The sequence below is a fragment of the Halorussus vallis genome, assembly GCF_024138165.1.
GTDB classification, from domain to species: domain Archaea; phylum Halobacteriota; class Halobacteria; order Halobacteriales; family Haladaptataceae; genus Halorussus; species Halorussus vallis.
Window position 1 is genome coordinate 57,672 of record NZ_CP100002.1, and the last position, 57,671, is coordinate 115,342.

Annotated in this window: 44 protein-coding genes and 1 pseudogene (2 of these 45 cut by a window edge); 24 read left to right on the forward strand and 21 right to left on the reverse strand. The window is 67.1% G+C overall.

From position 1 onward, the window contains the following. The 6 genes from thsA to NGM07_RS22940 form a co-directional block, all read left to right on the forward strand. On the forward strand, positions 1-988 hold the 3' portion of the coding sequence (gene thsA / locus NGM07_RS22915; RefSeq protein ID WP_253521504.1) for a thermosome subunit alpha. It extends 632 nt beyond the left edge of the window; only the last 988 of its 1,620 coding nucleotides appear in the window; the start codon falls outside the window, past its left edge; it ends in the stop codon at positions 986-988. 271 nt (positions 989-1,259) lie between these two features. Then, positions 1,260-2,282 carry an ABC transporter permease gene (locus NGM07_RS22920; protein ID WP_253521505.1) on the forward strand — a complete coding sequence of 341 codons (1,023 nt, stop codon included), beginning with the start codon at positions 1,260-1,262 and terminating at the stop codon, positions 2,280-2,282. Position 2,283: 1 nt separating this feature from the next. Then, a complete protein-coding gene (locus NGM07_RS22925; protein ID WP_253521507.1) occupies positions 2,284-3,318 on the forward strand; it encodes an ABC transporter permease in 1,035 nt (344 codons plus the stop codon). Between the two features lie 94 nt (positions 3,319-3,412). Further along, a complete protein-coding gene (locus tag NGM07_RS22930; RefSeq protein ID WP_253521509.1) occupies positions 3,413-4,534 on the forward strand; it encodes an ABC transporter ATP-binding protein in 1,122 nt (373 codons plus the stop codon). Beyond that, positions 4,531-5,676 (forward strand): ABC transporter ATP-binding protein, encoded by a 1,146-nt coding sequence (locus tag NGM07_RS22935; RefSeq protein ID WP_253521511.1) that lies wholly within the window; start codon positions 4,531-4,533, stop codon positions 5,674-5,676. Before NGM07_RS22930 ends, NGM07_RS22935 begins: the two co-directional genes overlap by 4 nt. A 173-nt stretch (positions 5,677-5,849) precedes the next feature. Continuing rightward, complete coding sequence (locus NGM07_RS22940) at positions 5,850-6,134, forward strand: hypothetical protein (RefSeq protein ID WP_253521514.1); 285 nt, start codon at positions 5,850-5,852, stop codon at positions 6,132-6,134. Positions 6,135-6,181: 47 nt separating this feature from the next. Here the strand turns inward: NGM07_RS22940 and NGM07_RS22945 are convergent, their stop codons facing one another. Next, complete coding sequence (locus NGM07_RS22945) at positions 6,182-6,409, reverse strand: hypothetical protein (RefSeq protein ID WP_253521517.1); 228 nt, start codon at positions 6,407-6,409, stop codon at positions 6,182-6,184. Positions 6,410-6,620: 211 nt separating this feature from the next. Here NGM07_RS22945 and NGM07_RS22950 point away from each other — a divergent pair, with 211 nt between their 5' ends. Continuing rightward, positions 6,621-8,738, forward strand: a complete 2,118-nt coding sequence (locus NGM07_RS22950) for an ABC transporter substrate-binding protein (protein WP_253521519.1) — start codon at positions 6,621-6,623, stop codon at positions 8,736-8,738. Positions 8,739-8,863: 125 nt separating this feature from the next. Here the strand turns inward: NGM07_RS22950 and NGM07_RS22955 are convergent, their stop codons facing one another. Beyond that, positions 8,864-10,000, reverse strand: a complete 1,137-nt coding sequence (locus tag NGM07_RS22955) for a HEAT repeat domain-containing protein (protein WP_253521521.1) — start codon at positions 9,998-10,000, stop codon at positions 8,864-8,866. 118 nt (positions 10,001-10,118) lie between these two features. Here NGM07_RS22955 and NGM07_RS22960 point away from each other — a divergent pair, with 118 nt between their 5' ends. Continuing rightward, positions 10,119-12,452 carry a glycoside hydrolase family 2 TIM barrel-domain containing protein gene (locus NGM07_RS22960; protein WP_253521523.1) on the forward strand — a complete coding sequence of 778 codons (2,334 nt, stop codon included), beginning with the start codon at positions 10,119-10,121 and terminating at the stop codon, positions 12,450-12,452. Positions 12,453-12,476: 24 nt separating this feature from the next. Here the strand turns inward: NGM07_RS22960 and gfo6 are convergent, their stop codons facing one another. Further along, positions 12,477-13,544 (reverse strand): D-xylose 1-dehydrogenase Gfo6, encoded by a 1,068-nt coding sequence (gene gfo6, locus NGM07_RS22965; RefSeq protein ID WP_253521525.1) that lies wholly within the window; start codon positions 13,542-13,544, stop codon positions 12,477-12,479. 110 nt (positions 13,545-13,654) lie between these two features. Between gfo6 and NGM07_RS22970 the strand changes: the two genes are divergently transcribed. Continuing rightward, entirely contained in the window at positions 13,655-14,635 is a 981-nt protein-coding gene (locus NGM07_RS22970) for an endo-1,4-beta-xylanase (protein WP_253521526.1), read from the forward strand. A 31-nt stretch (positions 14,636-14,666) separates the two neighbouring features. On the opposite strand, the gene NGM07_RS22975 is transcribed toward NGM07_RS22970, so the two are convergent. Next, a complete protein-coding gene (locus NGM07_RS22975; protein WP_253521528.1) occupies positions 14,667-15,770 on the reverse strand; it encodes a Gfo/Idh/MocA family protein in 1,104 nt (367 codons plus the stop codon). A gap of 243 nt (positions 15,771-16,013) precedes the next feature. On the opposite strand from NGM07_RS22975, the gene NGM07_RS22980 reads away from it, so the two are divergent. Beyond that, a complete protein-coding gene (locus NGM07_RS22980) occupies positions 16,014-17,414 on the forward strand; it encodes a family 4 glycosyl hydrolase (RefSeq protein ID WP_253521618.1) in 1,401 nt (466 codons plus the stop codon). Between the two features lie 829 nt (positions 17,415-18,243). Here NGM07_RS22980 and NGM07_RS22985 read toward each other — a convergent pair. The 4 genes from NGM07_RS22985 to NGM07_RS23000 form a co-directional block, all read right to left on the reverse strand. Next, on the reverse strand, positions 18,244-19,431 hold the full coding sequence (locus NGM07_RS22985) for a mandelate racemase/muconate lactonizing enzyme family protein (RefSeq protein WP_253521531.1): 1,188 nt from the start codon (positions 19,429-19,431) through the stop codon (positions 18,244-18,246). Between the two features lie 102 nt (positions 19,432-19,533). Further along, a complete protein-coding gene (locus NGM07_RS22990) occupies positions 19,534-20,205 on the reverse strand; it encodes an RraA family protein (RefSeq protein ID WP_253521534.1) in 672 nt (223 codons plus the stop codon). Between the two features lie 128 nt (positions 20,206-20,333). Then, the gene (locus tag NGM07_RS22995) at positions 20,334-21,350 is read right to left on the reverse strand and encodes a GDSL-type esterase/lipase family protein (protein ID WP_253521537.1); all 1,017 of its coding nucleotides are present in this window, start codon (positions 21,348-21,350) and stop codon (positions 20,334-20,336) included. Between the two features lie 156 nt (positions 21,351-21,506). Further along, positions 21,507-23,582, reverse strand: coding sequence for an endo-1,4-beta-xylanase (locus NGM07_RS23000; RefSeq protein WP_253521540.1), 2,076 nt, complete (start codon positions 23,580-23,582; stop codon positions 21,507-21,509). A gap of 276 nt (positions 23,583-23,858) precedes the next feature. On the opposite strand from NGM07_RS23000, the gene NGM07_RS23005 reads away from it, so the two are divergent. The 3 genes from NGM07_RS23005 to NGM07_RS23015 all read left to right on the forward strand — a co-directional run bounded on the left by NGM07_RS23005 (position 23,859) and on the right by NGM07_RS23015 (position 27,191). Beyond that, positions 23,859-24,815 carry a mannonate dehydratase gene (locus NGM07_RS23005; RefSeq protein WP_253521543.1) on the forward strand — a complete coding sequence of 319 codons (957 nt, stop codon included), beginning with the start codon at positions 23,859-23,861 and terminating at the stop codon, positions 24,813-24,815. A 41-nt stretch (positions 24,816-24,856) separates the two neighbouring features. Further along, entirely contained in the window at positions 24,857-26,230 is a 1,374-nt protein-coding gene (uxaC, locus tag NGM07_RS23010; protein ID WP_253521546.1) for a glucuronate isomerase, read from the forward strand. Positions 26,231-26,411: 181 nt separating this feature from the next. Next, positions 26,412-27,191 (forward strand): SDR family NAD(P)-dependent oxidoreductase, encoded by a 780-nt coding sequence (locus tag NGM07_RS23015; RefSeq protein WP_253521548.1) that lies wholly within the window; start codon positions 26,412-26,414, stop codon positions 27,189-27,191. A 162-nt stretch (positions 27,192-27,353) separates the two neighbouring features. Here the strand turns inward: NGM07_RS23015 and NGM07_RS23020 are convergent, their stop codons facing one another. Further along, positions 27,354-28,109, reverse strand: a complete 756-nt coding sequence (locus NGM07_RS23020) for an IclR family transcriptional regulator (protein ID WP_253521551.1) — start codon at positions 28,107-28,109, stop codon at positions 27,354-27,356. A gap of 641 nt (positions 28,110-28,750) precedes the next feature. Between NGM07_RS23020 and NGM07_RS23025 the strand changes: the two genes are divergently transcribed. After that, the gene (locus tag NGM07_RS23025) at positions 28,751-30,688 is read left to right on the forward strand and encodes an archaea-specific SMC-related protein (protein WP_253521554.1); all 1,938 of its coding nucleotides are present in this window, start codon (positions 28,751-28,753) and stop codon (positions 30,686-30,688) included. On the opposite strand, the gene rdfA is transcribed toward NGM07_RS23025, so the two are convergent. Next, positions 30,685-31,302, reverse strand: a complete 618-nt coding sequence (gene rdfA, locus NGM07_RS23030) for a rod-determining factor RdfA (protein ID WP_253521557.1) — start codon at positions 31,300-31,302, stop codon at positions 30,685-30,687. The genes NGM07_RS23025 and rdfA overlap by 4 nt on opposite strands. 296 nt (positions 31,303-31,598) lie before the next feature. On the opposite strand from rdfA, the gene NGM07_RS23035 reads away from it, so the two are divergent. After that, on the forward strand, positions 31,599-32,057 hold the full coding sequence (locus NGM07_RS23035) for a universal stress protein (RefSeq protein WP_253521559.1): 459 nt from the start codon (positions 31,599-31,601) through the stop codon (positions 32,055-32,057). Positions 32,058-32,086: 29 nt separating this feature from the next. Here NGM07_RS23035 and NGM07_RS23040 read toward each other — a convergent pair whose 3' ends face one another. The 5 genes from NGM07_RS23040 to NGM07_RS23060 form a co-directional block, all read right to left on the reverse strand. After that, positions 32,087-32,806, reverse strand: a complete 720-nt coding sequence (locus NGM07_RS23040) for a fumarylacetoacetate hydrolase family protein (protein ID WP_253521562.1) — start codon at positions 32,804-32,806, stop codon at positions 32,087-32,089. Positions 32,807-32,920: 114 nt separating this feature from the next. Then, positions 32,921-33,328 carry a PPC domain-containing DNA-binding protein gene (locus NGM07_RS23045; RefSeq protein ID WP_253521565.1) on the reverse strand — a complete coding sequence of 136 codons (408 nt, stop codon included), beginning with the start codon at positions 33,326-33,328 and terminating at the stop codon, positions 32,921-32,923. A 99-nt stretch (positions 33,329-33,427) separates the two neighbouring features. Further along, complete coding sequence (locus tag NGM07_RS23050; RefSeq protein ID WP_253521567.1) at positions 33,428-35,200, reverse strand: aldehyde ferredoxin oxidoreductase family protein; 1,773 nt, start codon at positions 35,198-35,200, stop codon at positions 33,428-33,430. A gap of 136 nt (positions 35,201-35,336) precedes the next feature. After that, complete coding sequence (locus NGM07_RS23055; protein WP_253521569.1) at positions 35,337-36,254, reverse strand: glycosyltransferase family 2 protein; 918 nt, start codon at positions 36,252-36,254, stop codon at positions 35,337-35,339. A 118-nt stretch (positions 36,255-36,372) separates the two neighbouring features. Continuing rightward, entirely contained in the window at positions 36,373-37,281 is a 909-nt protein-coding gene (locus tag NGM07_RS23060; protein WP_253521571.1) for an ArsR/SmtB family transcription factor, read from the reverse strand. Positions 37,282-37,455: 174 nt separating this feature from the next. Between NGM07_RS23060 and NGM07_RS23065 the strand changes: the two genes are divergently transcribed. After that, the gene (locus NGM07_RS23065) at positions 37,456-38,160 is read left to right on the forward strand and encodes a helix-turn-helix domain-containing protein (RefSeq protein ID WP_253521573.1); all 705 of its coding nucleotides are present in this window, start codon (positions 37,456-37,458) and stop codon (positions 38,158-38,160) included. A 272-nt stretch (positions 38,161-38,432) separates the two neighbouring features. Here NGM07_RS23065 and NGM07_RS23070 read toward each other — a convergent pair whose 3' ends face one another. Continuing rightward, on the reverse strand, positions 38,433-39,416 hold the full coding sequence (locus NGM07_RS23070) for a glycosyltransferase family 2 protein (protein ID WP_253521575.1): 984 nt from the start codon (positions 39,414-39,416) through the stop codon (positions 38,433-38,435). Between the two features lie 287 nt (positions 39,417-39,703). Here NGM07_RS23070 and NGM07_RS23075 point away from each other — a divergent pair, with 287 nt between their 5' ends. Further along, on the forward strand, positions 39,704-42,091 hold the full coding sequence (locus tag NGM07_RS23075; RefSeq protein WP_253521578.1) for an oligosaccharide flippase family protein: 2,388 nt from the start codon (positions 39,704-39,706) through the stop codon (positions 42,089-42,091). A 110-nt stretch (positions 42,092-42,201) separates the two neighbouring features. Here the strand turns inward: NGM07_RS23075 and NGM07_RS23080 are convergent. From NGM07_RS23080 to NGM07_RS23085, 3 genes and pseudogenes are all read right to left on the reverse strand, one after another. After that, a pseudogene (locus NGM07_RS23080) lies at positions 42,202-43,035 on the reverse strand (phosphorylase family protein); the annotation flags it as partial. An 18-nt stretch (positions 43,036-43,053) separates the two neighbouring features. Then, positions 43,054-43,185 carry a hypothetical protein gene (locus NGM07_RS25405; RefSeq protein ID WP_256525678.1) on the reverse strand — a complete coding sequence of 44 codons (132 nt, stop codon included), beginning with the start codon at positions 43,183-43,185 and terminating at the stop codon, positions 43,054-43,056. A 271-nt stretch (positions 43,186-43,456) separates the two neighbouring features. Next, positions 43,457-44,767 carry a polysaccharide deacetylase family protein gene (locus NGM07_RS23085; RefSeq protein WP_253521583.1) on the reverse strand — a complete coding sequence of 437 codons (1,311 nt, stop codon included), beginning with the start codon at positions 44,765-44,767 and terminating at the stop codon, positions 43,457-43,459. A 953-nt stretch (positions 44,768-45,720) separates the two neighbouring features. On the opposite strand from NGM07_RS23085, the gene NGM07_RS23090 reads away from it, so the two are divergent. The 3 genes from NGM07_RS23090 to NGM07_RS23100 all read left to right on the forward strand — a co-directional run bounded on the left by NGM07_RS23090 (position 45,721) and on the right by NGM07_RS23100 (position 50,823). Beyond that, positions 45,721-47,409, forward strand: a complete 1,689-nt coding sequence (locus NGM07_RS23090; protein WP_253521586.1) for an asparagine synthase-related protein — start codon at positions 45,721-45,723, stop codon at positions 47,407-47,409. Between the two features lie 175 nt (positions 47,410-47,584). Then, positions 47,585-49,153 (forward strand): hypothetical protein, encoded by a 1,569-nt coding sequence (locus NGM07_RS23095; protein WP_253521588.1) that lies wholly within the window; start codon positions 47,585-47,587, stop codon positions 49,151-49,153. 308 nt (positions 49,154-49,461) lie between these two features. After that, the gene (locus NGM07_RS23100) at positions 49,462-50,823 is read left to right on the forward strand and encodes a sulfatase family protein (RefSeq protein WP_253521589.1); all 1,362 of its coding nucleotides are present in this window, start codon (positions 49,462-49,464) and stop codon (positions 50,821-50,823) included. Positions 50,824-50,887: 64 nt separating this feature from the next. Here NGM07_RS23100 and NGM07_RS23105 read toward each other — a convergent pair whose 3' ends face one another. Further along, positions 50,888-51,271, reverse strand: coding sequence for a DUF7344 domain-containing protein (locus NGM07_RS23105; protein ID WP_253521591.1), 384 nt, complete (start codon positions 51,269-51,271; stop codon positions 50,888-50,890). 256 nt (positions 51,272-51,527) lie between these two features. On the opposite strand from NGM07_RS23105, the gene NGM07_RS23110 reads away from it, so the two are divergent. Next, positions 51,528-53,408: a bacterio-opsin activator domain-containing protein gene (locus tag NGM07_RS23110; protein ID WP_253521593.1), complete on the forward strand. Its 1,881-nt coding sequence runs from the start codon at positions 51,528-51,530 to the stop codon at positions 53,406-53,408. 1 nt (position 53,409) lies between these two features. Here the strand turns inward: NGM07_RS23110 and NGM07_RS23115 are convergent, their stop codons facing one another. Next, positions 53,410-54,339, reverse strand: a complete 930-nt coding sequence (locus tag NGM07_RS23115; RefSeq protein ID WP_253521594.1) for a universal stress protein — start codon at positions 54,337-54,339, stop codon at positions 53,410-53,412. 357 nt (positions 54,340-54,696) lie between these two features. On the opposite strand from NGM07_RS23115, the gene NGM07_RS23120 reads away from it, so the two are divergent. The 3 genes from NGM07_RS23120 to NGM07_RS23130 all read left to right on the forward strand — a co-directional run. Then, complete coding sequence (locus NGM07_RS23120) at positions 54,697-55,683, forward strand: DUF1616 domain-containing protein (protein ID WP_253521596.1); 987 nt, start codon at positions 54,697-54,699, stop codon at positions 55,681-55,683. 2 nt (positions 55,684-55,685) lie between these two features. Then, positions 55,686-56,273, forward strand: coding sequence for a metal-dependent hydrolase (locus NGM07_RS23125; RefSeq protein WP_253521597.1), 588 nt, complete (start codon positions 55,686-55,688; stop codon positions 56,271-56,273). 765 nt (positions 56,274-57,038) lie between these two features. Continuing rightward, positions 57,039-57,671, forward strand: partial view of a TetR/AcrR family transcriptional regulator gene (locus tag NGM07_RS23130; protein ID WP_253521600.1) — the 5' portion only. The gene runs 6 nt beyond the window's last position; 633 of the gene's 639 nt are visible here — the first part of the coding sequence; it begins with the start codon at positions 57,039-57,041; its stop codon lies off the right edge, out of view.

Here is a 57,671-nt window from a genome sequence, read left to right on the forward strand (position 1 = left end):
GCGGTTCGTCCACGGGGCCATGGTCGACAAGAGTCCGCCCCGCGACGACATGCCGCGCTCGCTCCGCGACGCCACGGTGCTCGTCTACGAAGGGGACATCGAGGTGTCGGAACTGAACGCCGACGCGAACGCCACCGTCAGCGACTTCGACGAGGTCACTGCGCTGGTCGAGCGCGAACGAGGTGAACTCCGCGACGCCGTCGACCGCATCGTCGACGCCGGGGCCGACGTGGTACTCACCGAGGGCGGCATCGACGACCGCGCACAGGGGCTGTTGGCGAACGAGGGTATCCTCGCCCTGCGTCGCGTCGACGACGAGGACCGTCGTCGGGTCGTAGCCGCGACGGGCGCGACGCCGGTCGGCGACCTGCAGAACCTCTCGCCGGAGGACCTCGGTGCGGCCGGACGCGTCGAGCAGGAGCAGATACGGCAGTTCGGCTACACTGCGAAGGCCGAACCCGAACGGACCATCGTCTTCGACGACGTCGCCGCCGGAGAGTCGGGGACGATACTGCTCCGCGGCGGCACCGAACACGTCTTGGAGGAAGTCGAGCGGGCCGTCGAGGACAGCATCGGCGTCGTCGTCGCCGCTCTGGAGGACGGCACGGTGCTGCCCGGTGCGGGGGCTCCCGAGATGGAACTGTCGCTCGCCCTACGCGAGGAGGCCGACTCGCTCGACGGTCGCGAACAACTGGCCGTCGAGGCGTTCGCCGACGCGGTGGAGGTCGGACCGCGGACGCTCGCCGAGAACGCGGGCGGGGACCCCGTCGACGCGCTGGTCGAACTCAAAGCGGCCCACGACCGTGGAGAGCGCGCCGCCGGTCTGAGCGAGGAGGCCGGCGAGACGGTCGACGCGCTCGACGCCGGCGTCGTCGAACCGCTGCGCGTGAAGCGGACGGCCGTCGGGTCCGCTACCGAGGCGGCCACGATGATACTCCGTATCGACGACATCGTCACCGCCGACGACCTCTCGACCGGCGGGAACTGAACGAACGGCCGACGGTCGCTCGTGGGCGACCGGAGGTCGTTCATCGGCTTTGCGACCGCTCGACCGGCGGCCTGCTGTCGGCGGGGTTCGCTTGGCGGACCAAGCATGCTGACGCTTCACTTCCATAAACGCAGATTTTCCGAAAAGTCGCCCCGCGGTGGTCCTCGGTTTGGTCGTCGTCTCCCCGGTGCACAGCCGGTTTTCGTCCGAACACCGCAGAATAGTAACGGAAAGCATTAATAGGCACGGATAGATGATTATAGACCAGAGTATGGGATACTATTCCCAACGCATCAGCCAGGCAGCGATAACGCTGGTAGCTGGGGCGTTCGTCACGTTTTCGGTGTATCGTTTGATGCCGGGTGGACCGCTGGAGGCGATTCGGCGACAGTTAGTCCGACAGATGGTCCGCCGGACCGGTAGCGTCGATCGCGAACTCATCGCTCAACGGACGCAGATGCTTACGGGGATCAATCCGGACACCCCCATCCCGATCGCGTTCTACGAGTACACCCGTGACATCGTCCTGTACCAGGACTTCGGACAGTCGATCGCGTACAACCAGCCCGTGTTCGACGTTCTGTTCCAGGCGATGCCGTGGTCGATCTTCCTCAGTTCGTACGGGCTCATCATCGGCTACACGGCGACTATCGTCATCGGGGCCGTTATGGCGTGGTACGAGGGGTCGAAGGTCGACTTCGGCCTGACGGGTTTCGTCCTGACGATGAACTCGATTCCCTACTACGTGGTCGCCATCGTCATGCTCGTCGTGTTGGGCTTTCAGTATCACATCTTCCCGACGGGAGGTCGATACGCCGGCCACGTCGTCCCGGGGTTCAACGTGCCGTTCATGATCAGCGTCGCGCGCCACGCCGCGATGCCGATCATCTCGACGGCCGTCGTCGGGTTCGCCGCCGGGTCGCTCCAGTTGCGCGGCAACGCAATCAGGGTCATCGGGTCGGACTTCATCCGGTCGGCGGAGATCCGCGGAATCGGCACGAACCGGATTCTCACCCGGTATCTCACCCGAAACGCGATCTTGCCGACCTACACATCGATGATGGTGGGAATCTCCACCCTCTTCAGTTCCTCCGTCATCGTCGAACGGATATTCCAGTACGTCGGGGTCGGCTGGTACATGTTCGAGGCGCTTCAGCTCCAGGACTATCCGCTGATGATGGGCTCGTTCCTGTTCTTCGCGACCATCACCACCCTCGCGATTCTGTTCGCCGACCTGACCTACGGGCTGATCGACCCCCGCGCCGGGACCGGTGCGAGCAGGGAGAACTTCTGACATGAGAGACGACGATACAGACTATCGGGGCGACGGCGGCACGGCGGAGGAACGGATCTTTGGAACCGGCGAGCAGAGGAAAGCGACGAGGACCCCGATCCGGGAGAAGGCGAACCGAACCTTCGACGTGTACGTCCGTTCGCCGCTTCGAATAGCGTGGGAGGACTGGCGAACCCGAATCGGCGGGCTCCTGCTCCTGTTCTACATCCTGCTGGGGACGTTCGGCGTCTACTTCATCCCCGAACCGACCCTCAACGAGGGCCCGACGTACGCCGGCGCGTTCCAATCGCTCGACTACCCGCTCGGAACCGACAACCTCGGCCGAGGGATCGCGGAGAAGATCGTCCACGCGACGCCCGCGATGCTCAAGATGGCGCTCGCGGGCGCGCTCACGACGACGGGAGCGGGTACCTTCTTCGGGTTCGTCAGCGGCTACAGGGGCGGCATCACCGACCGGGTCCTGATGACGATCACCGACGTTCAGGCGGTGCTGCCGGGACTGCCGCTGATCGTCATGCTCGCGGCGGTGTTCACACCGTCGAACCCGTTCGTCGTGGGCGTCGTTCTCGCCATCGACACGTGGCCGCCGCTGGCGCGTTCGCTCCGGTCGCAGGTGTTGACGCTTCGCGAGTCGGATTTCGTCGAGGCCGGCCGGTCGCTCGGACTGTCGTCGTGGACGATCATCAGACAGGACTTAATCGCGAAACTCGCGCCGTACATCCTCGTCAACGCCGCCGGGGCCGCGACGCGAGTCATCAAGGCGTCGGTCGCCCTGTACTTCCTGGGCATCCTGCCGTTCTCGATACTCAACTGGGGCGTCATGATGAACCGGGCCTACAAGACCGGGAACGCCATCTCGGCGCCGGGACACGCGGGCCACTGGCTGTTCTTCCCGGCTCTCGCGCTCTCGGGCCTGCTGTTCTCGCTCGTCCTGTTCTCGCAGGGCCTCGACCGAGTGTTCAACCCGCGACTGCGTGCGCGCCACGCCGAGAGCGCGCCCGACGAGGACGCCGCGCCCCAGGGAGAGGTGAGGTAACGATGCGAACTCGTCCAAACGTTCGACGCGGGCCGCCGGCGCGGGACGGGACGACCGACGTCTGGGAGCGGAACCGGGACACGGAGGTACTACCATGACAGACGTAGGAACGTCGCAGTTCGAAGACCGGGCATCGATAGCGAAAGAGGAAGAGGACGTCATCCTGAAGGCCGAGGACGCAACGGTCTGGTTCGACATGAGCCGCGGCCAGTCGACGGTGCTCAACCACGCCGACCTCGAGATTCGACGGAACGAGATCATCGGCGTCGTCGGCGAGAGCGGGAGCGGTAAGTCGATGTTCGCCGCGGCGCTGCTCGACGTGGTCGAGAATCCGGGGTCCCTGTCCGGCGAGGTTACGTACTACCCCCAAAGCGAGGAGCAACTCCCCCGGGGAATCGCGACCGACGAGAACGGCGCGGTCAACGTCCTTGAACTCAACGACGAACTCCAGCGACGCTTCCGGTGGGAAGAGGCGGCGATGGTGTTCCAGGGCGCGATGAGTTCGTTCAACCCGACGATGAAGATCGGGGACCACTTCAAGGAAACCATCCGCGCGCACAACGCCGACCTCAACGCGCAGATGGCCCACGCCCGCGACATTCTCGAGGCACTTCACCTGGATCCGAACCGCGTGTTCGGGTCCTACCCCCACGAACTGAGCGGCGGAATGAAACAGCGCGCGCTCATCGCGCTCGCGCTCACCCTCGAACCCCGGGTGCTGGTGATGGACGAGCCGACCGCCGCGCTCGACATGCTGATGCAGCGTTCCATCATCGCGATGCTGCGCGAACTCCAGGAGCAGTTCGACCTGACGATCCTGTTCATCACCCATGACCTGCCGCTGATGGCCGGCCTGGCCGACCGCCTCGCGGTAATGTACGCCTTCGAGTTCGCCGAGATCGGCTCCGCGGAGAAGATTCTCAAGAACGCGGCCCATCCCTACACCAGGGCGTTGCTGCGGTCGCTACCGAGCATCGACTCGGTGGTTGAGGAGATGCGGCCGATCGAGGGCTCCGCACCTGACCCGGTGAACACGCCGTCCGGATGCCGGTACCACCCGCGGTGTCCGCTCGCCGACGAACAGTGCGAAACCGTCGATCCCGAGATCGAAGAGGTGGAACGCGAGCAGGCGGCCGCGTGCTTCTACACCGAGGAATCGAGAGAGGCCATCGACTACACGCTTCACGCCGGCGTGACCGAGGAGGACACGATATGAGCGCAGACGACATCCACACTGAATCCGCGAACGAGACAGACGACGCACCGCTCCTCTCGATGGAGGACGTCAACATCCACTTCAAGCCCGGCGGAATCATCCAGAGCCGACTCTCCGAGGAAACTGTCCGGGCGGTCGACGGGGTCAACCTCGAGATCGAGGAGGAGGACATCATCGCGGTGGTCGGCGAGTCCGGGTGCGGGAAGACGACGCTCGGGAAAGCCATCGTCGGCCTCCAACGGCCGACCGAAGGGTCGATCAAGTACCGCGGCCAGGACATCTGGGACGCCAAAGACGGGAAGGGCGACGGCGAGGTTCCCTACGAGGACATCCGCCGCGCGCTCCAAATCGTTCATCAGGACCCGAGCAGCGCGCTCAACTCCTCGCGCCGGGTGCGCGCGCTGCTCGCCGACCCCCTGAAGAAGTGGCGCACGGAACTCTCCGCCGACGAGCGCCTCGAGACCATCTACCGCTATCTCGACCACGTCGGGATGACACCGGTCGAAGACTACGCGGAGCGGTTCCCCCATCAGCTCTCGGGCGGCGAGATGCAGCGGGTCGTGCTCGGCCGCGCGCTGTTGGCCAACCCCGATCTGGTGCTGGCCGACGAGGCGGTGTCGGCGCTCGACGTGTCGCTGCGCGTCGAGATGATGGAACTGCTACTCGAGCTCCAGGACATGTTCGGGACGTCCTACCTGTTCATCTCCCACGACCTCGCGAACGCCCGGTACCTCACCAAGAAGGCCGACGGGAAGATCGCGGTCATGTACCTCGGAGACATCGTCGAGATCGGCGGTCCAGACGAGATCCTCGAGAACCCGACCCACCCCTACACGAAGGTGCTCCGCTGGTCGACGCCGCCGGCCGACCCGGACGTGGCCAAAGAAACCATCCACCAGCAACCCCCGGTCCGTCGGATCGACGTCCCCGACCCGGCCGACCCGCCGTCGGGGTGCAAGTTCCACACGCGGTGCGAACAGGCCCGCGAGGTCTGCAAACGCCAGGAACCGGAGGTCTACCAGACCGAGGACACCGAAGCGAAGTGTTTCCGGGCGGTCGACGATCACGAGTACTGGCATAGCGAGGAACTCTCCGACCGAGAGGAACTCGGGTTCGCTTCCAGCCGAGACGACGAGGAGTAGTCACCGACGGCGACGGCCGCGGCCGTCGCCGTCGGTCGACCGAATGCCGACCGCGCACGTCGCCGATGCGGAACACCATGATTCCCGTGCGTCCTCGTCGAATCCGAGGGAAGCCGCGAGGCCACCGGCGGGAGCCACAAAGTTAAAATGCCGGCTTCCGTATATTCTGAATAATGATTGAAGTACGTTCGCTGGAGTCCGCTAGACAGGAAACGAGCGGCCCCCGGATGTACCTGCTCGCGGTCTGGTACTGGATCGGCACTCACGTGGCACTCACCATCGCCATCGTCGGCGCACTGTTCATCGTGGCCGGCGCGACGGTACTGCCGGGCGAAGCCCCCATCTACGCCGGGATGTTCGGCGTGTGGGGCGTGACGCTCATCATCATGGGGCTGTTCTTCGACCTGGTCTTCCGGGGTATCGCCCTCTACCAGAACCGGACCGCGACGTCGGTCTGACCGACCACGACCGGTCGGCGGACAACCACGAGAGGGGGTTCGGACGACTACGCGTTCGTCTTGCAGTACCAGATGGCGGCACCGCTGAGCACCGTGACTGTGCCGAGTCCGACGACGTTGAGAACCGAGATGACGAACAGCGCCGTGTTCGGATCGACCACCAGCAGGTACGGGAGCTGAAGGAGCAGGAAGAACCCCGACAGGGCGAACACGTAGAATATCTGCATCCGGCGGTTGCAGATCTCCCGTAGAATCGTCGACCGGGCGTTACTCATGGGGAGTTCACCGACTCAGGAGCCATCGGAACGTCGTCCATGTGCGGATATCTCCCGTCCAGATTGAAAAAAACTTCTATCGGTACGATTCGGGCGAATCCGCGGGACTCCGTCTCGTCGCTCTACCGCGGCGACACGGCCGTAGCCGTCCTTGCGACGGAGTCACAAATCCGGAAGGTTTATCTACCGTAGTGTTATATAATCGCATGGTATGCGTAAACATAGTGGCACGAGTCTCCCGGAAGACTCGACTAGACGCAGATACCTGCAGGCTATCGTCTCGGCCACCTTGGTCGGCGCGGCGGGATGTAGCGGCCAGAAGAACAAGAAGTCTCAGGGTAACGCGAGCGGAACCAATTCGCAGAATTCCGGCAGCGGACCCGGGCCGCAGAGCGATTCCGCGACGAGCAAGCGACTGACGGTCGCTGCGAACAACGTCCCCGAGCAGTCGAACGTCAACAAGTGGCAGACGGGGGATAACTCTTCGGGAGACAAGTGGCTGATGGAGATCATGGGCGCCCGAGACCCCCAACTCAACCTCTTCCTCAGCGGTCACTCGTGGGACTCGCCGTGGATCGACGGTTTCGACGAGATTTCGATTCCGACGATAACGAAGAACATCCGCGTCGAGCCACCGTACGATATCTACAGAACGTTCGACGAGCGAATGACGTTCTGGGACGGCACCCCGATCGACGCTCAAGCCGAACTCCTGGACAGGTACATGTACTACGCCATGGGGGGTTCCATCTTCAACAAGACCTCGACCTTCAACAACGAGGTGGTTTCGGACTGGGAACTCCACTCCTGGCGCGACAAAGGAAAGGTGAAGGGACAGGCGGCCGACCCGACGAACAAACTCATCCTTCAGAACGATGCCTTGAACGAAACCACTCCCGAGAACGCGACTCCGTTCCATCCCGGGTTCACCAAACCGTACGTCCAGAAGTTCAAGGACGCCTCCTCGAAGAACAAGGTCAACGAGATCATGAAGCAGGTCGAGGGAGACGTCATCTCCTTCATGAAGTACGCGGACAAGGGCTGGGGTTCGGGGCCGTACCGGATCGAATCCTCGGACGACGTTACTTCGACCCGCGCGATCGCGAAACTCCGCGACGACCACCCCAACAAACACATCAAGGTCCCCGAACTCGAGATCATGTTCGCGAGTCCGTCGCGGACGCAAGTGCTCCAGAACCGGGGGCGGATCGATCTCAGATCCGGGTTGGTGAGGGACAAGGGCGGGTCGGTCAACCGCGCCACGCTCCCGGACCACATCCAGGAGATCGACCGGTGGTACGCCAACAACGGCTACCAGACCATCTTCAACTTCAAGAACAAGCACCTCAAGCGACTGTGGGTCCGGCGCGCCATCGTCGCGGCGACCGACTGGAAGCAGGTCAGTTCGAACGGATGGGGCGGTGCCGCCGACCCCATCAAGTGGCAGACGTTCCTGCTCAACACGATCAACGAGGAGACGTTCTCGTCGGAGTTCCTCGACAAGGTCTACCAGTACCCGCTCGAACCCGACCAGAAACTCGCAACGAAGTGGATGAAGAAGGCCGGCTACACCAAGAAGAACGGCGCCTGGACCGGGCCCGACGGCAGCACGGCGAAGTTGAAGCTCATCTTCATCTCCGACAGCAACGCACAGACGAACGCGGCCCAGACGCTCAAATCCAACCTCAACGGCTTCGGGATCCCCGTCCAGGTCCAGGGGATGGGCTGGGACGCCTACTCCTCGACGCTCGAAAGCGACATCCAGAACTTCGACATGGCGATGCTGTGGGGCGACTTCAGGACGTTCTGGAACGCGTACTGGACGAACGGCCAGTGGTGGGCGAACCCGCTGGTGTCCGGCGACCCCAACGACAGCCCCAAGTGGGAAGTCGACGCCAAGAACAAGAACGACCAGAAGGCGGACACCCACGACACCTACGGACGCCCGCTCAAAGTGGACGTCCCCAAGTCGGTCGACTCCATCGAGGCCCCCGACGGGCCGGTCGTGGCCCCCGACCTGAAGAACGGCAAGACGATCAACGTCGCCAAACTCATCTACTCGCTTCGCAAGCCGGACATGAGCAAAGAGGAGATGGTCGAGAAGGCGAAGCTCTGCGCGCAGTACTACAACTACTACCTGCCGAACTTCCTCTTCAACCAGATCTACACCGGTCTTCACGGCAACGTCCGGGACTTCGACTTCGCGCCGAACGATCACCCGGCCAACTCCGCCTCGAAGGGCAGCGGCACCGCCGACTACAACCTGCAGGCCGGCCTCCCGCAGCCCAATCCCGACCAGAAGTACTCCCCGCCGAGCAACTCCAAGTAGGGCGGCAGCGAGCGAACCCGAGACGTTCCGCGCATCCACGCACTCTTTCTCCGACACGAAATCCCGTCGATAATCGAGAGCGCCCAGAACGGGCAGTCGGACAGGGTCGTACCTGCGACCGGTCGTTATCGGTCGTCGAGCGCGTCCGCGGCAGTACCGCGAACCGACTCGGAATCGTCGTGGAGGTCGCGCAGTTCGGATGTGACGGCGTCGCCGTCGCGGTCGGCGACGAGGACGAGGAGGTCGGCGGCGCTCGCGCGGACCGCCGCCGCGTCGTGGTCGAGGAGTCGCCGAATCGCTTCGACGCGGTCGACCGTTACAGCCGTCACGGTGTCCGGTTCGTCGGCGCCGACCACGGCGAGCACCCGGCAGGCTCTCGCCCGAACGGCGATCGCTTCGCGGTCGTCGTCGATTAGCGCGGCGATGGCATCGGCGCGTTCGGCGATCCTCCCGGGGTACTCGTCGGCTATCGCGGACAGTACGTCGAGGGCGACGCGGCGAATCTCCGGGTCGGAATCGCCGAGCAACGCGACGACGGTGTCGGTTTCAGACGCGACGACACCCGGTTCGGCCTTTGTAACCTCGTAGACCGTGCGACCGGCGGCCTGCCGGAGGTCGCGTTGGTGGCCGACGACCTCGTCGGCGAGTCGCTCGACGTGCGACTGGACGGCCGAGGGGTCGCTCCACATCGACGGTTCGACGCCGACCCTGTCGTCCACGTCCGAGAGAAGGACGTCGAGCAACCGGTCGGCTATCGGAACCACGGTTTCCGGGTACTCCTTGGAGACGGCGGAGAGGAACGTGGCCGCGAGGTTACGAACGCGGTCGGTGTCGGCGTCGAGGAAGGGGACGACATCGTCGACGAACGGCCGGCAGGTGTCTGGGTCCTCCCGAGCGGCCCGGACGAGCGCTTCGAGTGCGTTCCACCTGACGACCGGAAAGTCGTCGTCGAGCAGTCCGGCCAGTACCCTCGCGCTCTCGACGGCGGCAGCGGGGTCCATCCTCCCCGCGAAGGCATCGGCCGCGCCGGCCCGAACCGAACTGTCGGAGTCGGTCAGCAGGTCGGCGAGCCGCTCGGCGCGGTCGTTCAGCACGGCCGGGTTTCGAGCCGCGAGTAGCTGAAGCCCGTCGATCGCGTACCGCCGCACGTGCCCCTTCTCGGCGGTGAGGAGGTCGTCGAACGCCCGAGGGTCCACCGTCGCCGGTTCGGAGCGAGCGCGGTCAAGCAGTTCGTTCGCTCGCTCGGCCGGATCTTCGGTCATCGTGCGACGGTTCGGCACAGCGGTGGAAAATTCTATCGCCTCCTGCGGGCCGGGAACGTACGCGTCGGTTCGCGTGTTGAATCAAAAGATAGTTGGCGGGATACGGCGATGTGCTCCTATGTCGACTCAGACGAGGCCTTCTCCGGAGTACCGGCGCGTCCGTCGCCTGGAGACGGGTTGGCGCTTCCGCCGGGGCGACCCCGACGACGGCGCCGCTCCCGAACTCGACGACGGCGACTGGGACACCGTCGACGTCCCCCACGACTGGAGCATCGAGGGGCCGTTCGACCCGGACAACCAGCAACAACAGGGGTTCGCTCCCGGCGGCGTGGGCTGGTACCGCCGCGACCTCCCCGACGACGTCGAGGGGGAGGCGAGCGTCCGCTTCGACGGGGTCTACCGGAACTTCGACGTGTACGTCGACGGCGAGCACGTCGGCCACCGCCCGTACGGCTACTCGACGGTGACCTACGACCTCTCAGAGTTCGGCGTCGACGGCGGTGAGACACTCGCGGTCCGCGTCGACAACGACGAGTACCCCCACAGCCGCTGGTACACCGGGTCGGGAATCTACCGCGACGTCCACCTGATCGAAACCGACCCGGTCGCGGTCGCGCCCTCGGGCACCGATATCCGCACGAACGCGGTCAACCGTCGGCGCGCGGAGGTGACGGCGCTGACCGAGGTCGAAAACGCCGAATCGGACGCGGTCGAGTGCGAACTGGAGACCGAAATCGTCGGGCCGGACGGCGACGTCGTCGCGACCGCGCGGAGCGAGGCCACCCTCGACTCCGGCGAAACTCGCGAGTTCGAACAGCGCATCTCGGTCCCCGACCCCGAACGGTGGACGCTGGCAGAGCCGACCCGGTACTTCGCACGGAGCGTCGTCCGTCGGGGTGGCGAACCGGTGGACGACTACGTCACGCCCTTCGGAATCCGCACGTTCGAGTGGACCGCCGACGCCGGCTTCTTCCTCAACGGCGAGCGGACCGCGCTGAAGGGGGTCAACCTCCATCACGACGCGGGCTGTCTCGGGGCGGCCGTCACCGAACGCGCCCTCGAACGCCGCCTCGAAACGCTCCGAGAACTGGGATGTAACGCGATTCGGACGGCGCACAACCCGCCCCGGCCGGAACTGCTCGACCTCTGTGACCGGATGGGGTTCCTCGTCGTAGAAGAGGCGTTCGACAAGTGGCGCCACGTGGGCGCCGACGAGTGGTTCGACGAGTGGTGGGAGGAGGACCTCGCGGCGATGATCGACCGCGACCGGAACCACCCCTCGGTCGTCTGCTGGAGCGTCGGCAACGAGAGCTTCGACCACGGCGACGACGGGATGATCGACGACCTGGCGATGCTGACCGACGCGGCCCGCGAGATGGACACGACCCGGCCCGTCACCTACGGCAGTCCGGGTTGGGGCGACGGCACCGAAGGCGTCGTTGAGAACGGCATGCGCGTGGCAGAACACGTCGACGTGCTCTGTTGTAACTACCAGGAGCACTGGTACAACGACTACCGCGAGGAGGGCCTGGACATCCCCGTCGTCGGCTCAGAGTGTCGGCCCTTCTTCCGGGGGTCCGGCGACGACCCGCTGGCGTTCGTCCCGCGCAACCCCTGGTACGATGTCGCCGAGACGGAGTACGTCTGCGGCCAGTTCATCTGGGCGGGCGTCGACTACCTCGGCGAGGCCCGCGAGTGGCCGAACAAGGGGTGGTCCGCGGGGCTGGTCGACACGACCGGTGCGATCAAACCGTCCGGGCGATTCCACCAGGCGGCGTGGTCGGATGAGCCGACGGTCTTCGCCGCGGCGGTCGACCACGAGCGCGACCGGCCCGCCGCGCGTGCGCCGTGGAGTTGGCCGCCGCTGTCGGCCCACTGGAACTTCCCCGACCGGACGGACTCCCGCGGGTTCGTGAACGTGTTCACGTTCACGAACGCCGACTCGGTCGAACTCCTCCAGAACGGCGAGTCGCTCGGGACCCAGCGTGCCGAGGACTTCGGTCCCCGCCCGGTCGAGTGGTACGTCCCGTACGAGGCCGGGACGCTCCGGGCGGTCGCGACGGAGGACGGCGAGGTGGTCGCCGAACACGAACTGCGGACCGCGGGCGAACCCGCCCGAATCGAACTCGACGCGGACCGCGAAACCATCGCCGCGGACGGCCGCGACCTGGTCTACGTCGAGGCGACCGTCACCGACGACGGCGGAGTGCGCGTCCCCCGCGCGAACCACGAAATCCGATTCGACGTCTCGGGCGCGGGCGAAATCGCCGGCGTCGACAACGGCGACCTGGACAGCGACGAGTCGTGGGTCGGCGACACTCGGTCGGCGTATCACGGCACCTGCATCGCCGTCGTCCGGGCCGACCGCGAGGGTGACACCGTCGAGGTCGAGGTCACAGCCGATGGACTGAGCGGCGACAGCGTGACTGTAGCCGTAGAAGCGGAGCCGTAGTCGCTCGAAATCTCGGAAGGAGAGTCAGTCGAAATCGACGCGGCGGCCGTCGGCGGCGGAGGTCTGAATTCCGGCGAGTGCGCGCATGTCGACGAGTCCGTGCTCGCCGTCAGCGTGCGGCGTCTCGCCGGTGAGACAGCAGTGCGCGAAGTAGTCGAACTGTTCAGTGAGTTCGTTCGCGTCGAGGTCCTCGTAGCGGACGGAGCGCCCGTCGCGTTCGAGGACCAGCGTGCGCGGCGCGTCGGGGTTGAAGGCGTCCTCGACGGTGATTCGCCCCGCGTCGCCCGCGACGACGAGGCGATTCTCGCCGAACGAACCGTAGCTCGACCGACAGAGCGCCTGCGCGCCGCCAGGGAACTCGACGACGAACGCCGCGTGTTCGTCGATGGTCGGTCCCTCGAAACGTTCGTCGGGGCTGGTCAGCGAGGCCTGGACGCTCACGGGGTCGGCGTCGAGGACGAAGCGGGTCGTGTTCAGCGGGTAGACGCCGATGTCGTAGAGCGAACCGCCGCCCGCGAGGTCGGGGTCGAGGCGCCACTGGTCGGGGTCGGCCCCGTCCCCGGCGAACATGGCGAACGCGAACGACCCTTCGACCTGCGCGACGTCGCCGACGAACCCGTCCGCGACGAGGTCGCGCGCCCGGCGAATCACTGGGTCGGACTGCATCCGGTAGGCGACCATCAGCGTCACGCCGGCGTCCTCGCAGGTCGCGACCAGTTCCTCGGCGCGCTCGAGGGTCGCCTCCATCGGCTTCTCGCAGATCACGTCCTTCCCGAGCGCGGCGGCGGCCTCGACGTGTTCGAGGTGGAGCGCGTTCGGCGTACAGACGTAGACCGCGTCGTAGGCGTCGGCGGCCTCGCCGTCGTGGAACGCCTCGTACGTGAGCGCGGCCTCGGCCGCGACCTCGCGTGCCTTCTCGGCCGACCCACTGACGGTCGTGGTGACCTCGGCATAGTCAGCGTCGGCGATGGCGGGCAGCGCCGCGTCGCGGGAGAACCCGCCGAGACCGACGAGCGCGATACGGACCGTTCCGTCGGCGCCGTCGTCCCAGTCGCGGTCGGCGAACTCGTCGTCGAAGACGTCGAACTCCATACGTACGCGTTTCGGGCGGCGACCATAAATCTCGTGTCGGTCCGCTCGCGGAGGCCGGGCGAGCGGTCGCACACGAGGTTCTAAGGCGCTCCGTTTCGTAGCGGCGAGCGATGTCCGAAGAGACTACGCTACGCGACGTCGCCGACGAGGCGGGCTTCGACCTCGGCGCCGCCGTCGCCGCCCAACCGCTTCGAACGGACGCGGGCTACTGGAAGACGCTCCGCCGCGAATTCAACGCGGTCACCGCGGAGAACGCGATGAAGATGGGACCGTTGCGACCAGAACCCGGCGTCTACGACTTCACGGACGCCGACGCGGTGGCGAACTTCGCCGAGGAGTACGACATGACCCTCCGGGGACACACGCTCGTCTGGCACAACCAGTTGCCCGAGTGGTTCCAGGAGTGGGACTACACCGACGAACAACTCGCGGACTTCCTCCGCGACCACGTCCACACGGTCGCCGGCCGCTACCGCGGGACGGTCGACGCGTGGGACGTCGTGAACGAGGCGGTCGCCGACGACGGGTCGATGCGCGACACCGTCTGGCACCGGGCGATGGGCGAACGGTACCTCGACAAGGCGTTCCGGTGGGCCGACGAGGTCGCGCCCGACGCTGACCTCTACTACAACGACTACGGCGCGGACGCCGTCAACGAGAAGTCCGACGCCGTCTACGACCTGGTCGAGCGCCTCCTCGACCGCGACGTCCCGATCGACGGCGTCGGGCTTCAGATGCACGCCCTCCGAGGAACGCCGGACCCGACGTCGGTCGCGGAGAACGTCCGGCGCTTCGCGGACCTCGGCCTCGACGTGCAGATCACCGAGATGGACGTCTCCTACCTCGCGGCGGACGCCCCCGAGGACTACCTCGAACGGCAGGCCGAGGACTACCGCGAGATCCTCGAAGCGTGCCTGGAGGAGGGCTGTGCGACGCTCGTCGTCTGGGGCGTCCGGGACAGCGACTCCTGGATTCCCGGGTGGTTCCCGGACGTCACCGAACAACCGCTCCTGTTCAGCGGGGACAACGAACCCAAGCCCGCCTACCACGCGGTGAAGGACGCGCTCGACGAGCATCGGGACGCCCGATAGCGCCTCGGCCGACCGAGAGACGTGACCGCGCTCAGTCGACCCGCTCGTCCGGGAACGCGGTCGGAACCGCCGCCGGCCGGCCGGGGTCGCTCTCGATGGCGACGTGCTCGCCGCGGTCCGCGGCCGTCCGGATTCCCTCCGCGATTTCGAGGACGTGGTAGGCCAGCGCGCCGGTCGTCCGGTGGTCCCAGTCGGTCCGGACGGCGCGGGCCAGGTCGGCGATGCCGACGCCCCGTCCCGCGGTGTAACCGTGGGTCGAGGACACCGCCTCGAAGCCGTCGGTGTCTCGGTCGGAGACGCGGACCGGCCCGTCGAAGCGGTTCGGGTCGGGGAGCGCGAGCGTCCCCTCGGTCCCGTATATCTCGAAGGCGGGCGCGGGAAACGACGACCCGCCGGGCGTATCGAAACTGAACAGCAGGTTCGCGGTGACGCCGTCGGCGAACTCCACCGTTCCCGTCTCGTGGGTCGGGACCTCGACGTCGATCGTCTCGCCGCGGCGCGGTTCGCTCTCGATGGTCCGCTCGTCGGTGGCCCGCGACGTCGAACCGGTGGCGCGCCGGGCGGGGCCGAGCAGCGAGACGAGCGCCGCCACGTAGTACGGGCCCACGTCGTAGAGCGGACCGCCGCCCTCCTCGTAGAAGAAGTCGGGGTTCGGATGCCACGTCTCGTGGCCCGAGGAGGCCCAGACGACGGTCGCTCCGAGCGGTTCGCCGATGCGCCCCTCGTCGACGACCGCCCGACACGTCTGCAGGCCCGCGCCGAGAATCGTGTCGGGCGCACAGCCCACGAGCAGGTCGCGTTCGGTCGCGGTTTCCAGAATCGAACGCGCCTCGCCCGTGTCGGTCGCCAGCGGCTTCTCGGAGTAGACGTGCTTGCCCGCCTCCAGAGCGCGGAGGGTGGTCTCCGCGTGCGCGCCGGGCGAGGTCAGGTTGACCACCGCGTCGACGGTCGGGTCCGCCAGCAGTTCGTCGACGTCGTACGCGGTGACGTCGTACTCCTCGGCCTTCGCCTCGGCCGGGCCTCGGCTCCGGTTCGCACAGCCGACGATCTCGAAGCAGTCGAAGCGGTCGTCCGACGACAGGTAGGCGTCGCTGATGTCGCCACAGCCCAGGACGCCCACGGAGAACGAATCCATGGGTAGGGCATCCCGACGGAGGACGGTAAAGGTTGCCACCCGGAACTCGGCCGCCGCACCGACCGGGGCGAGAGCGCCCGGTTCTCGCCGCTGTCTGTGTGGGCCGGAACACCGGCGCGCGGGCGTCGCTGGTCCGGATTACCGTCACCGCCAGACTGTTATATGTGGCCGCAATACCCTGTGTTAGTTGTGAGCATACAGCAGCAGAAACAACGACTGGAGAACCCGCTGGACAGCGACGATATGACGATCACCTACATCGGTGGCGGAAGCCGTGAGTGGGCGCCCAAACTCGTCCAAGACCTCGCGCTTTCCGACCTCGACGGGGAGGTACGCCTCTACGACGCCGACGTCGAGAGCGCCGAACGGAACGCCGAGTTCGGCAACTGGGTCCACAAGGAACACGAGGACGCCAGCGACTGGACCTACGAGGCGGTCGAGGACCTTGACGAGGCGCTCGACGGCGCGGACGCGGTCATCCTCTCGACGCAGTACGACCCCGCCGAGACGTTCGTCCACGACCTCGACATCCCCAAAGAGTACGGCATCTACGGCGCAGTCGCGGCCACCATCGGTCCCGGCGGCATCTTCCGCGCGATGCGGACCATCCCCCTCTACCGGAAGTTCGCGGCCGCGATTCGGGAGAACTGCCCGGACGCGTGGGTGTTCAACTTCACCAACCCCGTCCACTTCGTGACCCGCGCACTCTACGACGAGTATCCCGGCATCAACGCCGTCGGCCTCTGTCACGAGGTCATCTGGACCCGCCACGAACTCGCGGCCCTCGCCAACGAACACCTCGGGATGGACGCCACCTACGAGGACGTCACGGTCAACGTCAAGGGTATCAACCACTTCACGTGGGTCGACGAGGCCCGCTGCAACGGCGTCGACCTGTGGCCGGTGCTGGAGGACCGCAAGGACTCGGAGGAGGCCCACCGGACGTTCACGTCGGCGGACCTCGAAGACCAGAGTCCGTTCAGCGACAACAGACAGGTCAAGTGGGAACTCCTGCGCAAGTTCGGCCTCCTCCCGGCCGCGGGCGAGCGCCACATCGTCGAGTACGCGACCTGGTTCCTCGTCGGCGGGAAGGAGGGACTCAACCGCTGGGGGGTCAAACGCACGCCGAGCGAGTTCCGGGCGAAACACTGGACCCCCCAGGAGTCCGAACAGACGACCGACGTCGAGGCCTGGATGAACGGCGAACGGGAGTTCGAACTCCGGTCCTCCCACGAGGTGTTCGACGAGATGCTCGAAGCCCTCGCCGGCGGCGAGGAGTTCGTCGCCAACGTGAACGTGCCGAACGTCGGGCAGGTCGCGGGCGTCGAGGAGGGCGCGGTCGTCGAAACGAACGCGGTCGTCCGCGCCGGCGAAATCCGACCGGTCACGGCCGGGGGTTTCCCCCGGCCGGTCGAATCGCTCGTCAACGAACACGTCAACACCATCGAAACCGTCATCGAGGCGGCCCGCGACGGCGACCTCGACGCCGCCTTCGAGGGCTTCCTGATCGACCCTCAGGTCCGGACCCTCCAGACCGAGGACGCCCGCGACATGTTCGCCGAACTGGTCGCGGCCGAATCGGAGTACCTCGAGGACTGGGACATCGAGGGGTCGGACACGCTCGCGGAGTCCCCGAAGTTCTAATCTCGGCCGAGCGCCCCGGTCGCGGTAGTCTGCTTCTCTGCACTCGCGATGCGGCGCCCGTACGACCCCGAAAGTGCCGTGTCCCCCTAGCGCACCGGTGGGTCGACGCGCGGACGCTTCGTCGCCGCTTCCGGTACTCGGCCACCGTCACCTCCGAGCAACGGTCACCGTTAGCACGCAGTGGCGTCCGCGTTTCGTTATCGTGAACGGCATCCGACCAATCGAAATCGCCCTCGAAGGGAGTTCACCGGAGTCCGTCCCGGGTGCGGGTTTCGTCCTCGCCGCTCGGTACATCGTAATTCTCGACGACGGTGGTAGAACGCCTCCATCCCTCGAACCCCCACGTTCTGAGATAGGGAACGGATTTGGGGATTTTACGTCGAAAGAGCGACAGTTATGCACCTGCCGGAGTCCGTCTATTACAGAGTTAGAGGTGTAATGCTTGTGCTGGATCTTCCCGCACTGTGACTCCTCGCTCACGGATATGCGGCTGGAAAACTCCCGGACGTGAGTTTGACACTGTCTGGCACTGGTCAGTCGGTGGAACCCGCCCATCCCGTCCGACGCTTTCTCCGCCGCGAGTTTTCTATGATAGAAAATTCCGACGGGGAAGGTGTGCAAGAGACGGTGTTCGCCTGGTGATGAGACGGATTTAGACGGCTGAACGAAACCGTTCCTGTGCTCTCTCGCCGTCTTATGAGGCTCGAACACGTTCTCCTGTCGGAAACCGGTTCGACCGGCGCCACGGCTCCGAACCGGGCCGGTGATGCGTCTCAGTTCCGAGATACGAGTTGCCCCCGAACGCGACGGCGTATCGACGTCTCGGCCACTACTCCTCGTCGAAGAGCGTCTCCCCCTCCAGCAGATGTCCGGAGACGACGTCGAGGTCGACCTCGACGCCCAGTCCGGGTTCGTCGGGTACCTCGATGCGCCCCGATTCGAGTATCCGCTCGGTGACCACGTCGCTCCACCAATTCACGTCGCGGGCGTGGAACTCGAGCGCGAGGAAGTTCGACGCCGCGGCCGCGACGTGCGCGCTCGCCATCGTGCCGACCGGCGAGGCGACGTTGTGCAGCGCGAGCGGGATGTAGTAGGCCTTCGCCATGTCCGCGATCTTCTTCGTCTCCAGCATCCCGCCGTTCTTCGGGACGTCCGGGTGAATCACGTCGATTCCGTGGTTCTCGATCAGTCGGCGCGCGCCCTCGACTCGGTAGACGTTCTCGCCCGCCGCAATCGTCACGTCCGTGTTGTGCGTGACGTACGTCTGGACGTCGTGGTTCTCCGGCGGGACGGTATCTTCGAGCCACCAGACGTCGTAGCGTTCTATCGCCGACGTGAGCCGGCGGACGGTATCGCCGGTCCAGCTCCAGTGACAGTCGAACGCGACGTCGGCGCGGTCGCCGACGGACTCGGTGACCGCCTCGACGATGTCGGCGCGGAAATCTATCGCTCGCGCATTCAGGTGCTTGTTCTTCGGGTCGCCCACGTGTCTCCCCGAGCCGTCGAGGTCGAACTTGATCGCGTCGTACCCCTCCTCGACGACCGCCTCGGCCGCGGCCGCGTACGCGGACGGCTCGTACGCGCCCCCGTCGTCCGCGTCGGTTTCGTGGAGGTGCTCGCCGGCGTGCACGTCGCAGTAGACGCGGACGTCGTCGCGGTGCTTGCCCCCCAGCAGTTGGTACGCTGGGACGTCGAGCAGTTTGCCCGCGAGGTCGTGAAGCGCGACGTCGATTCCCGAGACGGCCGTCACGCCCACCCCGTTCATCCCGCCGAGGTAGGCGAGTCCGTCGTACAGTTCCGTACAGCGGGCGTCGATGTCGACCGGGTTCTTCCCGACGATGAGTTCCTTCGCGTGTTCGACGTAGGCGTCGGCCTTCGGCCCAAGTACCATCTCGCCCGTCCCGGTCACGCCGGCGTCGGTGTACACGCGGACGAGCGTCCACTCGAACGTGGACCCGATTCGAGTCGTCTGGACGTCCGTAATCTCGACGTCGCGCACGTCGCTCCGTGGTACCATATCCGTTTCCACCGACCCTACGTGTAAATCGTTTCGCCTCCCGGCGACGGGCCGACGACCGGTCCAGACCGACGCGGGCCTGCGACGCCCGGCGAAGTCGGCCTACAGCGTGCCGTACCGGTCCCAGACCTCGAAGACGCTGTCGCCGTCCCGGATGTCGCGTCGAACCGCGTTCTCGGTTTCCAGTTCCTCCTCGCCGCGTTCGATGACCTCTTCGACGACGTCGGGGTCGATGACCACGATGGACTCGTAGTCGGCGAACACGACGTCACCCGGCTTCACGGTCACGCCGTCGATTTCGACGGGAACGTCCCACTCTCTGAAGCTCACCCGGCCGAACGACTCGATCGCGCTGTGGCCGTCCGCCCACACGGGGAACTCGTGGTCCTCGATCATCCGCGAGTCGCGGGTCGGCCCGTCGATGAGCGCACCGACGGCGCCGTTCTCCTGTACGATCGTGCTCAGCAACTCTCCCCAGAGTCCGACCTCCGTGTCCGTCGGGGCCGCCATGACGACGAAGTCGCCGTCCTCCACCGCCTCGAGGTAGCGGAAGAAGTCCGAATCCTCCGCGTCGTCCGACCCCTCCTCCTCGTAACCGATCTCGACGCGCTGGGAGGGATGGGCGGTCCCGACGACGGGGTCGCGCCGCCAGAGGGACTCGATTCGCGTACAGGGGATCACGTTGTCGTTGATCCCCATCTCGTCGGTGACGTCGTTGATCAGTGCGCTGTGCAGTTCCCGTAGCCGGCGGCGCTGTTCGCTGGTGAGGCTCATTGGACGTCGCTCTCTGGACCGAGTCGCAGATTACCAATAAAGCCATCGCAATCGGCGATTCGCACGGGAACCGCCGCGGGCGGTCCCCATCTGTTGCGGAGTCGTTGGTCACCGAACCGCCGGGACGATCAGTCGAGCACCGTCTCGAGGTGCCGGGCCAGTCCGTCCCCGATGGATGCCATCCCGTCGTCGCCCGGGTGGAGAACGTCCCAGGTCAACTCCGAGGGCGGCAGTAACTCAGGGCCCTCCACCAGCGAGAGGCTGTCGTGCGGGGAGTCGGCGACCACGGAGCGCAAGGCCTCCCGGAAGGCGGCGGCGTGCTCGGCATCACCGGTCGTGGTCGCGTCCGCGAAGTAGGGGAACAGCGTCACGCACGCGACCGGTTTCTCCGGGTGTGCGGCCGCGACCGTGTTCACGAAGGCGTCCGCGCGTTCTCGGAACTCCGCCGGCGAGAACGCCCCGTTCGCCATGTTGACCGAGAGCGCGAGCGTCGCGACATCCCAGTCGTCGCGGTCCGCGATGAACTCCGCCATCGCCGATTCGCAGTACGCCGAACCGGAACAGCCGAGGTTCAGCGCGTCGAACCCGCAGTTTCGGGCGACGTGCGAGACATAGCTCAGGTGCGGCGCCGAGGACTTGGCGCCTTCGGTGATGGAGGTGCCGTAGGCGAGGTAGCGCCGGTCTGGGAGTTCGTCGGCGACGGGCGGGCGGCAGTCGCCGGCGACATCGTGAAGCGCCACCGGGGCGAATCGCTCGAACCGGACTCGGCAAACGCGCGGGTCGAAGCGTCCCACGTCTACGCTCGCGTTGAGGTCCTTCAGTCTATCAGGAACGGAGAGGGTGAGCGTCTCTGGCGTCGAATCGATCTCGACGGGTTCCCAGGACTGGAACGCGCCCCAGAAGACCCGGACCGGCGTCCGCTCGGCCGCGGACAACGTGATCTCGATCTCGCCGTCCTCGCTCTCGGGGACGAACCGGACTTCGCTACCGGTCGCGTGCCGCACCCGCTCGCGCGCCCCGTCGTTGAGTTCGGCCCCGACCGAGGCGGGGACGCGACACAGCCGATCGCCGCCGGTCGTCCAGTCGGCGGGTACCGTTTCCGCGACGTTGTGCAGCGAGACGAACGGATACTTCTCCGACTTCATCTGGATACGTGGTAGTCGGAGAGGCCCGATATAGTTCTGTTGCACTGCGGACTCTCGCGGTTTCCGGCGCATCCGGCGAGGGAGGCGGGTCGGACTCTACGGACATCGGTCGTCGCCTGCCCGGACTCAGTCGTCGCCGGCCACCGTCTCGTGGAACTACCGCTTCGACTCGTCGTCTTCGCCGTCTTCCCCGTCTCCGCGGGATTCGTCCCTGCCCGCCGGCGCGAGTTCGACCGTCACCGTGTCGGTTTCGTCGTCTATCGTGACGGTGGTTTCGCCCGACAGCGCGCCCTTCTCGGCCGCGATTCGGTAGTCGCCCTTGAAGCCGCGGGTGGCGTAGACGCCGTTGTCGTCGGTTTCGCCGGTCTCGTCGGTCCACCACTCGTCGAAGACGAGGTCGCGGTACGTCTCGCCGTGGGGCCGCAGCGTCCAGTCCGAGTCGTAGTAGGCGCCCGTCGGCCGCCAGTGGTCGTCGGCCCAGAAGCCCCACGAGACGACGCCCTCAACGGCCGCCTGGCTGAACGCGACTGTGAGGAAGTCGCGGGTGTAGTCGCGCTGGAGTTCGACGTCCTGGGCGTTCCGTCGGCTGAATATCTGGATGTCGAACTCGGAGACGAGCAGGGGGAGGTCGAACTCTGCGAACCGCTCGAAGCTCGAAATCAGCGTGTCGACGTCGAGAATCTGGTTCCACTGCTGCTGGTGGTGGCCCATGAACGCGATGCCGTCGACGGGATAGTCGTTCTCGACCAGTCGGGTGAGGTAGTCGTAGTACGCGTCCTGCTGCCAGGTGCCGCCGACGACGCCCATCTCGTTGGTGTACAGGCCGTCCTCGGTGGCCGCGTTCGCGACGTCCCACCAGTGCCTGACGTCGTCCCAGCCCAGGCCGTCGCCGTCGTCGTCCCGGAAGTTGGACTGCCAGACGGGATGGTTGTGCATGTCCCACTCGACGACGTCGTCCGCGAATTCGGTGGCGTGGGTCCGTATCTTCTCGGTGATGCGCCGCCGGAGTTCGTCGCCCGAGAGTGAGTCGGCGTTCTCGATGGACATCCCGCCGCCGCCCGCGGTGTCGAACTGCTCCCAGAGCAGGTAGTGGCCCCGAACCGGGACGTCCCGCTCGTTGAACCAGTCGAGGGTCGCCCGGGTGGCGTCGTTGTCGATGTCCCACTCGCCCTCCCAGGCGGGATATTTCAGCCCGTTCTCGACGGTGGCCTTGTTGAAGTTCTCGCGGAACGTCTCCCGATACGTCTCGTCGTCCTCGCCGTCGCCGGTGATGTGGCCGACCGAGACGGCGCTCCCGAAGTCGAACGCGTGGTCGGTCATCTCGACCTCGACCGTCGCGTCCGCCATCGGCTTCCCGCCGGGGTTCAGGACCTCGACCTCGACGTCGGTCTTCCGAACCTTCTCGATGCGCTCGCGGGCGGCCTGGCGCCACTCGGCGTCCTCGGCCCGGCCCTCGTAGTCGTACGGCGGTAGCGTCCCGAGCGACACGTCGGCGTCGCCGTAGTCGAACAGCGCAAGTCCGCCGAACTCGACGGTCCAATCGTCGGAACCCGGCAGGAACTCCAGCGCCGGAACGAGGTCCGAGCCGTCGGGTTCGGCGCCGACCTCGACGGGGAAGAAGTACCGCATCCACCGCTCGCCGGGTTCGACGCGGGCGCTGCGCTGGACGAAGTTCTCGCCGAACGCCGGGTTCCCGCGGGCGTCGGTGTACCGGTAGCCGAACCGCGCTTTCACCTCGGCGTCCTCGTCGCTGCGCAGGTACGCCACGGCGAGCAGCAGGTCGCCCTCGGCGAACGAGCGGTCGGTGATCTCGCCGGCGTACGCCGACGCCGACGGGTCCGTTTGGTCGCCACGGTCGTCGTCCCGGTCATCGTCGTCCGCCTCGTGGTCGTCACCCCATGCGGTCGGCACGCGGACCCGGTCGGCTTTCGTGATGGGCACGGCGTCGGTGTCGACCGGGACGGTCGTCTCCGCGCCCGCGCCTCGGAGCGAGAACGCGTCAAGCGCGGCCTCCTCGGTCGTGCCGTAGACGTACGACCCCGGCGGAAGTTGGCGCTGTTGCCTGCTCGAAGCAGTCAGGTCGTTCCGGAGCGTCCGGTGGTAGTCGTCGAGCGATTCCGACGTCCCCCGCGCCGCCGCGGCCGGACCGACGGCCGCCGACGCGCCGACCGCGCCGATGGATTTGAGGAACGTCCGCCGCCTGTGCTGGTAGTCGGAGCTATCGTCTGACATGTGACTCCGTAACAGTGTGAGACGTCTCCTCACTTAATTTTGTCGTGTATATTGACAATTGAGTCCCCGAGTTCGATTGAACTATCGATTTCTCGGTTCGGGCTTACACCTAACAAGCCCGAACGAGGCTTTGGGGATAGGACGGCACTGGGGCGCGGCCGGCGCTCCGGCGACGATGTCGCCGGAGCGCCGGCCTCTCGTGGGGAACCGACGTCCGCGAAATCCGAGACGGCGGGTGACAAAACCTATTTGACACCGCTTTCCGAACCCCGTGGCATGGACACGACGTGGATGCTCCCGCCGCGACCCGACCGGCGGTGGACGATGGCCAAACAGCTCGGACTCTCGACCGCCGTCGTCCGGTTCTGGGGCGAAGAGGAGTGGTGGACGTACGACTCGCTGTTGCGGACCAAGAACCGGTTCGCCGACCACGGCCTCTCGCTCGAGGTGGTCGAGGACCGCCCGCCGATGACGAAGACGGTGCTCGGCGAAGACGGCCGCGACGAGGAGATAGCGACGGTCAAACAGTTACTCAGGAACATGGGTGAGGTCGGCATAGACGTCTACTGCTGGGTGTGGACCGAGAACCCCGTGGGCGTGCTCCGAACCTCCGACGCCGTCGCGCTCCGGGGCGACTCCCGGACGACCGCATACGACCACGAGCAGTCCGAGCGCGCGCCCGCGCACCCGGCCGACGTCACCGAGGCGGAACTGTGGGAGAACCTGGAGTACTTCCTCGACGAGGTCGTCCCGGTCGCGGAGGAGGCGGGCGTGAAACTCGCGCTCCACCCCGACGACCCGCCGATATCGCCGGTCCGGGGCGTCCCCCGCCTCGTGACCTCCGTCGAGAACGTCCGGCGAATCCTGGACCTCCACGACAGCCCGAACCACGGGCTCACGTTCTGCCAGGGCAACTTCTCGGCGATGGGCGCCGACGTGCCCGAGACGATACGGGAGTTCGGCGACGACATCCACTTCGTCCACTTCCGCGACGTGGAGGGGACCGCCGAGCACTTCGTCGAAACCTGGCACGAGGAGGGCCAGACCGACATGCTCGCCGCGATGGAGGCCTACCGCGAGGCCGGGTTCGACGGCCCGATTCGGCCCGACCACGTCCCGAAGATGGCCGGCGAGGAGGACCGGGAGGGGACCATGGCCGGCTACACCGACACGGGACGGCTGTTCGCCATCGGCTACATGAAGGGACTGCTGGAGCGGGCCGAAGGCCGGTAAGGCTCCGAAGTTTTATTGTCGGCGTCCGGCCAACTGCGACCATGGGGTTCATCGACGAGCGATACCTGTTGGACACCGACGCGGCCGCCCGGCTCTACCGGTCCATCGAGGACCTGCCGGTGGTCGACCCGCACAACCACGTCGACCTCGCGGAGGTCGTCGAGAACGAACCGTGGAGCGACGTCTGGGAGGTCGAGGGCGCGACCGACCACTACGTCTGGCAACTGATGCGCAAGCGCGGCGTCCCCGAGGAGAAGATAACCGGCGACGCGACCAACCGCGAGAAGTGGGACGCGCTGGCCGCGGTGTTCCCCGACTTCGCGGGCAACCCGACCTACGAGTGGGTCCACCTCGACCTCAGGCGCCGGTTCGGCATCGAGGAACCCGTCAGCGCCGAAACGGCCGACGAGATATGGGCCGAGACGAAGCGCCAACTGGCCGAACCGGAGATGCGACCCCAGCGCGTGCTCCGGGACATGAACGTCGAGGTGCTCTGCAGCAGCGACGACCCGACGTCCGACCTCTCGTACCACGAGCGCGCCGAGGACGAGGTCGAGGGCGTCGACGTCCGGCCGACGTGGCGGCCCGACCGCGCGCTGAAGATCGACGCCGAGGCGTGGTCGACGTTCGTCGCGGAACTCGACGAGGCGACCGACGTCGACGTGGATGACGGCGGTTTCGCGGCCTTCTTGGACGCGCTCGCGGAAACCCACGATTACTTCGTCGACCGCGGCTGCGTCGCCTGCGATATCGGCACCGGGACCGACCCGATCTCCAAGCCCGTCAGCCGAGAGCGGGCCGCCGCGGTGTACGAGAAGGCCCGGCGAGGCGAGAATCTGGCCTCCGACGAAGTCGAGGACTACAGGGCGTTCCTGCTGGAGTTCGTCGGCGAGTTGAACAGCGAGGCGGGGTGGGTAACCCAATTGCACGTCGGCGCGGTCCGGAACTACCGCGCGTCGCTGTACGACGAACTCGGCCCGAACGCCGGCGGCGACGTCTCGACCCAGGACGTCGACCTGGTCGCCAACCTCGATCACTTCCTCGACCGCTTCGACGGCGAGATGGAGATCGTCCTCTACGTGCTCGACCCGACCCACTACCCGAGCGCGACGGTGGTGGCCCGGGCGTACCCCAACGTGAGCGTCGGCCCCGCGTGGTGGTTCAACGACAGTCCGTTCGGCATCGAGAACCAACTGGAGCGGGTCGCGTCGGTCGACCTACTCTCGAACTTCGCGGGCATGGTCAGCGACTCGCGCAAACTCGTCTCCTACGGCTCGCGGTTCGAGATGTTCCGGCGGACGCTCGCGAACGTCGTCGGGCGGATGGTCGAGCGGGGCCAGATGCCCTACGACCACGCCGAGCGACTCGTCGAACACGTCGCCTACGACCGGCCGAAAGAACTGTACGGGTTCTGAGCGAAAGGGCGGTTCGACGACGGGCGGTTCGACGACGGGCGGTTCGACGACGGGCGGGTCGGGTCGGGCCAGGACGGTCGGGGCGGGATGTGGCGGCGCAGGGCGTCGCGGGGCGTCGCGGTCAACGTCGCGACGCCCCGCCACCGACAAAGTGAAGTGAGTTTCCTCGGTTGTACCGCGTATGGGTGAACGACTCAGCGGAGAAACCGCAATCGTCACCGGGTCTAGCCAGGGTATTGGAAAGGGGATCGCCGAGCAGTTCGCCGCGGAGGGCGCGAACGTCGTCGTCAACTCCCGGTCGGCCGACCGCGCCGAGGAAGTCGCGGCGGCGATCGAGTCCGAGGGCGGCACCGCCATCGCCGTCGCGGCCGACGTCAGCGACGAGGACGAGATGGAGGCGCTGGTCGAAACCACCGTCGAGGAGTTCGGCCGACTCGACGTGATGGTGAACAACGCCGGCATCACGACCCTCGGTCCGGCCGAGGAGTTCGACGTCGAGGAGTGGCGGCGAATCGTCGACGTCAACCTGGTCGGGACGTTCATCGGCTGTCAGGTGGCCGGCCGGCAGATGATCGACCAGGACGGCGACGGCGCCATCCTCAACGTCTCCTCGCTGATGGCCAGTCGCGGGCTTCACCTCCGGTCGCCCTACTGCGCGTCGAAGGCGGGCGTGAGCAACCTCACGAGGACGCTCGCGGTGGAGTGGGCCGAGCACGACGTCTCCGTCAACGCCCTCGCGCCGGGGTACATCTGGACCGAGATCACCGACCAGACCCAGGGCTCGGGCGGCTACACCGACGACGACATCCGCGACCGGACGCCACTCGGCCGGTTCGGGTCGGTCGAGGAGATGGCCGAGTGTGCGCTCTTTCTGGTCGGCCGGAACAACTTCGTCACGGGCGAGGTGCTCCACGCCGACGGCGGGTGGAAGGCCTACGGTTGGGGATGCGGCGACCAGTAGGGAAGTAAACGGCGGGGCGTCTGAACGCGACGACCGTCGCGTTCGGACGCCCGCCAATTTTGGATGACTCGCCGTTTCGAGAAATCGGGAGACGCGTTCTGAGGAACTGAATCCTGCGTTCTGAAATGCTGGGCCGACGTTCAGAGATTCGGAACGGACGGCTCAGTAGTTGACGTTGAGTTCGATGACGTTCGCCGCGTTGAGCACGCGCTCGGGCAGGTCGCCGTGGAGGTCTTCGTCGCTCACCCGGCGGGCCGGCGCAGAGACGCTGACGGCCCCCAAAACCTCGTTCGAGGAGGACTTCACCGGAGCGGCGATACAGCGCAGTCCCTCCAGGCGTTCCCCGTCGTCGATGGCGTAGCCCCGCTCGCGGATGTCGGCCAGCGCGTCGAACAGTTCCTCCTCGGTCCCGATGCTCTCGGAGGTTTCGCGTTCGAGGCCGCGTCGGTCGATTATCTCCGCGACCCGCTCCTCGGGGAGGTGGGCGAGGATGGCCTTTCCGAGCGCCGTGGTGTGGAGGTTCACCCGGAGGCCGGCGTAGGTGTCGAGGTCGACGGCCTTCTCGCCCTTGGCGCGCATCAGGTAGACGCCCATCCCCTGCTCCTCGACCAGCAGGTTGGCGAGTTCGCCCGTCTCCTCGGCGAGCAGTTTGATCTCGGGTTCGGCCACCTGGTAGATCTCCATGGACTTGCGGGTGTGGCCGCCCACTTCGAGGAACTTCAGGCCGAGGCGGTACTCCTCGTCGACCTGCTCGACGTACCCGTGTTCCCGGAGCGTGGTCAGGTGGTTGTGGACCGTGCTCTTGCCCATGCCGAGGTGATTCGAGAGGTCGGTCACCCGACACGGTCCCCGCTCCATCAGCGCTTCGACCAGCCTGAGCGTTTTCTCGGTGGTTCGGACGGGGTGTTTCGCCTCCATGTTTGGGTAATTCTTGCGCCCGGGGGTCATAAGCGTTCTGGATATTAGAACGAGCGGCGATCGAAACTACCGAGGCGATTCGGCGAACCGGGCCGCCGTCGGCTACCGTCGTCCGAACCGGCGACTGCGAGCGTATCGGCGCGGCTACCGGCCCGAATCGAGCGGCGTGGGTGAGGCAAACGACAGGCAGGAGTCACCACCGGAACAGCCGATACACTGAATAACCCTCAGTAATGAACCCATATTCTTTGCTTCACGTTCAATTTTCCGTCGTTAGCGTAACTGCCTAATCCGGCGTCTTTCAACCGTATTCTGCATCTATCGAACGCGCCAGCCGCAGATAGGGTTTATTCCTCTAATGCATATCATTGGGTGGTACTCTCGAAGGGTCGTTCGTCCCGAAACGCGGCGGAGACGGAGCGTAGCGGTTATCGACGGGGCGAGACGGCGATAGTGACCGCCACCGCCGCCGAGAAACGTCGGTAAAGCGGTCGTTGGTCGACTTTTTCGGAGGTGCGTTGTCCGCGTGTCCACCGGAAATACTCGATTCAGTTAGTAACGACGGTTAGGAACGAGAGACGTAAACAATGTCCAAGCCGAGCTAGGGAAATCGTTATACTATCGCTCCCGTAGTAGTTCATATGGACGAAGAGAGTCAGGACGTCGCCGTCCTCCACGCGGAGAACGTGGGCGGTATCGACGAAACCGACGTGGAGTTGGCCCCCGGCGTCACCGTCCTCTCGGGACGGAACGCGACCAATCGCACCTCGTTCCTTCAGGCCATCATGACCGCGATGGGGAGCGAGCAGACGAGCCTCAAGGGGGACGCCAAGGAGGGCGCCGTCGAACTGCAGATGGGCGACGAAACCTACAGGCGGACGCTCGAACGGGGCGACGGCGGCGGCGTCGTCCGAACCGGTGACAGCTATCTCGACGACCCGTCGCTGGCCGACCTCTTCGCGTTCCTGCTCGAACGGAACGAGGCCCGGCAGGCGGTGGCCCGGGGCGACGACCTCCGCGAACTCATCATGCGGCCCGTCGACACCGACGAGATAGAGGCCGAGATAGAGTCGCTGAAGAGCGAACGCGACCAGATAGACGCCCAACTCGAACACATCGAGGACCGCAAGCGCGACCTGCCGGAACTCGAACGCCGCCGCGGCGAACTCGAATCTCAGATCGAGGAAACCCGCGAAGAGTTGGCCGAGAAGGAGGCCGAAATCGAGTCGCTCGACGCCGACGTCGAGCAGGCCGCCGAGAACGAGGTCGACTCGACGCTCGAGGAACTCCGCGAGACGCGCTCGGAACTCGAGGATGTCCGGTACGACATCGACACCGAAGAGGAGAGCCTCGACTCGCTGCGGACTGAGCTCCGGGAGCGACGCCAGGAGCTCGAATCGCTGCCCGACGCGCCCGAACCGGACGACGAGGTGGACGAGCGCCTCCAGCAGCTCCGCGACGAGAAGCAGCAACTCGACGCCGACATCAGCCAGCTCCAGAGCGCCATCTCGTTCAACGAGGAGATGCTCGATTCGCACGGCGAGCGGGTCTTCCAGCAGGACGGCGGCACCAGAGTGCACGACGGCTCGGTGACCGACCAGCTGGTCGAACCCGAAACCAGGGTAACCTGCTGGACCTGCGGGTCGACCGTCGACCAGTCGAACATCGAGACGACGCTCGACGAACTCAAGGAGCGCCGGGCCGAGAAGATAGAGGCCGTCTCCGAACTCGAAGACGACATCGAGTCGCTACAGACCGAGCGTCGCGAGCGCCGCGAGCGCGTCCAGCGCCGCGAGTCGGTCGAGCGCCGAATCGAGGGGCTCGACGACGAGATCGACGAGCGCGAGCACCGCCTCGAAGCGCACAAGGACCGGGCCGACGAACTCCGCGAGGAGATTCGGTCGCTCGAAGCGGAGGTCGAGGACGCCGACGACGGGATGAACGAGGTGCTCGAACGCCACCGCGAGGCCAACGACCTGGAGTTCGAACTCGGCCAACTCGAATCCGAACTCGACTCGATCGGCGAGGAGATACAGGTCATCGAGGACCAACTCGACGAGGAGTCGACGCTCGAAACCCGGCGCGAGGAGATCGCCGACGAACTCGTCGACCTGCGGACCCGCATCGACCAGGTCGAGCGCGAGGCGGTCGAGCAGTTCAACGAGCACATGGCCGCCATCCTCGACATCCTGGAGTACCGCAATATCGACCGCATCTGGATCGAGCGCGTCGACCGGGAGGTCCGCGAGGGCCGGCGCAAGGTCGAACGGACCCAGTTCGAACTCCACGTAGTGCGCACGACCAGCGGCGGTGCGACCTACGAGGACACCGTCGACCACCTCTCCGAGAGCGAGCGGGAGGTGACCGGCCTCATCTTCGCGCTGGCGGGCTACCTCGTCCACGAACTGTACGAGGAGGTGCCGTTCATGCTGCTCGACTCGCTCGAAGCCATCGACTCCGAGCGTATCGCGGGGCTCATCGACTACTTCGCCGACTTCGCGCCGTATCTGGTCGTCGCGCTCCTGACCGAGGACGCCCAGGCGCTCGACGACGAGTACGACCGGGTCACCGAGATCTAGCGCTCGCAGTCGCAGCCGCCTCGTTCGAGGAGTTCGTCGTAGGAGTACTGGTCGCCGCAATCCTCGCAGAGCACGGTGAGGTCGACGAGGACGCGGCTGTCACCGAGCGTGAGGTCGCCGGCGTTCCGCAACTGGTCGAGGTTGCCTTCCGCGACCGAGACGGTCCGGGACTGCAACCGCCGGACGCTCTCCGCCACCTTCTCGACCCGGTCCTCGTCGGCCGAGTCGTCGTACTCCGCCTGCCGGACGCCCTTCAGGTACGACCGAACCGCCTGGTAGGAGACGAAGTCCCGCTCCAGGGACTCGACGTCGACGCCGTTGCGGTCGAGTCGCCGCCGGGCGTCGGTCCGCATCCCGCTGGAGACCTCCTCGTCGGTCAGCAACCGGTAGATGTTCTCGACCTCGCCGTCGAGCGACGACATTCCCGCCTCCGCCATCGCCACCCCGAGCAGTTCGCGGTTGAACTCGTCGGCCAGGTCGCGCAGGCTCTTTCGCTCGACGCTTTCGCCGAGCCACGCGGCCTCCAGTCGGTCGCCGAACTCCTCGCCGAGTCCGTAGCGTTCGAGGAGCCGTCCGACCTTCGTCGTTGGAGCATCGTCGGCTGGCCGCGCCATTTAATCGACAGAGGTGGCGAGAGCTACTTAAGGCCCTCGCTCCGTGGAACGTCGCCCCCTTCCGGTCGTCCGCCGGCGAGACGCCAACGGACGACCAAAAGGGGCAACCGGCAACGAGGAGCAAGCGACGACCGGTCGGACGGTGAGCCGAGAGCGGACCGACGGGCGAGGACGTGGGACCGACTGGTGACGGCGCGGCGGAATCGCCGACGGTCCGTCGGCGATTCCGCCGCGCCGCGAGTCGTCTCGACCCGTCGCTCCGGTGGTTTTATGCCGGTTCGAACGCCTGTGAGGGTATGAACCAAGGTATCGTCGTCGTCGAAGATACCCCGACCCACCGGTCGCTACTGCGCGAGGCGGGCGAGTACGCGGCCGCCGCCGACGCGAAACTGCTCTTGCTGGCGTTCCTCGACCCCGAATCCTACGAGGAGGACCTCGAAACGCTCGAGACGGTCGGCAGAATCGAGAACGCGAACTACGACAGCGACACCATCATCCAGGGTGCCGCGAGCGACGCCGAGGACGTCGCCGAGGCGGTCCTCGACGGACTCGACGTCGAGCTAGATGTCGCCGTCGCGGTCGCCGAGGAGGACGAGCGAGCACGGCGCGTCATCACCGCCGGCGACGAGTACGACTGCGACCACGCCTTCATCGTCGGCAGGAGTCGTTCGCCGACCGGCAAGGCCATCTTCGGCGACTTCGCACAGCGGGTCATCCTCAACTTCGACGGCTACGTCACCACCGCCACGAAGTAACGCCGAGCGTCGAGTCGACGGAGGGGCCGTCAGTCCGACGCCGCGACGGTGTTCCGGAGCGTTCCGACGCCCTCGTAGGTGATTTCGATTTCGTCGCCGGGTTCGACGAGTCCAGGGTTCGCCGGACTCCCGAACGCGATCACGTCCCCGGGCCGAAGCGTGAACCGCTTCGAGAGGAACGAGACTATCTCCTCGGGGCCGAACAGCATCAGTTCGGTCGACGCTTCCTGGCGGCGCTCGCCGTCGATGTCGGTCCGCATCTCGATGTCCGAAGGGTCGACGTCCGTCTCGATCCAGGGTCCGAGCGGCCCGGAGCCGTCGAACGCTTTCCGGGCGGTTCGGCCCTGCTGGTCGAGCGCGTCGACGTCGTTCATCACGGTGTAGCCGCGGACGGCGTCGGCCACCTCGTCGGGCGCGAGGTTACGGCATCGCCTGTCGACGACCGCCGCCAGTTCCCCCGCGTACGTGAGTTCGTCGGTGAACGACGGGTACGGAATCGACTGCTCGTGGGCCAACAGCGCCGCGGGCGGTTTGATGAAGAAGTCGGGTTCGTCCGGGCGTTCGTACTCCATCTGCTCGAGCGTCTCGGCGTAGTTCCGACCGACGCAGTAGACCGCCGACGGCTCGCACGGCGGGAGGAGTCGACCGTGGCGACCGACCTCGTACGAGCCGTCTTCGGCGTACAGCGTGCCGTTCTCGTATTCGCCGCGAACCGGGCCGTCGGGCGTAAGCAGGCGAGCAAGTCGCATGCCGCGACGTTGACGGTCGACGGAGAAAGGAGTGGGGGATTCGCGTCGCCCCTCCGCGCCGGAGGAGCCCATCCCCACCATGTCCAGACTGTAGGAGGACGCCCGCACGCCCGGCTACAGGTCGAACACGTCGAGGCCGGTCCGCTCGTCGAGGCGGTGGATGAGCGGTGTCTCGCCCTCGGTGATCACGACCTCGAAGGTACCCGAGACGGTCGCCCCAGAGCAGTGGCCGCCGAGCGTCTCGAACGAGTCGGTCGCCACCTGGATGTGGGTGTGAATCTTGTCCGGCCCGATATTCCCGAGGAAACTCGTCACCTCGAACTGGCCCGTGAACTCCTCTTCGTCGTACTCCTGCGCTTTGACGTCGTAGTGGCCGAGCACGACCCGGTCGACCGCGCCGATTCCCGCGAGGAATCCGTGGTCGATGTCGCGCTCGTCGCGCACCGTCGCGAGCGATTCCAGCACGTCCTCGCCGGGGTCGAGACGCACGACGACCCGGTCGTCCTCTCGTACGGAGTCCATATCGAAATCACCTCCGACGACGGTCCCGCGCTTGATAACGGAGGCGATACCAGCAACATCCTCGGCCGAGGACCGGACAACCGTCCGGCCGGAGGGGTTCTACTCGGTTTCGCCGAGCGGCGTGCGGTCGTCGACGACGTCGCCGAGGTCGAGTCGGGCGAGCGTCTCGGCCATCGGGCGACCGTGCGTCCCCCAGCCTCTGGCGGCGTAGTACCGGTCGAGCGCCCGTTCGAAGTCGGCGGGGTCGATTCGAGCGCCGGGGCCGCGGTCGGTCGAGAGCGGTTTCCGGAAGGGTTCCGGGAGGTCGTCGTCGCGCCTGTCGAACCCCTCTCGGACGTTGAACAGGCGGACGAGCGTCCAGGTCCGTTCGCCGAGTCGGTACAACTCGGTCGGCGTGTACTCCCTGCCGAGCGCCTCCAGCCACTCGGCGCCCAGGTCGTCGAACGTCTCGCCGAGGAAGTCGTCGGCCGGGAGACTCCAGAGCGCCGACCGGATGTCCTGGGCGGTCACGACCGCGCGGACCTGCTTTTCGAGCGACCACTCGCCTTCGAAGACCTCGCGCTCGAACGGGCGCGCGCGGCGGTGACAGCCGCCGCGGTCGCTGGTCGCGTAGGCCAGCGCCGTGCTGCCGGCCCGCCGCGGGTCGTAGGACGGCACGGCCATCGACTTCACGGTCGGCACGAACTCCTCGCCGCCGTACCGGTCGGCGGCGACGGCGACGCCGTCGGCCAACGCGTCGGCCACCGTCCCGTCGCGGGCGGCGATTCGTTCCAACAGCGCCGCGGCCGCGTCGGCGTCGCCGAACGAGACGTCGAGGTCGAGGTGTCCGGCGTCGGCGGCCCGAATCGCCCAGGCGACGGCGTTACCCGCGCTTATCACGTCCATCCCGAGACGGTCGCAGACCGCGCCGAGCGACGCGACGTCGTCGAAGTCGTCGATGCCGAGCCCCGCGCCCAGCGTCATCGCGGTGGCGCCGCGGGGCACCGTCTCGCCGGCGTCGGTTTCGACGCGGAACCCGCCGGGATGGTCGCCGTCGGGGTGCTCGCGCTCGACGGCGCGCTCCTTCGCGGCCTCGACGCCGATGGCTTCGCTGCCGTCGAACGCCGTGGTCTGCCACCCGCGGGCGGCGAGCAGTCCGGTTTCGTCGGCGAAGTCCAGACTTTCGAGCGTCGCGCCCGCGGCCAACCAGCGACCGGTGTCGTGCTCCCGGTACGTCTCGGCGTACTCCTCGCGGAGGCGTTCGAGCGACCCGGTCGGGGCGATTTCGTCGCCGCGGACGGCGACGGCCTTCAGATTCTTCGCGCCCATCACGGCGCCGGCGCCGCCTCGGCCGGCGTGATGGTCGCCGCCGTCGGACGCGATGGTGGCGTAGTTGACCGCCGACTCGCCCGCCGGACCGACGCACGCGACGGCCGCGTCGGGAAACGCGTCGGCGGTCCGCTCGGCGTCGCGGCCCGCGAGGTGGTCGGCCGGGACGACCGACGCGTCGCCGGTGTCGATGCGTATCGCGACCGGCGCGTCGGCGCGTCCCGTCACGAACACGCCGAGGCAGTCCCGGAGGGCGCCCGCGAGGCGGGTGGGGAACCGCCCGCCGGCGTACGAGTCGAGGAACCCGCCGGTCAGCGGCGACTTCGTGACCGCGGCGTACCGCGTCTCGCCGGGGAGGTATCCCGAGAGCGGGCCGAGCACGAACCCCAGCACGTTCGCCGGTCCGAGCGGGTCGGCGCCCGGTTCGAGTTCCTCGTACAGGTATCGAGCGCCGAAACCCTTGCCTCCCAGAAAGCGCCGCCGCCACCGCTCCGGGACGCGTTCGCGGCGGACGGTTTCGGTCGAGAGGTCGACCCGGAGGACGCGGTCTCGTGTCTGGGTCACGTTCGAGAAGTATCGCCGCTCGCGGGTAAGAAGGCAGCGGGACGCGGCGTCACCCGATGCGGCGTTGGCCGATGCGGCGACGCCGCGTCCCCCGTCGCGTCTCGGCCGCCCCATCCCATCTCGACTGCGTCCCCCGTCACGTTTCGACCGAGACGTCGAACTTGCCGTCCCAGCGGTAGCGCCGCCCGGCCCAGACGAAGGTTCGCCGGGCGAGCGCGTAGGTCGTGAGCGGGACCTGGAGGAGTATCGCCGGATACGCGAGCAGGGCCGTCCACCGGCGGACGCCGAAAAAGGCGTAGACTCCCGCCAGCAGGAGCGTCGTCGCACCGAACGCGTAGAGCGGGACGAGCAAGCAGAACAGCGCCAGCGCCAGCGTGACGACCGCCCCGGACGCCAGCCCCGACGGGTCGTGCCACCGGACGATCTGGGTGAACCGGACGTGGCGTTCGAGCGTCTCGCGGACCGTGCCGCCGACTTCGACCCGCCGAACCCGCCGGAGCGGCGTCACGTCGAGGTACTCGGACAGCAGGCCGTCGTCGCTCACCGTCCGCCGGAGGTCGTCCAGGAACGCCTCGACGTCGAGGTCGTCGCGCTCGAACGCCACGGCGCCGGCCCACGCCTTGTCGCTCGCGTAGACGCCGAGGGTCCCGCCGAGCGCGTACACCGGTTCGAGCAGCGTCGACAGCGGGTCGCGTCCGACGAAGAACGGCAGTTCCGTGACGGGACCGCGTCGGTCGTAGGCGGCGTTGAGGTCGGCGAGCCAGTCGGGTGGGTGGTGGAAGTCGTCGTCCGTCCAGACGAGTCGGTCGTGTGCCGCGGCGTCCATCCCGGCCGCGACGGCGTTGGCCTTCCCCGAACACGCGGTCGGTTCGCCGGCGACGACGAGACGGACGTTTCCGGGGAGTTCGTCGACGCGGGCGGCGACGCCGTCCGCGTCGGTGTCGCAGACGACGAGGAGTTCGTCCGTCGGGCGAAGTTGGTCGGCGACCGCCTCGCACGCCGGCGTCCACGCGGTCGTCGGGAGGAGGACGCTCGTGGGTGGGGCGTCTGTCACGCCGAGGGCTTCTCGGCGGGGGGCCAAAAATTCGACGCCGCGACAGGTATGCCGCGTCGACAGTCGAGCGCCGGAGACGGCCCTTTCGAAGCGAACGCGACGCGTTCCGCGACTCGCCTCACGGCCCGGCGTCGGCGCGAACGTCCGTCTCGACGGGGTCGAACGCGTCGTCGAGCATCAGCGCCAGGACCTCATCGCCGGCGGACACTTCGAGGGTCGCTCGCCACGGGTCCTCCGAGCGTACCGAGACGGCGTCGTCGCTGGCGCAGAACTCGATCTCCCAGAACGGCCGGTCGGACAGGTCGACGCCGCGGTCGTAGCAGAACGCCACCACCGCGGGGTGCGAGAGCAGTAACTCCCCGATGGACGTCGTGAGAATCAGCTGTTCGCAGTGTTCGCAGACGTGGTCGACCGAGAGCCGAGTGGGGAGGCCGTCGGCCCGGTCGGTGAGGCTCGCGGTCATCCGCCCGCTACAGTTCGGGCAGATGCCGTCGGCGGCGAGCGCCATGCTCCGGCGCATCCGGCGGTCGGCCGTCCGGACCACCGCCTCGACGTCCCGGTCCATCACGACGCCGGGCGGGAGGTCGACCATCGCCCACGGGGAATCGCAGTCGTCGCACGCGACGGTGAACCGGCCGCCGTCGTACGACGCGACGAGTCGGGCGTCGCAGTTGGGACACCGACTGTCTATCGTCTCCGGGGCGACATCGTAGTCGCCGCGGAACCGGCCGGCCTTGATGGCTCGGTACACCTGTCGGCCGACGTACTGGAGCGCGTACCCCTCCTCGGAACGCCGGACGAAGTTGCCGCAGAGCGCCTTTAGGTGGTAGTTAAACTTCCCGCTGTCCCGGATATCGACCCGGCGATAGATCTCCGAGAACGGCGCCGGCGACCCGACGTCGCGCTCGGCCTCGGCCAGCGCGAACAAGACGGCGATGCGGGTTTCGTTCGCGAGCGCCGAGAACAACTCCTCGGACGCCGCCGGGACTCGGGTCGGTGCGTCGGAGTCGGGGTTCCGCGAGGACATTCTCTAGAGGAGCGTTCGCCCGGGTATAGCCGTTTCTCATCGCGCGAGGGCGACGTCGGCCCCTTAGACGGTGGATAAATCGGGGCTACGCACCCGATAGTAAAACCCGGTCGCGGCGATATTCCGGTCGTTCGGCTCGCACGCGAAGTCTGTGTCGCCGACCGCGAGGAGAGCATGAATCCGGGTAAGGTCCCCGTTCAGGAGTCGGAGTCGTCCCGCGACGGCGTGCTGGTCGCGGAGGTCCACCTCCGCCATCCTGACCTGGTTTTGAGCCACACCATCACGGCGGTGCCCGAGGTGACCGTCCGCCCGGAGTACCAGTCCGATATCAGTTCCGGCAGTCACCGACTGTTCCTTTCGGCGGTCGGCGACGACTTCGAGGCGTTCGAGGCGGCGCTGCTCGAAGACCCGACGGTCGCCGACCCGCTCCGGGTGGACACGTTCCCCGACCGCCGGGTTTACCGGGTTGACCTCGCGCCCGACGCCAAGCAGTTCACGGATAAGATAGCGGAACTGGGCGGCCGGGTCCTCGACACCCACAGCGAGAACGGCGGCTGGTACGTCCAGATGCGCATCCCCTCCCGGGAGATGTTGGTCGAGTTCCGCGAGTACTGCCTGGCCGAGGACGTCACCTTCCGGCTCAAACAGCTCTACAGCCCCGAACCGTCCGAACTCGGCTACCGGACCACGGTGTCCGACGACCAGCGCGAGATGCTGGTCACCGCCTTCGAGGAGGGCTACTACGACATCCCGCGGGGCATCTCCCAGAACGAACTCGCCGAGAAACTCGACGTCTCGCCGTCGGCGGTCTCCCAGCGACTCCGCCGGGCGACCGCCGAACTCATCGGCCGGACGCTGGTCGAGTCGGAAACCGAGTGAATCCGGCGGCGACCGAATTTCGGTCGCCGCCGGACGCCCGAACATCTAGTCGACGACTATCATCGCCGAGACGTATCTATCAAGGCGAAAGTTTATGTCGATAGGGTTTCCAGAATTGGACGCACCGCAAAGGTGCTCATTGGCCCCGGGCTGGCATCCCACCACCACTGCCGAAGTACCAAGATGACGAGCGGTGGCCGTATCTGTCCTCGAAGTTATCGCTCCGGGCCGCGCCGACGCGTCGAAACCGCGAGTCGAATCGCCGCGGGCGCTTACGGTCTTCGGGCCGCGCCGAACGCCAGCAAGCCGACGGCGAACGCCGCGGCGAGCACGAACGCGCCCGCCGCGGTCGCGACGGGCCCGCGCTCGCGGCGGAGTCCAGACACCGCCGCCCACGCCACGCCGGGGTACTGGCTCGGTTCGACCGACGCCGAGCGCAGGTGGCGCGTCCCGGCGAGCGGCTTGCCGTCGGCGTAGAACTCCTTGGCGAGCAGGAGGTCGTGGGTCGCCCGGACGTCGTGGCCCCGTTCCTCGAACTCCTCGATCAGGTCGGCGTGCTTGGCGAGGTACTGCTCGTCGGCCCGGCGGATGACCTCAGGAGCGGGCGACCCAGTGCCGTAAAGGGTGACGAGCGTCTCGTCGACGTACGCCAGTTTCCCAGCCTCCAGCACGCGGACGACGAACTCGGGGTCCTGGAACCGGTCGAGGGTCACGTCGAAGCCCCCGATCTCCTCGGCGACCGCGCGCTCGACGACGAGCGTCGACCCCGCGCAGGTCACGAGGGTATCGGCCAGCACGTCGCCGATGAGTTCCCGGCCGCCCTCCTTGTGCTTGTCCTCCTCGTTGCCGAGGAGCGCGGCGACGACCTCCTCGAAGGTACCGCCGGCGCCCGGCAACTCGCGCTCGTAGTCGCAGTAGGCCGCCACCCAGTCGTCCTCCTGGACGAGGCGGTCGAGTTGGCGTTCGAGTTTCGCCTCGTGCCAGACGTCGTCGGAGTCGAGGAACGCGACGTAATCTCCCTCTGCGGCCTCGATGCCGGTGTTTCGGGCCGCGCAGGCCCCGCGGTTCTCGTCGTGGCGGAGGAGCGTCACCCGGTCGTCGTAGTCGGCGACGAGTTCGGGCGTCTCGTCGGTGGAGGCATCGTCGACGACGAGGAGTTCGAGGTCCTCGACGGTCTGGGCGAGGACGCTGTCGATGGCCCGGGGGAGGACGTCGGCCCGGTCGTAGGTCGGAACGATGACGCTGACGCGAGTCATTTCCGCGGAGGTTCGGGCGTCGGGGGCTTTATTATCGAGTCGGTAAGCCGCGCCGGCCGGCCGAAACGGGCCGACCAGAACGTTTAGCCCGCTTATAAGAAAGACCGCTGGGTGACTAGAGGCTCACAACGAATGTACGCGACTCGCACGTCTACGAGGCCGACCGGTGCCGGCGTATCGCCGGCGCCGGTCGGTAGGCGGTTCCCGGTCGGCGAGCGCCGGCCGGACCGGCCGGCGGAGCGGCTGTCAGGTCGACCGGCCGGCCGACCGTCGGGAGGTGAGCCGCGGTGAAGCGCAACATGGTGACGGCGTTCGTGTCGGTGGCGCTGGCGAAGGTCGCGACCCTGCTGTCGCTGGCGGTCATCACGCCGGTCGTCGTCCGCCTGCTGGGGGCCGACCAGTACGGCACCTACGCCACCCTGCTGTCGGTGTTCAGCCTCTCGATGATTCTGTTCAGTTCGGGCATCAACGGCGGTTCGCGCAAGTACATCGCCGAGGAGCGCGACGGCGAGAACTGGAAGAGCCACGTCTTCGGCTTCTACTTCCGGCTGGCGACGCTGTTCGCGCTGGTCGGCGCGGTCGCGTTCTGGGCGGCCGCCGAGTACGGCGTCGTCGCGGCGCTGTTCCCCGACAAGGAGCTCACACCGTACTTCTACCTGCTGGCGTTGATGGTGCCACTCGCGCAGTTCAGCAACTACGTCCGGCGGTCGCTGATGGGGCTGAAACTGGAGCACGTCGCCCAGCCCATCAAGGTTTCCTTCACGCTCATCTACGCCGTGGTCGCCATCCTGCTGGCCGGACCGTGGATATTCGACATGGGCGTCAAAGGGGTGTTGCTCGGTCGCGTCATCGGCTGGGCGGCGACCATCGGCGCGGCGCTGTGGTTCGCCTCGCGCCACCTGAAGCTGTCGTACATCTTCCGGCGCACCCCGAAGGACTTCCCGCGGCGGAAGCTGCTGGGGTTCAACAACCTCTCCATCGTCTACATGTTCCTGCTCACGTCGCTCTATCACGTCGACATCATCATGCTCGGGATGAACGTCGGCAAGGACCAGGTGGGCTACTACAAGGCGGCGCTGGTGCTCGCGGAGTTCCTCTGGTTCGCACCCCAGGCCATCCAGTCGGTGATGGTCCAGTCGACCTCGAACCTCTGGGCTCAGGACCGCGTCGAGAAGATAAACGAGATCGCCTCGCGGGTGACCCGCTACGGCCTGCTGTTGACCCTCTTGCTCGCCATCGGCATCGGCGCGCTCGCCCGGAAGTTCGTCCCGTTCTACTACCCCCAGGACTTCCAGGCGTCGGTGCTGCCGCTGCTGTTGCTCCTGCCGGGTGCGCTCGGCTTCGCGGTGGCGCGACCCATCCTCTCCATCAGCCAGGCGAAGGGCGACCTCAAACCCCTGGTGGTGGCGACCGGCGCGGTCGCGCTCCTCAACGTCGGCCTGAACGCGCTGCTCATCCCGCGCTTGGAGATCGTCGGGGCCGCCATCGCCACCTCCATCGGTTACGGCTCGCTGCCGCTGTTCCAAGTCGCGGTCGCCCGGCGACTCGGTTTCCACCCGTTCGAGGACGCCCGCCTGCTCCGCATCGGACTGACGGGCGTGCTCGCCGGCGTCCCCATCGTCCTGCTGGCGACGACCATCCAGAGCACGCTGCTCGCGCTGGCGGTCGTCCCGCCGGTGGGCTTCGTCGTCTACGCCATCGCGGCACTACTGACAGGCGCGGTCGAGTGGGACGAGATTCTGGACGTCACTTCCTCGCTTCCGGGGTCGCTGGGACAGAAGGCCGCCAAGCTTCGCTGGCAGTTCCACGACCCGTGGGAGGACAACAAGTCCGACGACAACAAGGTCCAGGCGGTGTTCGCGTTCGCCGGCGTGGCGCTGCTGGCGGCCGGCCTCGTTGTCTCGCTGAGCGGCGGGCTGGGCGCGATGGTCGGCGGGCCGGCCGACGACGCACCGGGGCCGAGCGGCCCCGGGACGACGCTCTCGCCGGTCGACACCACCGAGACGACCGACCAGCAGGCCGACGGCGGCGACAAGGGCGACGACGGAACGACCGAGAAGCCGGCGGGCGACGGCGGTGGCGGCGGCGATAGCGGCGATTCCGGCGGCGATGGAGCAGGCGGCGGGTCGAAGAACGCCACGACCACCGAAACCACGACCGAACGGCAGTCCGGCGGGAACGACGGAAGCGACGGCGGTTCCGGCGGCGGCGGTGACGGCGGCAACACCGGCGGCGGGAGCGACGGCGATTCCGGCGGCTCCGACGGCGGAAACGATGGTGGAAATAACGACGGCGGCGACTCCGGCAACGACGGCGGTTCGGACGACCCGACCACCACGACCGAGACGACCACGACCGAAACCACGACGGAGACGACCACCGAGACGACGACCGCCGACACGACGACCGAGACGACAACAACTACGACGACTACGACAACGACGACTACGACGTCCGATACGACCACGACCACCACCACCACCACCACGACTACCACCACCGAAACGACTACGACGACCACGACGACGGATACCACGACCACCACCACCACCACGAGCGGTTCGGGCGCGGGCGGCTCCACCAACGGTACCGCCACGAACGGCACCGCGACCGACTACGGTCGGTTCGCGATGCTGGCCGCCGGCGGGGCACTCTTCGTCGCCGGAATCCGGTGACGCGGCGATAAGACGTCTGTTTCGCGGTTTGTTCGTCTTCGATTTCTGGTCACTACCGAGACGACCGCGGCATCGCCGCGGTCGTCTCGCTGGGCATTTTTCCGAGATTGCTACTCGCGCTCGGAGAGGTCCGTGGGGTCGTCGGCCGCGAGGCGGTCGACCGCCGCCGAGGCGACCCGGAACCCGTTTTCCAGGCCGAGTTCGAGCGCGACCGGGTCGAGGTCCTCGTCGAGGCTCTCGCGGGGAGACTGCCCGTCGCCGGGCCGGTCGAAGTTTACGACGCCTCGGACGCTGAGGTAGCGGTCCAGACGGCCGAAGCGGTCGAGCGCGGTCGCGGTGCCGAAGTCCTCCATCTCGGTGACGGCGTAATCGCCCGCGCCGTAAGCGTCGGCGAGCCACTGAGCCTGGGCCGCGCAGGCGTCGCCGTGCCAGAACTCGTCGCCGGAGAGCGAGGTGCCGGTGGTGACGGCCGGGGCCGACCGCGCCGCCGACTCCGTGTACCGCTCGCGGTACGGCGTCGCCCGGTCGTCGTCCCGGAGGTCGACCGTCTCGGCCGCCCGGCGGACGGCCGAGACGAGGTCGTCGTTCAACCGGTGGACGTAGTCGCGCGGTCGGTACTTCAACAGCGCGATGGGCGGGTCGTCGGGGGTTCGGTCCGCGTCGTCCGACAGAGCGCGCTCGTTCTCGGCCCACCGGTGTTTGCGGTCCCAGTCTACGACGGTTTCGGCGAGGACCACCGACCCGACCGTTGCCCGACTCAGCGGCGCGCCGGCGACTCCGGCGGTCATGAAGTAGGTCGCCGAGAGGTCGAGGCGCGGCGAGGCGAGCAGGGCCGCGACCGTCACGGTCGACTCGGCCTTCCCCATCCCGGTCGGCGTCACCCCGATACCGTCGTCGGTGTAGTAGATGGGCGCGTTCGCGCCGGGCACGGTCAGTTCGTTCGAGAGGTCGTAGGCGTCGGCCTAGCGGGTGACCTCGTCGGGGAGGTCCGGCCGCGCCTCGCCGTCGACGGCGAAGTCGTCGGCCGCGAACGCGGGCAGGACCAGAACGTCGAGAGAAATCGGGTCGGCGTCCGCGGGGTACTCCGTCGACATCTGCTTACGGATAGCTACAGCGGGGAATCGGTGTGACCGTTGCGACTACGGTGTCGAAACCGGAGTTTCCGTTGAGGCAGTCGACGAAGCGACCGCGTCGAACGTGAAATTGCGCGACGACGAACTCGGGGAGAGAGTCGAGTGCGGAAAAACGCAAACCGCAGAACGGAAACGGAACCCAAACCACGACGGTGACGCGAAGCGGTGGCACGCGTGCGCCTCGCGTCGATGGCAGACCGCTGGAAGCGGGCGTCGGACGCGGCGACCTATCTCACCACTTCTGCTGCTTCTTCAGCAGTTTCGTCGGCGTCGTGACCTCGACGCCCTTCTGCTTGTTGATGTAGTCGAGCAGGCTGCGGAAGTCGGCCTCGCTCATGCCCTCTTTGCCGATGACGTGGAACATCAGGCCGGCGGCCTGCTTGTACTTGGCCGCGTAGTCGACCTGCCGCTTGGCGGCTTCGAGCGACTCGCCGTTGATGCGACCCATGTTGTGGGGGTCGGTCATCGGGAGGCCCGTGGGACAGCCGCCGAACCGGAACGCGGCGTCGTGGTACTCGTTGACGAGGTCCCAGGTGTGCTTGCCCATCAGGTTCTTCGGGGTGATGAACACCCGCGAGCCGTCCTTGAACCCGTGGTTGTCGAGCCACTGCTTGGTCTGCTTTATCTTCTTCTGCTGTTCGGACTTCGAGTACTTCGGCAGCGGCTTCGACCCGACGTACGGGTGCGAGCCGATGTCCCAGCCTGCGTCGCGCATCTCGCGGAGCTGACCCGTGTCGAGGCGGCCATCCTTGTAGATGGTCTGCGGGATGACGCCCTCGACGCCCGGGAAGCCGTACTCCTGCATCATCTTGAACGCCTTGGAGTAGTGGGTGATGTGCGAGTCGTCGAAGGTGAGGAAGACGTAGCCCTTCTTCGGCCGGTCGACGACGCGGAGGTCGTCGACGAGCATCTCGACCTTCTGACTGTCGCTGCCCTTGCTGCGGGCGACCAGGCGCATCTCCTGGACGTTCGAGAGTTTGGGGTCGCGCTCGGTGCCCGTCACGCCGAAGTCGACACGCATCCAGCGGTCGGTCGGCCCGGTGAACGTCCGGGTCATCTTGATGGGGTGGCCGCGGTCGGGCGCGTACAGTTCGAGCGTGAGCTTCGTGATCTGGGGCGTCTTGACCTTGACCGCGGCCGAGAAGTTCTTCCCGCTGAAGTCGGCGCCGCCCTGGCCCATCGCCTTGTACGCGCCGACGTAGGGCTGGCCCTTCTTGGTCGACATCCGGAGCGCCTTCGACCCCTCCTGGACGTCCTTCGAGGCGGCGCCGAGTGTGCCGTATTTGTCGAGCTTGACCCAGCTGCCGGTCTTCTCGAAGCCGTCGATGGTCTTGCCGAGCTGGTCGGGGTTGCTCGCGGTCGTCGTCGACTCGGCCGTGGTGGTCGCGGTGGCGGTCTCCGTCCCGGGCGTGGTCGTCGCGCCCGAAGTCCCGTTGTTCGTCGCGTCCGTGGTGTTCGAGTCGCTCGGGTTGCTCCCCGAGCAACCGGCGAGCGCTGCGGCGCCCACCGCGGTCAGGAACGCTCTTCGTGTTCGTTTGCTCATCGTACTTCGACCCACACGCCGACCGCACTTTCTTATCTGGTTCTTATTTCGAATTATAACCGGTCGAGTAATTCGAATTCGATGGAACGTCCCAGAACGCCGCGCTTCGCCGGATTAGAGCCGTCACCGGACCGGCTTCGCCAGATTTCGCGGGGTGAACGGTCGAATTCCGTCGGTATCGAACGCACGAAACCGTCGGCAAGTGTCCGTTCGCCGAACTGTCGGGCGGTTCGGGCGAAACCCCGCCGAAGTGGCGCGTGCGGGCGATTCGATTCGTTCTATTCTCGTGGAACGTCCGCTTTAGCGGATGGATAAACCGTTTCAGCGGCCGTCTCGCGCTGTTCTGGCCGCCGGAAACCCCGGTCGGCCGCGTTCGGGCAGGGCTTGACTCAAACGCGGCCGACTGTGACCGTCCCGAACTCGCCGGCGACATCTGCGTCAGCGAGTGCGAACGCCTACTTCCGCGAGCGTGAACGCCTGCTCCCGCGAGCGCGAGGACTCCGGTCGACTGGCTGGTTCCGGCCGGCCGACCGACGACCGGTGACGCCGAGCGCACCTTCGCGCCTCCACGGAAGAGACAAGCCTTCTGGACGCCCGTGAGCGACCCGGCCGCAGAGTAGACTCTGCGGCCGGGTCGCTCGTCGCCGTCGGTTTCGCTCGCCGTGGCTGGTCGGGGTCGGCGGCAGAACTTCCGGCGGATTTCAGCCGGGGGTTCTCGGCGGTGTCGACCGGGTCTAATGCGTCGTTAGAGCAGGGTTAGCGGCCGTATAGTAACGGACCCCGAGTTCGTAGTGACTGTCGACAGCGGCGCGGGCGAGCGCAGTGAAGACGACAATGCACACCAGCACAGCACGAGAGGCGGCACTTGGGGAGTCCGTCGGTCGCCGCGGGGTCGGACCGGCGGCCGAGCGATGCGGAATCGCGAACCCTCGGAGGGGCGTCCGGGAGGGACTATGAACAAGGAACTATTCGGGGTCTTCGGCGACCGCGCGACGTTCCGCGACCACCGGTCGGACCGGGAGTTCGACCGCGTCGTCTCGGGCGACGCGATGACCGTCGGCGTCCGGGACGTGGGGCTGAACATCCCCGGGCGGAGCGCGACCTACGAGGGCGACCGGGGCTGTTGCGTCGTCTGGGGCGAGGCCTACGTGCCCGACCGGCGCGCGACCAACGCGGCCCGGTGGCTGTACGAGCGCTACGCCGAGGAGGGACGGTCGGCGCTCGCCCACCTCAACGGGTCGTATCTGGCGGCGGTCGACCACGACGGCGAGGCGGTGGTCGCGACCGACCCCATCCGGTCGTGGGAGTGTTTCTACACCGACGAGGCCGACCAACGGGTGTTCGGTTCGGACTCGGTGGCGGTCGCGCGGGCCATCGACGAACCCCGCATCGACAAGCGGTCGCTGCTGGAGTTCGTCTACATCGGGGTCGTCCTCGGGACCGGGACGATGTTCGAGCACCTCGAACGGGTCCCGTTCGACGGCTACCTCCGACCCGACGACGCGGGCGAACTCGACCGGTTCGTCTACGACCCGCGGCCGGCCGACGAGTTCGACCCCGTCGAGGAACTCGCCGACCGCCTCCGGGCCGCGCTGGCGCGCCGGAGCCGCCAGCCGGGAACCAAGGGGATGTTGCTCTCGGGCGGCTACGACTCGCGGCTCATCCTCTCGCAGGTACCCGACGTCGAGCGGTGTTACACGGTCGGCGACCCGAGCGCCCAGGAGGTCGCGGTCGCCCGGAAGATCGCGGACCAGTACGACGCCGAACACGTCGCGTTCGAGCCCAACGACCGGTACATCCACCCCGGCGAGGAGAAGACCCGCTACTCCCAAGGCATCAAGGAGTCGCTGCACGTCCACCACGCGGGCTACGACGACGAGATGGAGGCCGACACGATGTACCACGGCCTGCTCTGCGACATCTACCTCTGCGGCCACTTCGTCGAGCGCCGGAGTCTCGACGTGCTCGGCAAGGAGATTCCCCTCGGCGGTCTTGACCCCGACCCGGACCCCGTCGAGGTGCTGCTCGACCGGTTCGGTTACTCGCCCGACCAGAGCGAGCAGTTCGCCGAGGTCGCCCGCGTCGACGACCGCTCGCCCGCGGAGTTCGTCCGCGAAGCGGTCGCTGAGGAGTTCGAGAAGGGGTGGTCACGCGCGACCGGAACCCAGAACGCCATCGACCTCTGCGGGGTTCGCAACCAGCCCTCGATTCCGTTCCGCGCCCACCTCGCGGACAACTACCTCGAATCGTTCTTCGTCGCCGACACCGGCCTGCTGAACTGGCACCTCCAGACGCCGCCCGAACACCGGAGCAAGGAGACGTTCGTCGAGGCCTGCCGGCGACTCGACCCGGACATCCTCCGCCACCGGCCGCCGGACCGGCCCCACGACTCACAGCTACTCAACGAGGCCGAGCGGTTCGTCCGCCGGAAGCTCCCGTTCGTGACGCCGTTCGAGTCGGCGTGGCCCGACCGGCGCGAACTGTACGACCGCCACGACATGGACGCGAAGCTGTTCCCCGCCCAGGAGTACCTCCACGACCTTCCCGTCCGGGAAAAACTCCGGCTCAACGACGTGCGAAGTTGGATGGACCGGTGTCTCGACGTGCCGGTGAGCGCGACTCAGGTCGTCCAGGAGTCGTGATAATTTCCGATTTCAGGAGAATAAAATCTTATACCGGAGGGACTAAGGCGGCATTTAATACCTACCTAACTGAAGGCGTAGCCTTTCGGGGTCGGCCTGTTTTGGCTTTCCTGTCTCAATGGCTTCCGATACGGAGTTCTCGCGGGCTGAAACGAAAAACCCAAACTCATCAGAGGTGGAAACTAAGAGCGGATCATCTGCGTCGTCTGCTACTTCGGCGGGCAAGTCGCGACGGTCTGTTCTAAAGGGAATCGCCGCCGCGGGGCTGGCCGCCCCGCTGGCGAGCGTGAACGCGAGCGCGCGCTCGCCCAGCGACTACGACGACCGGTTCGGCACCATCATCGACGTCACCGACGTCGGCGCTGACCCCGGCGGCGACGAACCTATTACGGGCGTGCTGAACGACCACGCCGACGACGACACGCTACTGTACTTCCCCGAGGGCCGCTACTACGTCGACCGGCAGTTCCGGTTCACCGGCTTCGACAACTTCGGGATGGTCGGTGACGGCGCGACGCTCGTGCCCGCCGACTACTGGGATTACCGCGACGAGGGCGGCAACTGGCGGATGTTCCGCCTCGGCATCTACTACAACCCCGGTCGCGACCTGCTCTTCGAGGGGTTCACCGTCGACCAGACCGCCGACGACACCGGCCTGCGCGTCATCGAGGCCGACATCGCCGACGGACTGGAGGTCCGCGACGTGAACATCGTCGGCCAGCACGACAGCGGCGTGATGGGACCGGGGCGATTCTGCGTCAACGACGCCGACGGCTCCGGCATCGTCGAGAACTTCAGCGCCTCCGACGGCGGCGCGTGGGTCCACAACACGCCCAACGACGGCGAGCGCTGGCGCGGCCCGACCGGCATCCTCTGCAACAAGTACAATCGCGGCCAGATCACCTTCAAGAACTGCTCGCTCGGCGGGTTCCCAGATAACGGCCTCTACGCGGTCAGCGACGGCGGACAGGTCCGCGTCGAGGGCGGCCACTACAAGAACAGCCAGGCCGCCAGCATCCGCCTCGGCGGTCCCAAGAGCTACGTCTCGGGCGCGACCGTCGAGGTCGACGACGGCGGTCAGTACGACACGAACCAGGTCGGCATCCGACTCGACGAAGGCGACCTCCGGGTGTACGCCACCGACATCACCCTGACTCAGCCGAACGGCGCCGCCATCCGCACGATTCACCCCGACAACGTCCTCATCGACCGGACCGACATCGTCGTCCGCGGCGACGACGTCAATCACGGAATCCGCATCGGTTCCAACACCGGGGCCGTCACCATCGACGAGTGCGCCATCGACTTCGACACCGCCGGCGGCGCAGCCATCCGCATCTCGGACGCCGGGGACAACCCAGAGCGCGTCCTCATCGAGCAGACGAAGATCCACGGCGACGCGGGACACGAGTCCAACCGCGCGGGCATCTGGAGCAACCGCGACAACGTGAAGTACCGCGCGGTCAACGTCCGCCAGACCGGGTCGAGCCTGCGTCGCGCGCTCGTCAACGACGGCGACGACGCGCTCATCTACGACTGCACCTTCGTCGGCAGCGACACCGCGGTCTACAACATCGGCAACGACGCCTGGATCGAGTCGATCCGCGCCTACACGAACAACGGCAACGAGGCCGTCCGCCTCGTCGACGGCAGCGACATCGTCGTCAAGAAGAGCACCGTCGAGAACGGCATCGAACTCGACGGCGTCGACAGCTACCGGGCCTGGGGCAACGAGTACCCCTGACGGACGACGCCGCGAGTTCCCGCCCTCTCACGGGGAGCGTTCGCGCGAGGGCGACGCGACCGCGTCGCCCTCGCGCGGCGGAAACCGTCCCCGGGAACCGCCCGTTCGAATCGAACCGCCGAAGCGAACGCCACGAAGCCAGACGAGACCCGCGAGCGACTCGCCGCGAACTCATCTCTCTTCTCGGCCGACCGACGTTACGACCGCCGTAGCGCGACGCGTTCGAACCGACGGAGCCGCCTTAACTGTCCCGTTAGGCCGCTTATCCTGCGTATAATAAGATGCCCGCGAGGCCAAGCCACCTCCACATGACCGACCGTTCAGTCGTCCTGATAACCGTCGACTGTCTGCGGAGCGACCACGTCGGCTGTTACGGCTACGACCGACCGACCACGCCCAACGTCGACGCGTTCGCCGAAGACGCGACCCTGTTCGAGCGGAGTTTCTCGAACGGTCCCGGCACGCGCTGGGCGCTCCAGACCATCCACGCCGGGGTGTGGCCCGACCAGATAGACGGCCTGGGCATCCCCGAACAGCGCGGCGTCGCGCTCGCCGAGCACTTCAAGGAGGCCGGCTACGCCACCGGCGGCTTCGGCAAGAACGGCTTTCTCACCCGGGACTATAACTACCACAAGGCGTTCGACACCTACTACGGCGTCCGGGAGTTCAAAGACCACCCACTCAAGCGCACCGGGGTCGCCATCGACGACAAACTCAAGAGCGACTTCCTGCGCGAGAAGGTGCTCTCGCCGATGCACGACCTGCTCAAGAAGGCCCAGTCGAGCGAAGACGGCCAGTACCGGCCCCACACCACCGACGAGGAGGTCTGCGGCCACGCGCTCGACTGGATTCGCCGGAAGAAGGCGAGCGACGAACCGTACTTCGCGTGGGTCCACCTGATGGACGCCCACACGCCCTACGGTCGGTACGACAAGCATCTGGAGGCGCTCCGGGGCGACACCGACGTCGAACACGTCATCGACCCCCACGGCGTCGTGAACCGGGGCGACCCCGAGATTCAGCCGAAAGTGCGGGACGCCTACGACGCGGGCATCCGGAGCGCCGACGAGCAAATCGGCCGCCTGCTCGCGGCCGTGAGCGACGACGCGACCGTGGCCATCACCGGCGACCACGGCGAGGAGTTCGGCCGGTACAAGGGCTTCCACCAGGCGTCGCTGTACAGCAGCATGACCCGGGTCCCGCTGGTCGTCCGCGGACCGGACTTCGACGCCGAACGGGTCGACGCGTATCCGGTCCAGCACCTCGACATCCCGCCGACGCTGCTGGCGGCGGCGGGCGGGTCGCCCCCGAACCACTGGGTCGGCGACGCGCTCCAGGACCCCGACCGCGGCAGCGACGCCCCCATCCACTTCAGCCTCACCGACCCCGACCCCGAGCAGGGGGTGCGGGTCGGCGAGTGGAAGTACATCCGCTACGAGGACACCGGCCGCGAGGAACTCTACCGGGGGAGCTACGACGAACCCGACGACGAGAACCTCGCCGACGAGCGCCCCGAGAAACTGGCCGAACTCCGCGAACTGGCCGCCGACCACGCCGAGTGGATGGCGAAAAAGCGGGTCGGCGAGGCGACCGCGGGGCTCGAAGAGGGCAAGGACGACCTCTCGAACGCGGTCCGGAACAACCTCGAAGAACTGGGCTACATCGAGTAGCGCGGCTGTCGCGCGCCTGCCGGTCCTCGACCCCCGGTCGCAAAAAAACGTCTCCGCGTCCGCCCTACTCCCCCGCCAGCGGCGATACCGCGTCCATCTCCTCCCCTACGGCGACCGCGCCACGCTCGTAGTCGTACTCGACCACGCCCGTGTCGGCCAGTTTCGGCAGGTGGACGTGGTGTAGCGAAACCTGGACTCGGCGGACGACGTCGTCCGGCGGGTCGGCGGCGGTCGCGACCGCTTCCCTCGCGGCGACGGCGCGGGCGAGCGTTTCGACGTCGAGCGGCGTCGGACGGTCGAGCAGAATCGAGAGGACGTGACGCCGACGGGAGTCGGCGAGCGCCTCGAACAGCACGTCGAGCGAAGCCGCCTCCTCCGCCGTTCGGAGGAGTTCGAACACCGCCTGTTCTCCGATCGCATCTCCGTCCTTCCCCAAGATTGTAACCACCGGCCTAGGTGAGCGTCGCGAACCGCATAACCGGAGTACCCAACATGTGTGGTACGACCGCCGCCGGGTGCTCGGAGCGTCGACTTCGAGACGCCCGACAGGCGTCTCGGGCGTCTAATCCGGCGTTCTCGGTGGAGTTCGACGCTCCCGAAGGCGCATCCAATTCGGAAGCGGTCGGTGAGGTGTCGCGGCGCACTCGTGGGCCACCGACTTCCGTTGGCGGAAGGTTCATCGCCATCCCCGTTCTGCCACCGGTATGGATTCGCGGAGCGTCCTGGAGGAGACGCTGGACGTGGTCGAGCGAATCGGTTCGACCGGCGAACCGCTCACGACCGGAGAAGTGGCCGCCGAACTGGCCTGCACGCGCCGGGCGACGTACGACCGCCTCAAACGACTGGCCGAGCGCGGCGACCTCGAAACGAAGAAGGTCGGCGCTCGCGGCCGAGTGTGGTGGCGACCGGTCGTCGAATCGACGGTCGACGCGCCAGACGCGACCGATGCGACCGACGAAACGGGCGCGACTTCGACGTCGGACCGCGACGAGGAGGAAACGCGATTTCGCGCGGTGTTCGAGGAGGCGTTCGACGCCATGCTCGTCGCCGACGACGACGGCGAGTACGTCGACGTCAACCCGGCCGCCTGCGACCTGTTCGGCCTGGAGCGCGAGGACTTGCTAGGACGGACCATCGCGGAGTTCGCCGCCGACGGCTACGACTTCGAGGTGGCCTGGGAGTCGTTCAGGGCGGGCGAGCAGGTCCACGGGACCTTCCCCCTGCGGCGGGCCGATGGGACCGAACGCGTCGTCGAGTACGCCGCGACCCCGGACGTGCTCCCCGGCCGGCATCTCTCGGTGGTCAGGGACATCACCGAACGAGAGCGCCACCGCCGGGAAGTCGAGCGCCAGCGCGAACAGTTGACGGTGCTCGACCACCTCAACCGGGTCGTCCGCGAGATCACCGACGCGGTCGTCGACCAGTCGACCCGCGCAGAGATAGAGCGGACCGTGGTGGAGGCGCTGGCGGCCTCCGACTCCTACTCGTTCGCCTGGATAGCCGACGTGGACCCCAAGACCGAGACGATTCGACCGCGGGCCGAGGCGGGCGTCGAGGGCTACGCCGACGACGAGTTGGTCACGGCCGACCCCGACGACCCGCGGGGGTGCGGGCCGGGCGGCGAAGCGATTCGGACCGGCGAGGTGCGGGTCGTCGACGACGCGTTCGACGACCCCGAGTTCGCCCCGTGGCGCGACCGCGCCGACGAGTACGGCTTCCGGTCGGTCGCGGCCATCCCGGTCGTCTTCGAGGGTATCACCTACGGCTTGCTGTGCGTCTACGCCGACCGCCCGGCCGCCTTCGACAGCGAGGAGCGCGAGGTCGTCTCGGTGCTCGGGGAAGTCGTCGGCCATGCCATCGCCGCCGTCGAGCGCAAACAGGCGCTGATGAGCGACGACGTCGTGGAGGTCGAGTTCCGGGTCCGCGACGTGTTCGACCCGGTCGGAATCGCCGCCGACGCGGACGACACCGACGCCGCCGAACTCTCCCCGCCCTTCGACGGGTCGATGACGCTCGACCGGACGGTTCCGGTCGGCGACGAGGTCTACCTCGAATACGGCACCGCCACCGGCGAGATGCGGGCGGTGCTCGACGCGTTGGTCGAGCGACTCGACCACTGGACCGACCTGACCTTCCTCGACGAAGCGGGCGGCGAAACCGCCTTCGAACTCCGACTCGCCGAACCGTCGGTCGTCTCGGCCATCGCGTCCCACGGCGGGTCGGTCGAGCGGACGGTCGTCGGCGACGGCGACTTCGAGGTGACGGTCGAACTCCCGCCCAGCGTGGACGTTCGCCACGTCGCCGACGCGGTCGAGTCGGTGTACCCCCACGTCGAACTGCTGACACGGCGACGGGTATCCCGCACCGCGTCGGGCCCCGAGCGACACCGCGAATTCGAGTTGGGCGACCTGACCGAACGCCAGCGGAGTGCGCTGGAGGTGGCCTATCGGACTGGGTACTTCGAGTGGCCGCGCCGCAGTTCCGGCGAGGAGGTCGCCGACTCGCTCGGCGTCAGCTCTTCGACGTTCCACCAGCACGTCCGGCGGGCCGAGCAGCGCCTGTTGGCGGCGCTGTTCGACGAGTGAGTCACTCGCCCGCACGCGGCGCCTGAATCACGGCGACCGGGACCGTCGAGGAGTGCAGCACCTTCGCCAGCGGCGTCTCGAAGATGTAGCGTCTGACCCCGCCGCGGTCGCGCGCGCCGGCCACGACCAGGTCGACCTGGTTCTCCTCGCTGTACTCCCGAATCGCCCGGTAGAAGGGGCCGAACCCGAGCACCGAGGAGACGCTCGCGCCGCGGTCGGCCGCGATCTCGCGGGCCTCGTCGAACAGTTCCTCGGCCCGGCGCTCGTGCTTCTCGAACCAGTCGCCGACGTGGGTCGAGTCGTCGTCCCAGTTCAGCGCGAGGCTCTCGTCGGACTGGGTGTCGACGTACATCACCGTTATCTCCTCGTCGGCGAACGTCTCGCAGGCGTACTCCAGCGCGCGCCTGGCGGTGTCGGTGCCGTTGTACGGGACGAGGATGCGCCGCGGGTTCGACTCGCCGGCGTCGCGGTCGCGGTGGAGTCGCGGTTGCATGTCGGTCCGGACGATGGCGACCGGAACCGAGGAGGTCCGGAGGAGTCGCTCGGCGACGTCGCCCATCAGCAGGTCGACGGCGCGCCGCCTGACGTGGCCGCCCATCACGACCAGGTCGAAGTCGCCGTCCTCGTAGCGGTCGATTATCGCCCGGTGGACTCGGCCCATCGCGAGCGCCGGGGTCACCGAGACGCCGTACTCGTCGGCGATGCCTCGGGCCGTCTCGAAGACGGTGTCGGCGTACCCGATGCGGTCGGTGACCCAGTCCTCGTACTGGTTGGGGGTGTTGCCCCACCCGATGGAGGCGGTGTCGTCGGTGAGCGAGTCGACGACGTACAGGACCGTCACGTCGGCGTCGGGGAACGTCGCGCAGACGTACTCCAGGGCTCGCTTCGACCGCGGTGACTCGTTGAACGGGACCAGAATTCGGCGGGTCATACCCGGAGCACGCCGCGTTCGTAGATAAAAAACGGGGCTGTCTGTCAGTTCCACGAGACGGTCGGCGCGGTCGGGGCGGCCGACGGCCGCCCCGACCCGGAACGCGGTGGCGCGGTGCGGACTCGCCGACGGGACAGAGGACCACCCACGGGACGACCGGGCTCGCATGATATTAGGAAACGGCAAAGGTCGACTCGGCCCGCGTGACCGCGATTTTCGCGGTCACGCGGGCCGAGTCGATGGTCGGTCGGAGGCGGCGTCGCGGCCGCGAAACGGCCGGATAACGCGGCGGCGGGGCGGCGGCCGCGACCTTAGACGGCCGATAATAAACCTCCCCGACCCCGTAGCGCCGCGCACATGGAACGACACGACTGGTGGTTTCTCGATCTCATGGCGGTCCTCGCCTACGCGGGGGTCGCCGCGTTCGCCATTCGGGGCGGCGTCGAGGGCCTCGCCCGCGTCGCGCTGGTGGTGCCGTTCGTCGTCTTCGTCCCCGGCTACGCGCTCGTCGCGGCCGTCTATCCGCGCCGGAGCGACCCGACGGCGGTGCCCCACTTCGACGACGAGGCCCCACCGCCGGACCGCTACGCGGTCGGCGGCGTCGAGCGGTTCGCGCTCTCGGTCGTGGTGAGCGTCGCCGTGGTCCCGATGGTCGCGGCGGTCGCCAACTTCACGCCGTGGGGTATCACGCTGTTCGCGGTGCTGGCCGGCGTCTGTATCGCGACGGCGGTGTTCACGCTCGCGGCCGCGGTCGCCCGACTGCTCGCGACGCCCGAAGAGCGGTTCGCGATCTCGCCGTGGTCGCTCGGCCGAATCGGGACGGTGCTGTTCGGCCCGCGCCGCGACGACGGGACGACCGTGCGCGCGCTCAACGTCCTGCTGGTCGTCTCGATGCTGTTGGTGGTCGCCAGCGCGGGCTACGCCGCGACTCAGGAACCCAAGACCGACCAGTTCACCGAACTCTACTTGGTCAGCGACGACGGCGGCAAGAAGGGGTCGCCGCCGTCCTACGACGGGACGCTGCAGCGGGGCCAGTCCCAATCGTACACCGTGGCCATCGAGAACCGCGAGGGCGAGCAGACGCACTACACCGTGGTGATTCAGCTCCAGCGAATCGAGACCACCGACTCCGGCGTGCGGGTGAAGTCGGCCGACCGACTCGGTACGTTCGAGAAGACGGTCGGGAACCGCGAGACGTACAACCACACCCACGAGGTTACGCCGACCGCCGCGGGCGAGAACCTCCGTATCGCTTACCTGCTCTACAAGGGCGACCCGCCGAAGAACCCGACGACGGAGAACGCCTACCGGGTCCTGGACATGCCGGTCAACGTCTCCGGGTGACCATGTTCCCCTGGGAACACGTCGCCTTCGGCTACCTGTGCTACTCGGTGCTCGCCCACCTGCTCGGACGGACGCCCAGCGACGGCGCCGCGGTCGCGGTGGTGGTCGCCACGCTCGGCCCGGACGTGGTCGACAAGACGCTCTCGTGGGTCCTCAACGTCTTCCCGCAGGGCTACTCGGTCGCCCACTCGGTGTTCACCGCGGTCGGCCTCACCGCCCTCGTCATCGTGGCCGCTGAGCGTCGCGACCGCCCGCTGACAGGCGTCGCGTTCGGCGTCGCCTACCTCTCGCACCTCGTCGGCGACGTGGTCTACCCCGTCGCGTTCGGCGACCCGATACGGTTCGAGAAGGTGCTGTGGCCGCTGGTGAAACTTCCGGCCTACGAGCGGGAGGTCAGCGCCCTCGAGCGGTTCCTCTACTACACCGACCGCTACCTCGAACAGTTGGTCGCGCTGGAACCGGACCCGTTCCTCCTCGGGGAGTTCGGGTTCCTGTTCGCGGCGTTCGCGCTGTGGGTCTACGACGGCGCGCCCGGTCTGGCGGGCCTGTGGACGCTGGTCGCACCGGACCCCGACGAGCGGGCCGCGTAGCCAAAGAGACGAGAATTTCGGATGCGGCGGCCCGCGGCGCATCGCGCCGCGGGCCGCCGCACGAACGAACGCGGTCGACCGAGCGAGTCGGTCGGACCACCGACCGTCCTTTAAGTGATTCTGGCGACAACGGAGAGATATAGACGAGGTGTGGCCGCCGAACCGGCCACACCGAACTTTTCGCGTCGGTACTCGTTTCGTCGAGTCGCAGGTATTACCGGAACCGTCTCGTCGCCGGGCGTTCACGTGGTCTGTGACCGCGCGATTTCCTTTAAGTCGTTCTAGCGACAACGGAGAGATATAGACGGGATGCGCCCGGTGCGCCAGGTGCACCGAATTTCTCTCACCGATTTCTTCCCGGAGTAGCATCGCTCGCCGGACGGTCCTCTTGTCGAGTCAGTAGGATCGTCGACCGTGCGATTTTCTTTAAGTAGTTCTGGCGACAACGGAGAGATATAGACGGAGTGCGCCCGGCACGCCGGGCGTACGGTGCTTTTCGCGTGGATTCTCGTCTGCTCGGAGTCGCGAGTATCGCTAGGGCGCGGATTTCGACGGGCATCCGGGCGGTTGGCGACGGTTCGGTTTCCTTTAAGTAGCTCTCGCGATAACGGGGAGATATAGACGAGGTGTGCCCGCTCCGGCGGGTGCACCGCGCTTTTCGCGTCAGGTTCCGATTATCCAGAGTCGCACCGCTCGTCGAGCGGTACGACTCGGTTACCGGCGCAGGCCGCGGGTATAATACGTACTCCCCTCATATCAGCCGGTATGACTCCACCGCCCGAATCCGACTCCTCCGCGGAGACGCGAAAGGCCATCATGGAGGCGACGTTCCGCGCGCTCAGCGAGCACGGATACACCGACCTGCGAATGCGAGACATCGGCGCGGAGTTCGAGATGAGCCGGCCGCTCATCCACTACCACTACGACGGGAAACACGAACTCATCTCGGCGTTCCTCGAATACATAATCGAACAGTACGAGGGGAGCGTGGAGGTCGACCCGGACGCCGACCCGCGGACGGAGCTCGACGCCAGAATCGACCAGTGTCTGTTCGGTCCCGACTTCGACGACGATTTCGGCCACTGGGACCGGATGAAGGTGTACCACGAACTGTTCTCGCAGGCCCAGCACAACGAACGTCACAGGGAGACGTTCAACGAACACTACAGCAAGATTCGAGGGAGCATCACGCAGGTCATCGAGCGGGGAATCGAGGAGGGCGTCTTCCGGGAGGTCGACGCGGAGGACATGGCTCAACTCGTCACCGACGTCATCCACGCCGCTCGCGGGCGGCGAATCTCGCTCGGACACGACGATGCCCCGGAACAGGCGCGACGCGCGGTGGACGAGTTCGTCCTCTCTTCGCTGGTTGCCGACGAAGCGGCGGTCACGGAGCGA

What these genes read in the sequence shown, in the direction of transcription:
- NGM07_RS22920 (WP_253521505.1), top strand. Translation starts at nt 1,260, where the DNA reads ATGGGATACTATTCCCAACGCATCAGCCAGGCAGCGATAACGCTGGTA.
- NGM07_RS22925 (WP_253521507.1), top strand. Translation starts at nt 2,284, where the DNA reads ATGAGAGACGACGATACAGACTATCGGGGCGACGGCGGCACGGCGGAG.
- NGM07_RS22930 (WP_253521509.1), top strand. Translation starts at nt 3,413, where the DNA reads ATGACAGACGTAGGAACGTCGCAGTTCGAAGACCGGGCATCGATAGCG.
- NGM07_RS22935 (WP_253521511.1), top strand. Translation starts at nt 4,531, where the DNA reads ATGAGCGCAGACGACATCCACACTGAATCCGCGAACGAGACAGACGAC.
- NGM07_RS22940 (WP_253521514.1), top strand. Translation starts at nt 5,850, where the DNA reads ATGATTGAAGTACGTTCGCTGGAGTCCGCTAGACAGGAAACGAGCGGC.
- NGM07_RS22945 (WP_253521517.1), bottom strand. Translation starts at nt 6,409, where the DNA reads ATGAGTAACGCCCGGTCGACGATTCTACGGGAGATCTGCAACCGCCGG.
- NGM07_RS22950 (WP_253521519.1), top strand. Translation starts at nt 6,621, where the DNA reads ATGCGTAAACATAGTGGCACGAGTCTCCCGGAAGACTCGACTAGACGC.
- NGM07_RS22955 (WP_253521521.1), bottom strand. Translation starts at nt 10,000, where the DNA reads ATGACCGAAGATCCGGCCGAGCGAGCGAACGAACTGCTTGACCGCGCT.
- NGM07_RS22960 (WP_253521523.1), top strand. Translation starts at nt 10,119, where the DNA reads ATGTCGACTCAGACGAGGCCTTCTCCGGAGTACCGGCGCGTCCGTCGC.
- gfo6 (WP_253521525.1), bottom strand. Translation starts at nt 13,544, where the DNA reads ATGGAGTTCGACGTCTTCGACGACGAGTTCGCCGACCGCGACTGGGAC.
- NGM07_RS22970 (WP_253521526.1), top strand. Translation starts at nt 13,655, where the DNA reads ATGTCCGAAGAGACTACGCTACGCGACGTCGCCGACGAGGCGGGCTTC.
- NGM07_RS22975 (WP_253521528.1), bottom strand. Translation starts at nt 15,770, where the DNA reads ATGGATTCGTTCTCCGTGGGCGTCCTGGGCTGTGGCGACATCAGCGAC.
- NGM07_RS22980 (WP_253521618.1), top strand. Translation starts at nt 16,014, where the DNA reads ATGACGATCACCTACATCGGTGGCGGAAGCCGTGAGTGGGCGCCCAAA.
- NGM07_RS22985 (WP_253521531.1), bottom strand. Translation starts at nt 19,431, where the DNA reads ATGGTACCACGGAGCGACGTGCGCGACGTCGAGATTACGGACGTCCAG.
- NGM07_RS22990 (WP_253521534.1), bottom strand. Translation starts at nt 20,205, where the DNA reads ATGAGCCTCACCAGCGAACAGCGCCGCCGGCTACGGGAACTGCACAGC.
- NGM07_RS22995 (WP_253521537.1), bottom strand. Translation starts at nt 21,350, where the DNA reads ATGAAGTCGGAGAAGTATCCGTTCGTCTCGCTGCACAACGTCGCGGAA.
- NGM07_RS23000 (WP_253521540.1), bottom strand. Translation starts at nt 23,582, where the DNA reads ATGTCAGACGATAGCTCCGACTACCAGCACAGGCGGCGGACGTTCCTC.
- NGM07_RS23005 (WP_253521543.1), top strand. Translation starts at nt 23,859, where the DNA reads ATGGACACGACGTGGATGCTCCCGCCGCGACCCGACCGGCGGTGGACG.
- uxaC (WP_253521546.1), top strand. Translation starts at nt 24,857, where the DNA reads ATGGGGTTCATCGACGAGCGATACCTGTTGGACACCGACGCGGCCGCC.
- NGM07_RS23015 (WP_253521548.1), top strand. Translation starts at nt 26,412, where the DNA reads ATGGGTGAACGACTCAGCGGAGAAACCGCAATCGTCACCGGGTCTAGC.
- NGM07_RS23020 (WP_253521551.1), bottom strand. Translation starts at nt 28,109, where the DNA reads ATGGAGGCGAAACACCCCGTCCGAACCACCGAGAAAACGCTCAGGCTG.
- NGM07_RS23025 (WP_253521554.1), top strand. Translation starts at nt 28,751, where the DNA reads ATGGACGAAGAGAGTCAGGACGTCGCCGTCCTCCACGCGGAGAACGTG.
- rdfA (WP_253521557.1), bottom strand. Translation starts at nt 31,302, where the DNA reads ATGGCGCGGCCAGCCGACGATGCTCCAACGACGAAGGTCGGACGGCTC.
- NGM07_RS23035 (WP_253521559.1), top strand. Translation starts at nt 31,599, where the DNA reads ATGAACCAAGGTATCGTCGTCGTCGAAGATACCCCGACCCACCGGTCG.
- NGM07_RS23040 (WP_253521562.1), bottom strand. Translation starts at nt 32,806, where the DNA reads ATGCGACTTGCTCGCCTGCTTACGCCCGACGGCCCGGTTCGCGGCGAA.
- NGM07_RS23045 (WP_253521565.1), bottom strand. Translation starts at nt 33,328, where the DNA reads ATGGACTCCGTACGAGAGGACGACCGGGTCGTCGTGCGTCTCGACCCC.
- NGM07_RS23060 (WP_253521571.1), bottom strand. Translation starts at nt 37,281, where the DNA reads ATGTCCTCGCGGAACCCCGACTCCGACGCACCGACCCGAGTCCCGGCG.
- NGM07_RS23065 (WP_253521573.1), top strand. Translation starts at nt 37,456, where the DNA reads ATGAATCCGGGTAAGGTCCCCGTTCAGGAGTCGGAGTCGTCCCGCGAC.
- NGM07_RS23070 (WP_253521575.1), bottom strand. Translation starts at nt 39,416, where the DNA reads ATGACTCGCGTCAGCGTCATCGTTCCGACCTACGACCGGGCCGACGTC.
- NGM07_RS25405 (WP_256525678.1), bottom strand. Translation starts at nt 43,185, where the DNA reads ATGTCGACGGAGTACCCCGCGGACGCCGACCCGATTTCTCTCGACGTT.
- NGM07_RS23085 (WP_253521583.1), bottom strand. Translation starts at nt 44,767, where the DNA reads ATGAGCAAACGAACACGAAGAGCGTTCCTGACCGCGGTGGGCGCCGCA.
- NGM07_RS23090 (WP_253521586.1), top strand. Translation starts at nt 45,721, where the DNA reads ATGAACAAGGAACTATTCGGGGTCTTCGGCGACCGCGCGACGTTCCGC.
- NGM07_RS23100 (WP_253521589.1), top strand. Translation starts at nt 49,462, where the DNA reads ATGACCGACCGTTCAGTCGTCCTGATAACCGTCGACTGTCTGCGGAGC.
- NGM07_RS23110 (WP_253521593.1), top strand. Translation starts at nt 51,528, where the DNA reads ATGGATTCGCGGAGCGTCCTGGAGGAGACGCTGGACGTGGTCGAGCGA.
- NGM07_RS23115 (WP_253521594.1), bottom strand. Translation starts at nt 54,339, where the DNA reads ATGACCCGCCGAATTCTGGTCCCGTTCAACGAGTCACCGCGGTCGAAG.
- NGM07_RS23120 (WP_253521596.1), top strand. Translation starts at nt 54,697, where the DNA reads ATGGAACGACACGACTGGTGGTTTCTCGATCTCATGGCGGTCCTCGCC.
- NGM07_RS23125 (WP_253521597.1), top strand. Translation starts at nt 55,686, where the DNA reads ATGTTCCCCTGGGAACACGTCGCCTTCGGCTACCTGTGCTACTCGGTG.